Raw genomic sequence first — 56,166 nt, forward strand, 5'->3', positions numbered from 1 at the left:
GGTGACGACCGCACCGTCCACGCGTACGACGCCGGCAGGGTCGCTCGTCGTCGCCGCCACCGTCAGCCGGCCACCGGTCGCGGCGGAGGTCGCGACGCCGTACCGGCTGACCGCGGGGTCGAACACCGGCCGCAACGCGACGCCGTCACCGGTGACCGTGATCTCGACGGTCGGTGCCGGCGCGGCGGACGCGACCGACGCGGCGGGACCGCCGATCAGGGCCGACACGAGAGCGAGGAGCATGGCAGGAACGCGCATGCACGCTGCATCGGCCGGGACCCCGCGCCCCTGAGGTCGCGTGCCGAAAAGCCCGAAGGCCCCGACCGTGCGGTCGGGGCCTTCGTGCTTGCTGCGGTGAAGCCTGGGCGATCAGTTGCCGCCGGTCAGCTTCTCGCGAAGCGCCTGCAGCGCCTCGTCGGACGCGAGCGAGCCGGCGTTGTCCTCGGCCGGGGCGGAGGAGTACGAGCTGGACTCGCCGGCCTCGATCTCGGCCTGCTTGGCGTCGGCCTGCTGCTTGACGTGAGCCTCCCAACGAGCGTGCGCCTTGGCGTACTGCTCCTCCCACTTCGCACGCTGCTCGTCGAAGCCCTCGAGCCACTCGCCCGTCTCCGGGTCGAAGCCCTCGGGGTAGATGTAGTTGCCCTGGTCGTCGTACGTGGCCTCCATGCCGTACAGCGTCGGGTCGAACTCCTCGACGTCCGCCGCGGCAGCGGTCTCGTTGGCCTGCTTGAGCGAGAGGGAGATCCGGCGACGCTCGAGGTCGATGTCGATGATCTTGACCATGACGTCGTCGCCGACCTGGACGACCTGCTCCGGGATCTCGACGTGGCGCTCGGCCAGCTCGGAGATGTGGACCAGGCCCTCGATGCCCTCCTCGACCCGCACGAACGAGCCGAAGGGAACCAGCTTGGTGACCTTGCCGGGCACGATCTGACCGATCTGGTGGGTCCGCGCGAAGTGCTGCCACGGGTCCTCCTGGGTCGCCTTCAGCGACAGGGAGACACGCTCGCGGTCCATGTCGACGTCGAGGACCTCGACGGTGACCTCGTCACCCACGGTGACGACCTCGGACGGGTGGTCGATGTGCTTCCAGGACAGCTCCGAGACGTGGACGAGACCGTCGACGCCGCCGAGGTCCACGAACGCACCGAAGTTGACGATCGAGGACACGACACCCTTGCGGATCTGGCCCTTCTGGAGCTGGGTGAGGAAGCCGTGGCGAACCTCGGACTGGGTCTGCTCGAGCCAGGCACGGCGCGACAGGACCACGTTGTTGCGGTTCTTGTCGAGCTCGATGATCTTGGCCTCGAGGGTCTGGCCGACGTACGGCTGCAGGTCGCGGACCCGGCGCATCTCGACGAGCGAGGCCGGGAGGAAGCCGCGCAGGCCGATGTCGATGATGAGGCCGCCCTTGACGACCTCGATGACGGTGCCCTCGACGACGCCGTCGGCCTCCTTGATCTCCTCGATCGTGCCCCAGGCGCGCTCGTACTGGGCGCGCTTCTTGGACAGGATCAGGCGACCCTCCTTGTCCTCCTTCTGGAGGACCAGGGCCTCGACCTTGTCGCCCACCTGGACGACCTCGGACGGGTCGACGTCGTGCTTGATCGACAGCTCGCGCGAGGGGATGACGCCCTCGGTCTTGTAGCCGATGTCCAGCAGAACCTCGTCACGGTCCACCTTGACGATGGTGCCGTCGACGATGTCGCCGTCGTTGAAGTACTTGATGGTCGCGTCGATGGCGGCCAGGAAGTCCGCCTCGGAGCCGATGTCGTTGACCGCGACCTGGGGCGCGTTGTCGTCGAAGCTCGCAAGCGGGGTCGAGAGGGTGCTCGTCATGTAGTCGGTCAGTCCTTGAAGTGGGCAGATGTAGTCGGGATGATGCGTCTGCGGGCGGCCGCCCGGCGGGCAGGCCAGAACACAGACGTTCCAGAGTACGCGCCGCCCGAGGTGGGAGTCCAACCGGCGACGACTATCCTCGGCAGACGTGCAGGACGTCGAGGGCGCAGCAGGCGTCGAAGCATGGCCACATCCCCCCGTGACCGCCCACCGGCGGGCCGCCGACGAGCTGGAGTCGCAGCGCGCGAACGGCGCCGACTGGGACCGGTACGCCGACGAGTACCAGGCCACCCACGGCGGCTTCCTCGGTGACATCGGCTTCGTGTGGGGCCCGGAGGGGCTGACCGAGGAGGCGGCCGGGATCCTCGGCGACGTGCGCGAGCGCGACGTGCTCGAGGTGGGCTCCGGCGCCGGCCAGTGCTCGCGCTGGGTGCGCAGCCGCGGCGGCCGGGCCGTCGGGCTCGACCTCTCCCACCGCCAGCTGCAGCACTCGCGGCGCATCGACGAGGCGAGCGGGGTCGTCGTGCCCAGCGTGCTCGGCACCGCCACCGCGCTCCCCTTCGCCGACGACACCTTCGACGTGGTGTTCTCGTCGTTCGGGGCGCTGCAGTTCGTGGCCGACATCGACGTCGCGGTCGCCGAGACCGCGCGGGTGCTGCGCCCGGGCGGCCGGTTCGCGTTCTCGATCACCCACCCGACCCGGTGGATGTTCCCCGACGACCCCGGCGAGGAGGGACTGACCGCGACCCAGTCCTACTGGGACCGCACGCCGTACGTCGAGGTGGACGACGAGACCGGCCTGACCTCGTACGTCGAGCACCACCGCACCCTCGGCGACTGGGTCGCGCTGCTGGCGGGCGCCGGGTTCCGGCTGACCACGCTCCTCGAGCCGGAGTGGCCCGAGGGGCACGAGCGGCTCTGGGGCGGGTGGTCGGGGACCCGCGGCCGGCTCACACCCGGGACCGCGATCTTCGGCGCAGATCTCTAGGGTTGGCCGCGTGGACGCGGAGGAGATCGCCAAGTCGGCACAGCTCGAGCACCGGCACTGGTGGTACGCCGCCCGCCGGGCCCTCGTGCGCCGCACCGTCCGCGACTGGCCGGCGGGCCGGGCCATCGACGTCGGGTGCGGCATGGGCGGCAACACCGCGGTGCTGCGCGAGCTCGGCTGGCAGGCGGTCGGCGTCGAGTACACCGACACCGGCTCCGACATCGCCGCCGCGCGCGGCATCCCCGTCCTGCAGGGCGACGGCCGGCACCTGCCCGTCGCCGACGCGTCGGTCGACCTGGTGATGTCGACGGACGCCTGGGAGCACATCGACGACGACGCGGCCGTGGCGCGCGAGACCGCGCGGGTGCTGCGTCCCGGCGGCCGGGTCCTCGTGGCGGTGCCGGCCGGGATGGCGCTGTGGAGCGGGCACGACGTCGCCCTCGGCCACGTCCGCCGCTACGAGCGGCAGCAGCTGGCCGACCTCGTGACCGGCGCCGGGCTGGTCATCGACGACCTGTGGTCGTGGAACGTGCTGCTCCGCCCGGTCGTCCGCGCCCGCCGCCGCAACAAGCACGCCGCCGAGAGCGAGATGGAGGAGGTGCACCCGGTGCTCAACGCCGGCCTGCGCGCCGCACTCGCGATCGAGCGCGGGCTGCCGGTCAAGCGACTGCCGGGCGTCAGCCTGGTCGTCCTGGCCCACAAGCCCTGACGGCGCCCACCGCTCAGAAGCGGTAGATCCTCGGCTCCAGCAGGGCTCCGTCGCCGCGCCGCAGCTCGGGCCGCACGACGTCGTCGTACGCGATGGGCGTGCGTCGGCGTGGCTTGCGGAAGGTGAGCACCGACGTCAGCGCCCGCGCCACCACGGCCTCGCCGCCGCGGGTGTGGTGGGCCTCGGCGTTGATGGTCCGCTCGACGAAGTCGGGGTCGTGGCTGCCGATGGTGCGTACCGGTTGGGCCCCGGTCCAGCGCAGCGCGATCACGTTGTGGTGGTGGCGGCTGTCGATCAGCCGCTTGACCGGCTCGGCCAGGTCGGAGCGCTTCAGGTAGGCGTCGATCTCGGGGTCGAACGCGGGCGCCTGCTTGGCCTCCATGACCAGTGTCGGCGGCTTGGTCGACCGGTCGAGGCGGCACCACCACAGGTGGCTCGGGAAGTCGATGATCTTGGCGGCCGACGCCTCGGGCACCTCGATGTAGCCGGCGCGCGCGACCCGGGTCAGCTCGCGCACGACCCCGACCGGGTCGGTCACGTGCTCGAGGACATGGGAGCAGATGGCGTAGTCGAAGACACCGTCGGCGAAGGGCATCGCGGCCGCGTCGGCGTCGAACAGCGGCCGGTCGACCCGGGTGTGGCCGGTGCCGGAGCGCTGGCCGGCGTAGGCGTCGTCGGGGTAGCGGTCGAGCAGGACGTCGGCGCGCCACGACGGCTTGTCGCCGCTCCCCACGTCGAGGACCAGGCCGTCGTCGGGGATCGGAAGGCCGATCCGGCTGTCGTAGAAGGCGCGCAGCCGGTCCTTGAGCTCCTGCATGGTTCCCCCAGCCTAGTCGTGCGGTGTCGAGGCGGTCGTGACGAGACAACGGCCTCGAGCGGTGCTCGAGGCCGTCGTCTCCCTCCTCGGAGAGGAGTCCTTGTGGTCAGGCGTCGACGAGCGCCTTCTCGTCACGGCGCGCGGCCCGCTGCTGGCGGGCGCTCCGGCCGAGGACCAGGCCGCCGGCGACCAGGCCTGCGCCGAGCAGCAGGAGGAGGCCGGGGAAGACCAGCTTCATGCCTCCGAGCAACGTCGAGTTGCCCTTCGCGTCGCTGACCAGCTCGTCGACCTGGGCCTTGGTGTACTGGACGGTGCCGTTGAAGGCCGGGACGTCGACGCCGTCGTACTGCAGCTCCTGGGTGCGGTTCTCGACCCGGTTGACCGGCGAGCCGGTCTCGGGCTCGACCCAGAAGGTGCGGGTCATGCCGTAGACCATGTCCGCGTCGACGGAGGCCTCGGCCGAGCCGAACACCGAGCCGGGGACCTCACGGGTCTCGACGACCGTCGGGTCGATGGTCTGCACGAACTTGTAGACGGTGAGGCCGTCGATCTTCTCCTCGCCCTTGAACTTCGCGTCGACGGCCTTGCCGACGGTGTCGTCCCAGACCGCGTAGTCCTTCTTCTGGGTGTTGAAGGGGAACTTGTAGATCAGGCCCCTGCGCACGGCGGGCTCGCGGTCACCGGCGGCGACCTCGGTCCAGGAGTCGCAGGACTTGCAGTCGACGGCCATGCCGGTCTTCGCGTCGAACGGCGCTCGCTCGCGCGACTGCTGGAAGATGCTGCCGTCGGCGCGCTTCACCGTGGTCGAGTTGACCCACACCACGACGCCGTCGGGCGTCTTGGCGCCGCTGTCGGCGATGGTGCGCGAGCTGATGTCGAGGTCGGTGGTCTCCGGCGCGAGCACCTCGGGGTCGGAGTTGAAGACCTCGGCGCCGGTCGCCTCGAGCTTGGTGACGCCCTCGTAGTCGGGCGGGACGGTGGCGAGCACCGGGTAGGCGTAGAAGCGGACCAGAGCGGCCGCCACGATCAGGAAGACACCGAGTCCTACGGACACGGCGGCGAGCTTGCTGCGCATGGGCGAGCCTCTCTCAGACGGCCACGCGAGCGTCGCGTGGGTGGTGACGGTCGGGCAGCGCGGCAGCGTGCCCGAGGAGCTGGACGGTCAGGTCGCGCGCGTGCAGGCGCATCTGCGACCAGTCGAACTTGTGGGACCAGGCCATGCACGCCTCGGCGCGCAGTGCCCGGGTCCCGGGGTCGGCGGCGTCGACCAGGGCAGCGGTCAACGCCTCGGTGATCCGGGTGACGACGGTGGCCGGGTCCTGGCTGTCAGGGACAAGCCAGCCGCTCTCCCCCGGCCGGATCGAGTCGCGCAGCCCGGGCACGTCCCGGGCCACGGTGGGGACGCCGTGCGCGGCCGCGTCGATCACGGCCTGGCCCCAGCCCTCGGCGTCGGAGGCACAGACCTGCACGACTGCACGCGCCAGCAGGTCGTCCTTGGCGTCGGCGGGCAGGAACCCGTGGAAGGTCACCTGCCCGGCCAGGCCGAGCTCGGCCGCCCGGGCGACGAGGCGGTCGCGCTCGGGTCCGCGACCGATGACGTCGACGCGGATCGTGCGGCCGGCGAGCGCGGCGGCGTCCTGCGTCCTCCGCACGGCCTCGAGCGCGAGGTCGACCCGCTTGTGGGTGACCAGCCGGCCCAGGACCACGACCCGGTCGGGGTCCTTCGCGGTGGCATCGACCTGGCCGGCGGCCGGAAGGTCGGCACCGTTCTCCAGGATCCGGATGTCGCCGGTCCAGCCGAGCTGGTCGCGCATCTCGGCCACCGTCGAGGCGGACACCGCCGCGGTCACGTGGTGCCGGTAGACACGCCGCATCGCGACCCGCTCCATCCAGCGACCGAAGGCCGCCACCGGAGCCGGGAAGTGCACGGCGAACTGGGCCTGGTGCACGTGGTGGACGATCAGCAGGGCCGGCGTACCGCGGCGCAGGACCAGCGGCGAGAACGACGGCAGCCCGCAGGCCGGGTCGATCACGGCGTCGATCCGGCGTCGGTGCCGCAGCAGCCAGGTCAGCGCGAACAGGTAGAAGGTGAGCGCGCCACCGCCCCGTCGTACGTCGATCCCGTCGCGGACCTCGCGAGCCGACTGGCCCTCGTCGCGGGCGGTCACGAACTGAACCCGTGCGCCGGCCTCGTGCAGCGCCCGGGCGAACTGCCAGGCGTAGATCTCGGCTCCGCCGGCGAGTGAGTGGTCCAGGTCGCGCCAGTTGACGACGACGAACCGCTTCCCCTCGAGCTCTCCCCTGGTCATGCCCGGCTCCCCGCGAGGAGCACGGCAGGCGCCGCCACCGGCTCGGGCCGCTCGACCGCCCGGCAGCGCCAGGCGATCCGGGCCAGCTCGGCGAACGCGGCCGCGCCGTGCCGGGACGGCACGAAGGTGGATCCGGGCACGTCGGTCCAGGTCACGGGGATCTCGTGGACCTCGGCGCCGAGACCGCGCAGGCGCACGAGCAGCTCGACGTCGAACGAGAACCCGGCGGTCTCCAGGCGACGCGCGGCCAGCCGGGCCAGGCTGCCCCGGAACACCTTGAACCCGCACTGGGTGTCGGCGATGCCGGGGACCAGGCGGCCGGCGAGGCGCCGGTACGCCGCCGCACCCAGCGATCGGGTGCGGCAGTGGCGCGCCTCGGTCCGGCTCCCGGCGACCGCGCGCGAGCCGATCACGACGTCGGCGCCCATCAGCACCTCGCGCCAGGCGGCCTCGATCGCGTCGAGGCCGGTGGCGCCGTCGGCGTCCATGAAGCACACCAGGTCGGCGTCGGTGGCGAGCAGCCCGGCACGGACCGCGGCACCCTTGCCACGGCGTGCGCACCGCACCACCCGCACGGGCAGCGCAGTCGAGTCGGCCGCCCGAGCCACCTCCGCGGTGCGGTCGGTGCTGGCGTTGTCGACGACGAGCACCTCCACCCGGCCGAGCACCCCGCGGTGCGACGTCACGTGACGACGCAGCTCGCGCAGTGTGCGCGGCAGCCGGCGTTCCTCGTTGTACGCCGGAATGACGATCTGCAGCATCGGACCCTCCCAAGCCGTCTGCTCAGCCCGTCCCCCTCCCCAGGGACGGTACGACGAACCGCTCCGCCGGCGACCGAGGTCACCGAGGGCGCGGCGAGGGCGCGCTACTTGCTGGCGTAGCTGTAGAGCTTCTCGTTGCTGACGGGCTTGTGCTCACCCTGCGCGGTGTTGACACCGGCGACGAGAACGGCGGTCGAGGCGAGGGCCCCGATGGCAGCGGCAATGATCGTGTTCATGCGACGGTCCCCTCCCAAAGACCGGCACAGAGCATCACACCCCATGACTTTCATGACTGTGATGCCCGTTACTCCCAGACCGGAGTATCCATGCGGCACCGGTCAAAAGCAAAAGAAACGCGCAAGTCTGACCGATCGACACCAGAACGTGACGCAAACCGTCGTCGTCGCCGGCAACGCTCGTGACCGGGCCGCCCGCGGACAGGTCGACGAGCCGCAGCCCGCCGCCGTCGTACGCGATCCGGCCAGCGGGGACCTCGGGCTCCCCCATCCCGCGCTCGACCAGGACCCAACGCACGCCCTGCGCACGCAGCGCGCCGGCGGGGTCGGTGTCGGCGAGCGCACGGGTGACCGCGACCACCCGCGGGTCCTCGGCCGGCACGACGCGGTCGGCGAGCAGCACCCGGTCGTCGACGAGCACCGTGCCGGGCAGCAGCCGCGGAGCGGGGTCGAGCACGGCTCTGCGGTGGTTCCACGCGTAGCCGCGGTAGGAACCCTCCCAGGGCAGCACGACGGTCGTGTCCTGGGGGCCGACGAGGTCGGCGACGTCCTCCCAGGCCTGCGGGTACGACGAGCGCGGCAGGTCGCCCAGCGCGCCCCACGCCAGGCCCGGCAGGAGCAGCAGCGGTGCGACGACGAGCAGGACGACCGCGCTCCACAGTGCCCCCACGCCTGGCCGGATCCACGCCCGCACGGCCCTCACCGCATGGGCGGAGCCGACCGCGAGCACGAGGCCGAGCGGCGCGAGGAAGCGGTGGGAGTCGCGCAGCAGCGCCAGTCCCGGCACGTGGGCCGCCAGGCGCTCCAGGAGGTCGCTGCCTCCGGGCACGGCCGGCACGAGCGCGAGCACGACGGCTGCGGCTCCCAGGAGGGCCCAGCGGCGCCGGTCGGGTCCGCTGCGCACCAGGCCTGCGCACGCCGCGACGCTCAGCAGGCACGAGAGCAGCACCAGCACGGCGCTGGTGCGCTCCCCCGGGACGATCGAGGTCTTCCAGATGCCGCCGAGCGAGAGCACGCTGGCCGCCGTACCGGCTGCGGACTCGGCGCGGGCGGCGAAGCCCGCGAAGACGCCGTCCGTCGACACGCGCACGGTGGTCGCGGTGAGCGCCGGCACGGCCCAGCACAGGTTGGCGCCGACCGCGAGCAGGCCGGCTCGCCACCAGGTACGACGGTCCCGCCCGAGCGCCAGCACGGCCAGGACCCCGACGGCCATCACGCCGCTCGACGGGCTGCAGGTCGCCGACAGCACGAGCACGACGGCGGCGCGTCCCCAGTCCCGCGGGTCGACGCGCAGCCTGAGCGCGGCGAGCGCGACCCACGGCAGCAGCAGGTAGCCCAGCAGGATCGCCCACTGGCCGATCAGCAACCTCTCGAGGACCCACGGGTTCCAGCAGAACAACGTGATCGCCGCGGCGCGCGCGTACCAGCGCAGGTCGCCGACCAGCCGCCCGGCCCCGAGCCCGCCCGCGAGGAAGCCGCCGACGAGCAGCAGTCGCTGGACCACGCTGCCCGGCACGACGTGCGTGGCGAGCGAGACCAGCGCGTCCATCGGCACGGCGCGCGGCAACGACCCGTCCAGGCCGAGCCACGCGCTCTTCCAGGGCTGGTGCGGCACGAAGACCATGTCGCCGACGAGCCAGTAGCCGCCGACGACGAGCAGCGGCCCCAGCACCAGCACGGTGATCGCGACCGTCACCGCCAGGTCGGGCCCCGGCCGCCGTGCGCTCACCCCGGCGTCCTCCGCGTCAGCGCTGCCGCGACACCGGCGGCCAGTGCGGCGCCGGTCACCAGGTCGGCGGCACGCGAGGGCAGCACCGGTCCGTCCCGCAGCGCCAGGACGAAGGCGACGAGGGCACCCAGCAGCACCACGCCGACGAGAGCCTGCGCCACGCGCGGCCAGCGGGCGAGCAACGCGCCCACGACGCCGCCGACAGCCACGACCGGGCCGCCGACGAGCCCGGCGACGAGGCCGCCGATCACGGCCGCGAGGACGGTACGGCGACGCGAGGGCGCCGGTTCCTCGGGGATCGGGGCCTCCAGCGCCTCGGTGTCCGGGAGCGCGTCGGCCGGACCGCGGTGTCGTCGTAGGGCACCGGAGACGAGGATCCCGAGCGCGGCCAGCAGCACGGCGCCGAGGACGCCGAGACCGCCGACCAGCACGACCAGGTAGCCGCGCTGCGGGGCGTAGCCGAGCTCGACCTCACCGGACGTGCCGGCCGGAAGCAGCCAGCCCTGGGCCCAGCCGTCGACGGTGACCCGCTCGAGCTCGTGGCCGTCGACGGTGGCGACCCAGCCCACGTTGACGTTGTGGGGCGAGGAGAGGATGGCGTCCTGTCCCGGACCGACGTCGAGCCGGACCCGGGTGTCGGCCGTCGACAGCAGCCGGATCGTGCGCGATCGAGGGTGCACCCGCCCCGGTTCCGCGCCCGAGCCGACCGCGTCCAGCGTGAGCCCGACCGGCTGGAACTGCTGGGTCGAGCGCAGCTCCACGCGGTGGGTGCCGGCCGAGAGCCGCAGCGGCCCGGCGTCGTCGCACGGCTCCACGGCGAGCTGGCCGGCCGCGACGACGTCGCCGAGGAAGCCGTGGACGCGGGTGTCGACCACGCGTCCGTCGAGGACCAGCTGCGGGCCGTAGCCGCACACGGCGCCGGTCGGGGCGCCGCCGTCGAGGGGCACCGCCCGCACCCCGCCGAGGTGCAGCTCCCCCATGCCGAGCGGTGCGCCGCCGACGCGGTCGGCGGAGCGGCTGAAGGTGATGCTCAGCCGCCGGGCCCGGACCGGCTCGAAGCCGCCGAACCCGCGCAGGTCGACCTCACGGACCTCCTCACCGTCGGCCGTCCGGGCGCGGATCTGCGCGTGGTCGGGCAGCACCGCGACACCGGCCGGTGGGGTGAGGCTGATCCGCCGCAGCGTGCGCTCGCGGCCGAGGTCGACCTCGAGGACCGGCGTCGTGTCGCGCGGGTCGGCGATCCAGGACGTGGCGTCGCTGCCGTCGTACGCCATCCGCGGGGAGGCAGCAGGGTCGACGGAGAGCCAGGACGAGCCGGTCATCGTCGTGCCCGAGCCGGGCTGCAGGAGCGGGAGGGTGCCGGGCAGGCTGCGCGCGACGACGACGCCGCGGACCGCGAACCGGCCGGCCTGGTCGAGGGTGAAGGTCCGGTCGATGCCGGTCGCCTCCTCCGACGCGTGGGCGCGGTAGCGGTCGCAGTCGGCCCCGAACACCGTCAGCACGCAGGCCCGGGCCTCGGGCGCGGCCGCGAACACCAGGTCCGGCGCGGCATCCGTCGACGCCTCCGGCACGACGAGCGTGCGGGTCGCACGGATGCCGTCGACGTCGAGCTCGGCGATGCCGATGGCCGCGTTCCTGCTGGTGCCGCCGAGCGCCTCGACCCGGACCCGGTCCGCGCGCACGCCGAGACGGACCGTGCCCTCGCCGGTGAACGGGTCGGCGGTCAGGATCCGGCTGTGCCCGCCTGCGGTGACCCGCCACCGGGTCACCCGCTCGACGTCCTCGACCGTCGGCTGGCTCAGCGTGACCTCGTCGACGGTCCGCTCACGCCCGAGGTCGACCTCGAGCCACTGGCCCCTCGCGTCGAGGTAGGGGCTCGGCCGCCAGTACGTCGACGGGTCGCCGTCGAGGGCCGACCAGGGCGCGTTCTCCGGGTGCACCGGTCCGAGCGAGCTGGTCCACGCGCGGGAGGTCGACGCGTCGACACCGGCGATGCCGTCGTACTTCGCGACCACCGGCTCCGAGCCCGCGGAGCCCGGGTAGTTCGGCACGACCCGGTCGCCGTGGTAGCGGTCGGTCGGTGTCATCACGTTGCTCTCGGCGTCCTGGTTGCGGCCGAACGCGCGCTCGCGGCGCCGATAGCCGTCGCCGACCACCTGTCCGGCGTGCTTCCAGCTCTCCTCGCCCTCGAGGACCATCGCCTGCGCCGGGCCGACCAGGCCGGAGCCCACGGCCGCGACCGCTGCCTCGACCGAGCCGGCCACGGTGACCGCGTCGTCGACGTCGCGGACGTCGTACCCGCCGGTCCCCGTCTGCGCGCCCTCGGCGGGCTCGACGTCGAACACCTCGATCGCGGGGCCGAACTCGAGCTCGCCGAAGGTGGCGACCTGCTGCAGCCCGGGCGAGCGGCCCAGCGCCACCCCTACCAGGCTCGCCGACGTGGCCTGCGCGACGTCGGTGTCGAGGTCGTGGCGCACCAGCACGGTGTCGATGCCCAGTCGGTTGAGCAGGTGGCGCAGGTAGGGCGACCCGGAGCCGGTCTCGAGGTAGGCCTCCATCGCCGTGAACAGCCGGATCGTCGCCGGCGGGGTCAGCGGCACCTGGGACCGGGTGATCCACGGGCTGCGCGCCACCGCCTCCATCGGCTCCTCCATGGTCCAGCCCCACTGCTGGATCCCGAAACCCGAGCCGGGGATCACCCAGGTCGCGCCGCCGCTGCGGTCGGAGGCGCCGGACCGCTTCTCGAGGAAGGCGGCGGCCTGGGTCCAGTAGGACGGGACCTGCTTCCAGCCGGGCGTGCGGGTGTCCGCGCTCAGGATCGGCTGCGCCATGGCGACCAGGCCGCCGACGAGGAAGAGCACGACGCCGCCGGCGATACCCCGGCGCACGACCGGGCGCCACAGCCGACCGTCGCGGCGTCGCAGGAGCAGCCGGACGAGGTCGTCGACCACGACGGCGAGGCCGAGCGCGATCGGCACCCGCAGCACCGGATCGACCTTCGGGACGTTGCGCAGCGGGGCCAGCGGTCCGTCGAGCAGGTCGCGCAACGCCTGGCTGAACGGGCCATCCAGGGCGCCCGTGTGGGCGATCACCTGGCAGGTGAGCCCGAAGACGGCAGCGAGGAGCAGCGGCGTGCGCCACGCGCTGCGCATCCGCAGCAGCCCGACGAAGCCGGCGACGGCGACGATCCCTGAGCCGAGGACCAGCCACGGCTCGTAGGCGAGGTCGTAGCCGGCCGGCCACCAGCGCTGGCCGCCGACGGAGATGTAGCCCACCCAGTTGCTCGCGCCACGCAGCACCGGGCCGAAGCCCGAGGTCGACGTGGTGGTGCGGGCGTCCTCGACGAAGTCGAAGAACGGCGGGCTGTAGGCGCCGAGCCGCAGCAACGACAGCACCCACCACGCACTCACCGCGCCGACGAGGGCGAACCAGCCGACACCGAACCGCCAGCTCAACCGCCGGGTCAGCACGGTCCACCCGACGGCGACGGCGAGCAGCGCGGCGGGAGCAGCGGTCGCTGTGCCGTTGACGCCGCCGGAGCAGGCGAAGGCGGCAGCGGACAGGATCGCCGCGTTGCGCGGCCGGAGCCGGCCCTGCGCAGCCAGCACCACCGGCAGCAACGCCCACGGCAGCACCGCACCGGGCAGCACCTCTGCACTGCGCGTGCCGATCTCCGTGACGTGGCGCGGCGTCAGGCCGTAGGCCAGGCCCGCGAGGGCAGCCGCACCCGGGGACGTGCCGAGGGTGCGGGCGAGTCGTCGTACGCCTTCGCAGGCGACGACCAGCAGCAGGACCGACCAGCCGCGCTGCGCGAGCCAGCCCGGGACGCCGGCCAGCTCGGCGAGCCAGAAGAAGGAGCCGTGGGGGAAGAGGTAGCCGTAGGCCTGGTTCTGCAGCTCGCCGAGCGAGACCTCGGGGTTCCACAGGTGGAAGGTGCCGGCCAGGTGCGGGCCGGGGACCTCGGTGAGCTCGAAGCGGGTGTCGCTCGTCGCCTGGCCCCACTTCTCGGTGAGGACGAAGACCGCGAGGGCGGCGTACACGGTCCACAGCAGCACGCGAACGCGTCGCTCGTCCCGCATCCTCACCCCTCCCTGGGCGCCACGTGCACGTCGCGTGGCCGGGGTCACTGTATGCCGAGCGACCTCGGCTACCCCGATCGGTTGGGGCACCCCCTAACCTGCTCTGGTGACGACGACCTCCCGCCCGGCGGGCTCACGCATCTCCCGGCTCCTGCGCAGCAGCGCCGGCATCGCCATCGCGATGGCCGTGATGAACGTCGGCACCTACGGCTTCCAGATCGCCTCGGCCCGTCTGCTCGGTCCGGGCCAGTACGGCGCCCTGGCCGGCGTGATGGCGCTGATGCTGGTGCTCTCCGTGCTCCAGCTCGGCCTGCAGGCGACGTCGGCACGCAGGATCGCCGCCGATCCCGAGCACGTCGCCGCCGTCGAGGCCGCGGTGCTGCGCACCGGCTGGCGCACTGCGCTGGCTCTCGGCGCCGTGACCGTGGTGGCCGCCCCGCTCGTGACCAGGCTGCTGCGCCTCGACGGCCTGCTGCCCGCCGTCCTCCTCGCGCTCGCCATCGTGCCCGCGACGGTGATGGGCGCGCAGGCAGGTGTGCTGCAGGGCGAACGGCGCTGGCTCCCGCTGAGCCTGGTCTACCTCGCCGTCGGCGTACCCCGGGTGCTGCTCGGCATCGCCTTCCTCCTGGTCTGGCGCTCCGAGAGCAGCGCGATGCTGGCCATCCTGGTCTCGACCTGGGTGCCGGTGCTGGTGGGCGCCTGGGCCCTCGGTCGCCACCCGCGACGTGAGACGGAGGTGACCGAGGCCGAGATCCGCCGCGACGTGCTGCGCGAGACCCTCGGCAGCTCCGTGGCCCTGCTGGCGTTCTTCGCGATGGCGAACCTCGACATCGTGGTCGCCCGCAGCGTGCTCGACGAGCACGATGCCGGTCTGTACGCCGGTGGCCTGATCGTGACCAAGGCCGTGCTCTTCCTGCCCCAGTTCGCGGTCGTCGTGCTCTTCCCGTCGATGTCGACCGGCGGCGAGAGCAGAGCCGCGGTCATCAAGGGACTGGCCTTCCTCGGCACCCTCGGCGTCGTCGGCGTCGTCGCGACGTACTTCCTCTCGGACCTCGCGCTCGTCTTCGTCGGCGGCGCCAGCTACGCGGGCGTGCAGGACCGGCTCTGGCTCTTCGCGACCCTGGGCGCGCTGCTGTCGCTGCTCCAGCTCCTCGTGTACGCCGGCCTGGCGACCCGCGGCGTCTGGACGAAGTACCTGGTCGGGGTCGGCGCGCTGGCGCTCGTCGGCCTCGGCACGACGGCGTCCGGCGTCACCGACCTCGCGGTGAAGGTCGCCTCGGTCGACCTCACGGTGCTCCTCGTCCTGGTCGCACTGCAGGTCGTGCGGCACCGCCGCGACGACGACGCGATCACCGGGTCCTAGCCGCTCAGTGCGCGGCCTCGTGCCAGGACCGGCCGGTGCCGACGGACACGTCGAGGGGCACGGTGAGGTCGGCGGCGCCGGCCATCTGAGCGCGGACCAGTGCCTCGAGCGCGTCCTGCTCACCGTCGGCGACCTCGAAGACGAGCTCGTCGTGGACCTGCAGCAGCATCCGTGAGGCCAGCCCGGCCTCCTTCAGCGCCGCGTCGGTGCGCAGCATGGCGACCTTGATCAGGTCGGCGGCCGAGCCCTGGATGGGGGCGTTGAGGGCCATCCGCTCGGCGGCCTCGCGGCGCATGCGGTTGTCGCTGGTCAGGTCGGGCAGGTAACGGCGCCGGCCCATGATGGTCTCGGTGAAGCCCGTGCGGCGGGCCTCGTCGACGACGCCGCCGAGGTAGTCGCGGATGCCGCCGAAGGTCTCGAAGTAGTCGTCCATCAACGCGCTGGCCTCACGCGGCTCGATGCCGAGCTGCTGGGACAGGCCGAACGCGGACAGGCCGTAGGCGAGGCCGTAGTTCATCGCCTTGATCTTGGCGCGCATCTCCGCAGTGACGGCGTCGGGCTCGACGTCGAAGACCCGCGACGCGGTCTCGGCGTGGAAGTCGCGTCCGGACCGGAAGGCCTCGATGAGCAGCTCGTCCTCCGACAGGTGGGCCATGATCCGCATCTCGATCTGGCTGTAGTCGGCGGTCATCAAGGACGCATAGCCGTTGCCGACGACGAAGCTCTCGCGGATCCGGCGGCCCTCCTCGGTGCGGACCGGGATGTTCTGCAGGTTGGGCTCGGTGCTGGAGAGGCGTCCGGTGGCGGCGATGGTCTGGTGGAAGGTGGTGTGGATCCGGCCGTCGGGCTGGACGGTCTTGAGCAGGCCCTCGATGGTCTGCCGCAGGCGGATCACCTCGCGGTGGCGCAGCAGGTGGAGCAGGAACGGGTGCTCGGTCTGGGCGAACAGCCACTGCAGCGCGTCGGCGTCGGTCGTGTAGCCGGTCTTGGTGCGCTTGGTCTTGGGCATGTTGAGCTCGTCGAAGAGCACCACCTGCAGCTGCTTGGGCGAGCCGAGGTTGATCTCCTGGCCGATGACGTCGTAGGCCTTCTGCGCCTCGCTGCGGACCTCGTCGCCGAAGTGCGCCTCGAGGCCCTCGAGGTGGTCGACGTCGATGGCGATGCCGGTCTGCTCCATCGCGGCGAGGACACCGACGAGCGGCATCTCCACGTCGGTGAGCAACCGGTGGCCACCGGCCTTCTCGACCTCGTCGGCGAGCTCGGCGGACAGGTCCAGCGCGGCCCGGGCCTGCACCATCGCGCTGCTCGCGACGCCGCCCTGGTCGACACCGCCGTCGTCGAAGAGCAGCTCACCCTGGTCGGGGTCCTGCGTCTGGCCGAGCTCACGGTGCAGGTAGCGCAGGGTCAGGTCGGCGAGGTCGTAGGAGCGCTGGTCGGGCGCGACGAGGTACGCCGCCAGCGCGGTGTCCTCCGCGACGCCGGCCAGGGTCCAGCCCTGGGCGACGAGCGCGTGCAGCGGGCCCTTGGCGTCGTGCAGCACCTTCGGTCGTGCCGGGTCGGCCAGCCAGGCGGCGAGCGCGGCGTCGTCGGCAGGGGTGAGCGAGGCGACGTCGAGGTAGGCGGCGCGCCCGTCGGCCAGGGCCAGGGCGAGGCCGTCGACCCGGCCGGTGCCGCTGCCCCAGGCACCGCGGACCGAGAGACCGACGGTGGCGTCGCCGATCTCCGCAAGCCAGGGGCCGACCTCGTCGGCGCCGAGGGTGGTGCCGTCGAGCTCGACGCCGGCCTCGACCTGGACGTCCTCGCCCGGAGCGACCACGTCGAGGATCCGGGTGCGCAGCTCGCCGCGGAACTCGAGCTCGTCGAGCAGCTCGAGCGCCGCCGCGCGGTCCCACTCCTTGAGCACCAGGTCGTCGATGGCGATCCCGAGGTCGAGGTCGCGCACGAGCGCGTTGAGGCGACGGTTGCGGATCACGTCACCGAGGTGCTCGCGGAACGCCTCGCCCTTCTTGCCGGTGATCTTGTCGGCCTGGGCGATGACGTTGTCGAGGCCGTCGTAGGTGTTGATCCACTTCGCGGCGAAGCCGGCACCGACGCCCGGGACACCGGGCAGGTTGTCGGACTGCTCCCCCACGATCGCGGCGAGCTCGGGGTAGCGGTGCGGCGGGACGCCGTACTTGTCCTCCACGAAGGCGGGCGTCATCCGGGACAGGTCGGAGACGCCGCGCATCGGGTAGAGCACGGTGGATCGGTCGGTCACCAGCTGGATCGAGTCGCGGTCACCGGTGAGGATCAGCACCTCGAGGCCGCTGGTCTCGTCGGCGAGTGCCTGGGTGACCAGGGTGGCGATGATGTCGTCGGCCTCGTAGCCCGGCACCTTGATGAACGGGATCGAGAACGACGTCAGCATCCGCTCGATCAGCGGCAGCTGGCTGCTGAACTCGCCGGGGGTCTTGTTGCGCTTGGCCTTGTACTCGGAGTACTCCTCGGTGCGGAAGGTCTGCCGCGAGACGTCGAAGGCGACGGCGACGTGGGTCGGCTGCTCGTCGCGCAGCACGTTGACCAGCATCGAGGTGAACCCGTAGACCGCGTTGGTGTTCTGCCCCGTCGCCGTCGAGAAGTTCTCGACGGGCAGGGCGAAGAAGGCGCGGTAGGCCAGCGAGTGTCCGTCCAGGAGGAGGAGTCGCGGGCGGGTCGTCTCCGTCATGTGGTGAGGCACCCGCCGACTCTACCGATGCCCTCCGACTATCGTTTCGGCCCATGACGACCATCGACGAGATCGCCGAGTACATGCGCTCCCACATGGGCGCGCTCAACGAGCGGATGGGCATCGAGCTCGTCGAGGTCACCGCGGACCGTGTCGTCGCCACCATGCCCGTCGAGGGCAACACCCAGCCCTACGGCCTGCTCCACGGCGGCGCCTCGGTCGTTCTCGCCGAGACCCTGGGCTCGGTCGCGGCCGCGATCCACGCCGGTCCCGACCGGTTCGCCGTCGGCACCGACATCAACGCCACCCACCACCGCTCGGCGACCTCGGGGGTCGTCACGGGCGTCGCGACGCCGCTGCACCGCGGGCGCACCATGGCCAGCTTCGAGATCGTCGTCAGCGACGACGCGGGCCGGCGCGTGTGCACGTCCCGGATCACCTGCGCCCTGCTCGAGCGCGACCCGGGCAGGAAGTAGCCCTCAGGCCTGCTCCGGCTCCGGGAGGGCGAGCCGCTCGGTGCGCGCCCGGCGCAGCGAGCGGCGGGCCGCGAGCACCCGGCTGCGGCTGCCGTCGACGCCGGCCTGCTGGCGCTGCGGCGAGACCCGGCTGCGCAGCAGCGTCGTCGGCGCGATCCGGTACATCACGACCGGCGCCAGGCCCAGGCGCGCCATGAACCGGTTGGACTCGCGCGAGGAGTGCGGAACCGCGGTGACGACGTGCAGGATGCCGTTCTCCTCCGCGAACGAGGTGGCGGCCTCCATCAGCGCGTGCCCGACCCCGTGCCGGCGGCAGGCGTCGAACACCCGGGGGTGGATGGACTGGACGCAGGGCTCGAGGTTGAGGGGCGACAGGGTGGTGATCCGCAGGTAGACCGCACCGGCCACCTGGCCGTCGTACTCGACGACGACGAGGCGCTGCTCGGGCGAGGCCGCGGCGGCCTTGACGACCAGCTCGACGTCGGCGACCTGCTCGGCCGGGTCGGCCCGGCGTACGGCGTCGCTCCAGAGCTCGGCCAGCACCGGTGCATCGTCACGCGTCGCGATGCGCGTCGTCAGCGAGTAGCGACTCATCCCGACCCTGTCCTCCCTCGACCCCCACGGACACCAGACCGCTCGGTCCCGAACGGTCAGGCGGACACATTACGCCCACCGTCCGGCCGACCGACAGGGGCAGGGCCGCCCCCAGTCATCCGATGTTCTCGTATCCGAGACAAGAATGCCCGCCACCGGCGGAAGCGGGCCGCCGGGAGCCTAGAGGCGCCCGGCTGCCGGGGCCTAGAGTGCCGCTCATGCAGAAGTCGCGCATCACCGCCCTCACCATCACGGCCCTCGCCACCCTCGCGCTCACCGCCTGTGGCTCCGAGGACAGCGCCAAGTCCGCCACCGGCGCCGAGCTCATCAAGAAGGACACCCTCACCGTCTGCTCGGACGTGCCCTACCCGCCGTTCGAGGACTTCGACAAGTCCAGCGACACCGGCTTCAAGGGCTTCGACGTCGACGTCATCAGCTCCGTCGCCGAGCAGCTCGACCTGAAGCTGAAGATCCAGGACTCGTCCTTCGACGCCCTGCAGAGCGGCCAGGCGCTCAACGCCGGCCAGTGCGACCTCGTCGCGTCGGCGATGACCATCACCGACGACCGCAAGAAGAACCTCGACTTCTCCGACGGCTACTACGCCTCGAAGCAGTCCCTGCTGGTCCCCGCCGACAGCAAGATCGCCTCGATCGGCGACCTCGACGGCGTCAAGGTCGGCGTGCAGCAGGGCACCACCGGCAAGACGTACACCGAGGAGAACGCCAAGGGCGCCGACATCGTGACCTTCCCGAGCGACGCCGAGATGTACCAGGCGATCAAGGCCGGCCAGGTCCAGGCTCTGCTGCAGGACCTCCCGGTCAACCTCAACCACGTGGCCGACGGCGGCTTCAAGATCGTCGAGACCTACGACACCGACGAGGAGTACGGCTTCGCCATCAAGAAGGGCAACAGCCAGCTCGTCAAGGACGTGAACGGCGCCCTCGAGAAGATGCACAGCGACGGCAGCTACGACACGATCTACAACAAGTACTTCGAGGTGAAGTGAAGCGCACGACGCGGCGCCGGCTGGTCATCTGGGGCATCAATCTCCTCGTCGTCGCCCTCATCGCTCTCGTCGTCCTGGTGGCCGACTGGAGCACGATCCGGCAGAACTTCTGGAACCCCGGTGGCGTCAGCCCGGGCAGTGACGGCAACTGGGGCGACCTGATCACGACGGGCGCGGTCAACACGGCGATCTACACCGTGATCGCGTTCGCGGGCGGACTCACGTTCGCGCTCGTGCTCGCCCTGGCTCGCCTGTCGCCGATCGCGACGCTGCGCTGGATCGCGACGGCGTACGTCGAGTTCTTCCGCGGCCTGCCGGCGCTGATCGTGATCCTGTTCATGGGCACCGGTGTGCCGATCGCCTTCGGCTGGACTCCGCCCGGTGGCCTCGTCGGCGCCGGCCTGATCGCGCTGATCATGGTGGCGGCGGCGTACATCTCCGAGACCCTGCGCGCCGGCATCCAGGCCGTGCCGAAGGGCCAGACCGAGGCGGCCCGCTCGCTCGGCATGAGCGGCACCGCGACGATGTTCAAGATCGTGCTCCCCCAGGCGTTCCGCGTGGTCATCCCGCCGCTCACCAACGAGTTCGTGCTGCTGATCAAGGACACGGCACTGCTCTCGGTGATCGGCTCGACGGTCGACACCCGCGAGCTGACCAACGTCGCCCGCGACTTCCAGTCGTCGGGCCCGTCGGCCGGCACCGCGACCAGCCTGATCCAGGCGGCCCTGATCTACCTGGTGATCACGATCCCGTTGACCCAGCTCGTGGCCTGGCAGGAGCGCCGGCAGAGGAAGGCGACCCGATGAACTCCCCCCACCTCGCCAACGGCGAGCCGGTCCCGGCGATCGCGGTCCGTGGCCTGCACAAGCACTACGGCAACCACGAGGTCCTCAAGGGCATCGACTTCTTCGTCGACGCCGGCCAGGTCGTCTGCGTCATCGGTCCCTCAGGATCGGGCAAGTCGACGCTGCTGCGCTGCGTCAACCGGCTCGAGGAGCCCAGCGCCGGCGAGATCCTGATCGAGGGCGTCGACATCTGCGACCCCGAGACGGACCTCGACGAGATGCGTTCGCGCATCGGCATGGTGTTCCAGCAGTTCAACCTGTTCCCCCACCTGTCGGTCCTCAAGAACCTCACCCTGGCCCAGCGCAACGTGCGGGGTCGGAGCAAGGACGAGGCGGTCCAGATCGCCCGGCAGAACCTCGAGAAGGTCGGCCTGTCGACCAAGGAGTCGGCCTACCCCGCCCACCTCTCCGGCGGTCAGCAGCAGCGCGTGGCGATCGCCCGCGCGCTGTCGATGAAGCCCGACATGATGCTCTTCGACGAGCCCACCAGCGCCCTCGACCCGGAGCTGGTCGGCGACGTCCTGGGCGTCATGAAGGAGCTCGCGCAGGAGGGCATGACGATGATGGTCGTCACCCACGAGATGGGCTTCGCCCGCGAGGTCGGCGACAAGCTGGTCTTCATGGACGGCGGCGTCGTCGTCGAGGAGGGCCTGCCGGTCGAGGTGCTGTCGAACCCGCAGCACGAGCGGACCCAGTCGTTCCTCTCGAAGGTGCTCTGACCCCCAGGGTCGACACGAAGGCCCGGGCGGATGATGATCCGCCCGGGCCTTCGTCGTACGTCGCGCAGGACGCGCTACACGTCGCCGCCGAGGTAGGCGGCCTTGACCGCCGGGTCGACAGCGAGCTCGGCGCCCTTGCCGGACCGGACGATCTCGCCGGTCTCGAGGATGTGGGCGTCGTGCGAGCGCTTGAGCGCCTGCGCGGCGTTCTGCTCCACCAGCAGGACGGTGGTGCCCTGTTCGTTGATCTCCGTGATGATCGTGAAGATCTGCTGGATCAGCTTGGGCGCGAGACCCATCGACGGCTCGTCGAGCAGCAGCAGCTTGGGCCGCGACATCAGCGCCCGTCCGATGGCCAGCATCTGCTGCTCGCCGCCGGACATGCTGCCGGCCGCCTGCTTCTCGCGCTCCTTCAACCGTGGGAACAGCGTGAACACCCGCTCCAGGTCCTCCCGGTAGGCCGCGGTCTTGCGGTCCTTGCGCAGGAAGGCGCCCATGTCGAGGTTCTCGCTCACGGTCATCCCGGGGAAGCAGCCGCGCCCCTCGGGGGACTGGCTGATCCCCCGCTTGACCCGTTCGAAGGGCGCGAGGTGCGTGATGTCCTCACCCTGGAACCGGATCGCGCCGCCACGCACCTTGCGCAGGCCCGAGACCGTCTTGAGCGTGGTCGTCTTGCCGGCGCCGTTGGCACCGACCAGCGAGGTCACCGTGCCCTCGGGCACGGAGAAGCTCACGCCCCGGATGGCCTCGATGTGGCCGTAGTTGACCTGAAGGTCCTCGACCTCAAGAAGCATCTTCATCCACTCCCAGGTAGGCGGCGATGACCGCCGGGTTGTCGCGGATCTCGGCGGGGACGCCCTCCGCGATCTTGCGACCGAACTCGAGCACGACGATCCGGTCGGTGACGCCCATGACCAGCCGCATGTCGTGCTCGATCAGCAGCACGGTGTAGCCGGCGTCGCGCACCTTGCGGATCAGCTCCATGAGCTTGACCTTCTCGGCGGGGTTGAAGCCCGCCGCCGGCTCGTCGAGGCACAGCAGCTTCGGGCCGGTGCCCATCGCCCGTGCGATCTCGAGCCGGCGCTGGTCGCCGTAGGACAGGTTGGCGGCCAGCTCGTCGTGCCGGGCGGTGATCCCGACCAGGTGGAGGAGCTCCTTGGCCCGCTCCTGCGAGGCGGCCTCGGTACGGCGGTGCCGTGGGGTGCGCAGCAGCGCGTCCCAGAAGCCGACCTTGCTGTGGGCGTCGGTGCCGACCAGCACGTTCTCGAGCACCGTCATCGACTTGAACAGCCGGATGTTCTGGAACGTCCGGGCCAGGCCGAGCTTGGTGATCTTGTGCTTCTTCATCCTCGACAGCGGGTTGCCGTCGAAGCGGACCTGTCCCGAGGTCGGCCGGTAGACACCCGTCATGACGTTGAAGCAGGTGGTCTTGCCCGCGCCGTTGGGCCCGATCAGGCCGAGGATCTCGCCCTCGCGGATCTCGAAGCTGACGTCGTCGAGAGCGGTCAGACCGCCGAACCGCAAGGTGACGTGGTCGACCTCGAGCAGCGCCTTGCGCTCCCCCGACGCGGCCATCGTCTGCTCAGTCGTCTGCTCAGGCATTGGCGTCCTCCTCCAGCTCGCCCTCTTCGAGTGCCTCGATCTCCGCCTCGGCGGCCTTGGCCCGTCGGGTCCGGCCGGGCGGCAGCAGGCCCTCGGGGCGCCACACGGCCAGCGTCGTCAGCGCGACACCGAAGAGGAAGTAGCGATAGTCGTTGATCTCGCGGAACCGCTCGGGCAGGTAGACCACCAGCGCACCGCCGAGGACGGCGCCCCACCGGTTGCCGGCTCCACCGATGACCACCGCGGCCACCAGCAGCATCGAGAACAGCAGCGGGAAGCTGTCCGGGCTGATGTAGCCGGCCTGGCTGCTGGCGAGGAAGGACCCCGACAGGCCGCCGATCGCGGCGCCGAGGGCGAAGGCCATCAGCTTGAAGCGGAAGGTCGGCACACCCATCAGCTCGGCGGCGTCCTCGTCCTCGCGCGTGGCCTCCCAGGCGCGTCCGACGCGGCTGTTCTTGACCAGCCGGTCGCCGCAGATGACCAGGATGAGCACGATCAGCAGCAGCCAGTAGTAGGGAATGGCGTCCTGGGAGCCGAAGATCAGGAAGGACGTCGGGTGGTCGTGGTCGAGGTGCGGGACGAACCCGTCCCACACGAGCCGCGGGATCTGGAACAGACCGCGCTCGCTCGGGTCGACGAACGGGCCCTCGGGGTTCGGGCCGATGTTGGGCGGGTGCGGGATGTCCTTGATGCCGGACGCGGCACCGAGCCACTCGATGTTCTTGGCCGAGATCCGGATGATCTCACCGAAGCCGAGCGTCACGATGGCGAGGTAGTCGCCGCGCACGCGCAGGGTCGGTGCACCGAGGATCACGCCGGTCACCATCGTCACCGCGATCGCCACCGGCAGGACCAGGAAGAACGGCCAGGAGCCGTGGTACACCGTCAGCACACCGGTGGTGTAGGCACCGGTGGCGTAGAAGCCGACGTACCCGAGGTCGAGCAGGCCGGCGTAGCCGATGACGATGTTGAGGCCCACCGAGACGAGGGCGAACGCCGCGACGCTGAACATCACGCCGCCGAAGTCGGAGCCCGTCGTCGTGAGGATCGGCGGCCGCAGCAGCGGCAGGGCGAAGAAGAAGATGCCGATCAGGGCCAGGATCACCAGCCGGAGGGGCTTGGGCAGGGCCGCGTACCGGTCGAGCACGCCGTCCCACGCCGAGCCGACCGCCTGCAGCGACTTGCTGATTGCCGTCATCACGCACGCGCCTTTCCGAGCGCCTCGCCCAGCAGGCCGGAGGGCCTGACGAGCAGGATCAGGACCAGGAGGATGAAGGCGAAGACGTCCTTCCACTCCGAACCGAAGATCGCAGAGCCGTAGCTCTCGGCGACGCCGAGGACCAGGCCACCCAGGAGGGCACCTCGCAGGTTGCCGATACCGCCGAGGACGGCGGCCGTGAACGCCTTGACGCCGAGGATGAAGCCGGCGTTCTGGCGGGTCGAGCCGACCTTGAGCATGTACAGGGTCGCGGCCGCACCGGCCATCAGACCACCGATGAGGAAGGTGCCCTGGATGACCCGGTTGGAGTTCACGCCCATGAGTGCCGCGGCCTCGGGGTCCTGGGCCACGGCGCGGATGCCGCGACCGAACCTCGTGCGCCGCACGAAGGTGTCGAGGGCGACCATCATCAAGATGGCGGCGACGATGATGACGATGTCGACGTCGGTCACCGTGTAGTTGCCGACGTCGAAGAGCTCCTTCGGGTCGATGGTGACGGGGTTCGAGTAGACGTCACGGGCCTTGCCGACGTAGTCGGAGAGGTTGTCGTCGAGACCGAACCAGCCGGCGAACTTGTCGCGCAGGCCCATCGCCTCGGCGAGGGCGAAGGACGCGCCGATCGCGGAGATGAGCGCGATGAGCTTCGGGGCGCCCTTGTTGATCAGTGGCCGGTAGGCCACCCGTTCGAGCAGGAGCGCCACTCCCGCGGACATGGCCATGGCGGCGAGCAGCGCCACCGCCAGGATGGGCAAGGCCTTGCCCAGGCTCCACGTGACCGAGTCGGTGCCGTGGAAGAACACGAAGACCCATGCGACGGCGAAGGTGCCGTACATGAAGACCTCGGAGTGCGCGAAGTTGATGAGCTGCAGGACGCCGTAGACCATCGTGTAGCCGAGGGCGATCAGCGCGTAGATCGCGCCGAACACCAGGCCACCAACGGTGAACGCCGGCAGGTTGTTGATGAGAACGTCGAAGTGCAAGGGATCCCCCCAGTCGCCGGTCTTGACTCGACTGCGGCCGGGGGGCGGTGGCCCCCCGGCCGCAGCTCAGCGGATGACGCGCGTGGTCACCCGCGGACGATCACTTGATCGCCTCGGGGTTCTCGAGGTCGAGCTTGCCGCCCTTGACGAAGTACGCGTAGATCGTCGAGGAGGTGATGTCGCCCTTGTCGTCGAACGAGATCGGACCGCTGGCACCCTCACCGTCGTACTTGCCGATGAAGTTGTTGACCTCCTCCGCCGACGACGCGCCGTCCTTGACCGCGGCGAGGAAGATGTTCGCCGCGTCGTAGGCCTGCGTGGAGTAGAGGCCCGCGTCGGCGCCGACGACGGCCTTGTACTTGTCGTTGAAGTCCGCCGGAGCCGGAGCAGCCGGAGCGGAGAGGACAGCGCCCTCGGCCGCGTCGGCGCCCGCCGCCTTCACGAAGGCCGGGTCCTCGGAGCCGTCACCCGACATGAAGGTGCCGGTGAAGCCGCCCTGGCGCAGCTGCTTGACCAGCAGACCGCCCTCGGCGTAGTAGCCGCCGTAGAAGACCGCGTCGGCACCCGACGCCTTGATCTGGGTGACGACCGCGGACATGTCGGTCTGACCGACGGTGATCTGGTCCTCGCCGACCTTGGCGCTGCCGAGGCCCTCCTTGACGTAGCCCGCCAGGCCCTTGCTGTAGTCCTGGCCGTCGTCGACGACGAACACCTTGGTGGCGCCGGCGGTCTCGGTCAGGTACTTGGCGTCCGCCTTGCCCTGCGCCTCGTCGTTGCCGATGACGCGGTGCCAGGTGATCCACTTCTGCTGGGTGATGGTCACGTTGGTGGCCGACGCCGAGATCGACGGCAGGCCGGCCTCGTAGAAGGTCTTGCCGGTCGCGAGCGACTCGCCGGAGAAGCCGGGGCCGACGAGACCGAAGATCGAGTCGTCGTTGATGATCTGGGTGGCGAGGCCGGGGGCGACCTTCGGGTCACCCTGGGAGTCGAACTCCTTGACGCCGATCTTGCAGTCGGCGTTCGCCTTGTTGTACTCATCGAGCGCGAGCTTCACGCCGCCGAGCATGTTCTGGCCGAGAGCAGCCGCGTCGCCCGTCAGGGCGCCGAGGAACGCGATGTTCTTGCCGCAGAGGTCGCCGCCACCCTTGGCGCCCTTGTCGCCGTCCTTGCTGTCATCGGACCCACAGGCCGTGACGGTCAGGCTGAGGGCCAGCACCGCAGCACCGACACCGAATACCTTGTTTCGCCTCAAGAGACTTCTCCCGCTTCCTCATCGGCCGGGGACGGCGTCGTGCCCACCCCGGAGTTGTCCTGCCGCGGGAACCTACACCGGCGCAGGGGCCGGCGGAAGCAACTCGGTGGCCCAGGTCACAAATCATGACGAATCTGTTACCTGGACGACCCGAACGTCGGACGATTTACGGGGCGGGCGTGCCCGGCACGCCGTGGGTGACCACGCCGTCGGCCACCTCGCGCATCGACATGCGCAGGTCCATGGCCGTCTTCTGGATCCACCGGAACGCCTCGGACTCCGAGAGCGAGAGCTGCTCCTGCAAGATGCCCTTGGCCCGGTCGACCGCCTTGCGGGTCTCGAGCCGCTCGGTGAGGTCGCTGACCTCGTTCTCGAGCTGGCGGATCTCCGCGAACCGGCTCACCGCCATCTCGATCGCCGGCACCAGGTCGGACTGCGAGAACGGCTTGACGAGGTACGACATCGCGCCGGCCTCCCGCGCCCGCTCCACCAGGTCGCGCTGCGAGAACGCCGTCAGCATGACCACCGGCGCGATCCGCTGCCCCGCGATGGCCTCGGCCGCCGCGATCCCGTCGAGCACCGGCATCTTGACGTCGAGGATGACCAGGTCGGGGCGCAGCTCCTCGGCGAGCTCGATCGCCTTCTGGCCGTCGCCGGCCTGACCCACGACGTCGTACCCCTCCTCGGCCAGCATCTCGGCGAGGTCCATCCGGATCAGGGTCTCGTCCTCGGCGATGACCACGGTGCGGGGCTGCGGCTGCTCGTTCGGGGCGGTCTCGGTCACGGGGTCAGGCTATCGGGCCGGCCGGTGCGGGGCCGGAGGAGTGTCTCGGCTACGGTTTCTCCTGACCCGGCCGGGTTGGCGGAATCGGTATACGCGGCGCTCTCAAAAAGCGTTGTCCGAAAGGGCATGTGGGTTCGAGTCCCACACTCGGCACCTCAGGCGGAGAGTTGTGTGGGCGCTCGACCTCGCCGACATCCCCTGGCGGCAGTCCAGCACCCGGGTGATCAGCGTGTCCCGCCGCGACGCGGTGGCCCGGCTGGACGCGCTGATCGGGCTGAAGACGTGAGGCTCAGCGGCTGCGTCGGTAGGCCGGCGCGACCTCGTTGATCGCGTCGCCCATCCGGTGCACGCGCAGCGCGTTGGTCGAGCCGGGGATGCCCGGGGGGCTGCCCGCGACGATGACGACGCGGTCGCCCTCCTTGACCCGGCCGATCTTGAGCAGCTCCTCGTCGACCTGGCGCACCATCTCGTCGGTGTGCTCGACGGTCGAGGTCTTGAACGCCTCGATGCCCCAGCTGACCGCGAGCTGGGACCGGGCGCGGGCCTCGGGAGTGAAGGCGAGCACGGGGATCGAGCTGCGCAGCCGGGCCAGGCGGCGGGCGGAGTCGCCGGACTGGGTGAAGGCGACGACGTACTTGGCGCCGACCCGCTGGGCGACCTCCTCGGCGGCCTTGGTGATGACGCCGGAGGTGGTGTGGGGGTCCCACTCGATGCGGCCGAACCGGCTGAAGCTCTCGTCGACGAGCGCGTGCTCCTCGGTGGCGGTGATGATCCGGGCCATCGTCTCGACCGTGTGCACGGGGTGCTCCCCCACGCTGGTCTCGCCGGAGAGCATCACGGCGTCCGCGCCGTCGAGCACGGCGTTGGCGACGTCGCTGGCCTCCGCGCGCGTCGGCGCGGGGTTGGTGACCATCGACTCCAGCATCTGGGTCGCGACGATGACCGGCTTCGCGTTGCGGCGCGCGGCGACGATGATCTTCTTCTGCAAGAAGGGCACCTCCTCCAGCGGGCACTCCACGCCGAGGTCACCACGGGCGACCATGAACGCGTCGAAGGCGTCGACGACCTCGTCGAGGTTCTCGATCGCCTGCGGCTTCTCGATCTTGGCGATGACGGGGACGACGACCCCCTCCTCGCGCATGATGGCCCGCACGTCCTCGGCGTCGGCCGCGCTGCGCACGAAGCTGAGGGCGATGAAGTCGACGCCGAGACGCAGCGCGAAGCGCAGGTCCTCGGTGTCCTTGTCCGACAGCGCGGGCACCGACACCGCGACGCCGGGCAGGTTGATGCCCTTGTTGTTGCTGACCTTGCCGGCGACCAGGACCTCGGTGACCACGTCGGTGCCGTCGACGACCTCGACGACGCGCAGGCGGACCTTGCCGTCGTCGATGAGCAGCGGGTCACCGGGGGCGACGTCACCCGGGAGCCCCTTGTACGTCGTGCCGCAGATCTCGGCGTTCCCCTCGACGTCGCGCGTGGTGATGGTCCAGCGCTGCCCCCGGTGGAGCTGGACGGGACCGTCGGCGAAGCGCTCGAGGCGGATCTTCGGGCCCTGCAGGTCGGCGAGGATGCCGACGCCGTGACCGGACGCGTCCGACGCCTCGCGGACCAGGCGGTAGGCCTCGGCGTGCTGCTCGTGGCTGCCGTGGCTCATGTTGAGGCGGGCGACGTCCATGCCGGCGTACACGAGCTCGCGGATCCTCCGCTCCGAGCTGGTGGCCGGACCCAGGGTGCACACGATCTTGGCTCTCCGCACGAGCCCAGCCTATCGGTCGGTTGGAACGTGAAAAATGCGGACCCGGCTCGTCCCGAGGCTTTCGGGACGAGCCGGGTCGTGGGGCGTCAGACGACCAGCGGACGCGCGGTCGGCGGGATCGGCGCGGGCAGCTGCGTGCTGCCGGTGAGGAAGGTGTCCACACCGGCGGCGGCCGCACGGCCCTCGGCGATCGCCCACACGATGAGCGACTGGCCACGACCGGCGTCCCCGGCGACGAACACGCCGTCGACGTTGGTGGCGTAGCTGTCGTCGCGCTTGATGTTGCCGCGCTCGTCGAGCTCCAGGCCGAGCTGCTCGACCAGGCCGCCCTGCTCCGGGCCGAGGAAGCCCATCGCGAACAGGACCAGGTCGGCCGGGATCTCCCGCTCGGTGCCCTCGTGCTCGACCAGCCTGCCGGCCTCGAAGGAGACCTCGACCAGGCGCAGCGCCCGGACGTTGCCGTCCTCGTCACCGAGGAACTCCTGGGTGGACACGGCGTACACGCGCTCGCCACCCTCCTCGTGCGCGGAGGAGACCCGGTAGATCATCGGGTACGTCGGCCACGGCTGCCCGTTCGGACGGTCCTCCGTCGGCTGGGGCATGATCTCGAGCTGGGTGATCGAGGCCGCCCCCTGGCGGATGGAGGTGCCGAGGCAGTCGGCGCCCGTGTCGCCGCCACCGATGATGACGACGTGCTTGCCGTCGGCGCGGATCTGGTCCTCGACCGTCTCCCCCAGCGCGACGCGGTTGGCCTGCGGGAGGAACTCCATCGCCTGGTGGATGCCCTTGAGCTCGCGGCCCGGGACCGGCAGGTCGCGCGGGACCGTGGAGCCGACGGCCAGGACGACGGCGTCGAACCGGTCCTTGAGCGCGTCACCGGTGAGCTTGCCGGTGCCGACCTCGACGCCGGAGCGGAAGACCGTGCCCTCGCGGCGCATCTGGTCGAGCCGGCGCTCGAGGTGCTTCTTCTCCATCTTGAACTCGGGGATGCCGTAGCGCAGCAGGCCACCGGGCTGGTCGGCCCGCTCGTAGACGGCCACGGTGTGGCCGGCCCGGGTGAGCTGCTGGGCGGCGGCCAGCCCGGCGGGACCGGAGCCGATGACGGCGACGGTCTTGCCGGTCAGCCACTCGGGCGGCTGCGGCCGCACGAAGCCCGACTCGTAGGCCCGGTCGATGATCGAGACCTCGATGTTCTTGATCGTGACCGCCGGCTGGTTGATGCCGAGCACGCACGCCGTCTCGCAGGGAGCCGGGCAGAGGCGACCGGTGAACTCCGGGAAGTTGTTGGTCGCGTGCAGGCGCTCGATGGCACCGTCCCAGTCGTCGCGCCAGACCAGGTCGTTCCACTCCGGGATGATGTTGCCCAGCGGGCAGCCGGAGTGGCAGAACGGGATCCCGCAGTCCATGCAGCGGCTGGCCTGGACGTTGATGATCGGCAGCAGCGCGCGACCGATCCCGCCCGGGTAGACCTCGTTCCAGTCGTGGACCCGCTCCTCGACCGGGCGACGCTCGGCCACCTCGCGGGTGTTCTTCAAGAAGCCCTTCGGGTCAGCCATGGAGCACCTCCATCACTCGTGCGGCGGACGCGTCGGCGTCGAGGCCCTCGGCCTCGGCCTCGGCCTGGACCGCCAGGACCTTCGCGTAGTCGCGCGGCATGACCTCGGTGAACCGCGGCAGTGCGGCCTCCCAGTCGGCCAGCAGCGCCTCGGCGACCGTGGAACCGGTCTCCTCGAAGTGCGTACGGACGATCTGCTCGAGCTCCGCGGCGTACGCCTCGGAGACGGGACGCAGGTCGACGAGCTCGGGGTTGACGCGGAAGTCCTTCAGGTCGAGGACCCACGCGATGCCGCCCGACATGCCGGCCGCGAAGTTGCGCCCGGTCTTGCCGAGGACGACCACGCGTCCACCCGTCATGTACTCGCAGCCGTGGTCGCCCACGCCCTCGGTCACGATGGTCGCGCCCGAGTTGCGCACGCAGCACCGCTCGCCGACGCCGCCGCGGATGAAGATCTCACCCGAGGTCGCGCCGTAGGCGATGGTGTTGCCGGCGATGATGTGCTCCTCGGCCCGGAACGTCGCGCTCCGGTCGGGGCGGATCGCGATCCGGCCGCCCGAGAGGCCCTTGCCGACGTAGTCGTTGGCGTCGCCCTCGAGCCGCAGCGTGATGCCGCGGGGCACGAACGCGCCGAAGGACTGGCCGGCCGAGCCGACGAACGTCAGGTCGATCGTGCCGTCGGGCAGGCCCGCGCCGCCGTACTTCTTGGTGACCTCGTGGCCGAGGATCGTGCCGACGGTGCGGTTGACGTTGCGGATCGCGAGCTGCGCCCGGACCGGCTCGCCGCTCTCGATCGCCGGCGCCGCCAGGGGCAGGATCTCGGTGACGTCGAGCGACTTCTCCAGGCCGTGCTCCTGACCACCGGTGTTGCGGAGGTCCTGGTCGGGGAAGTGCGTCTCGGCGATCTCGACCTTGTGCAGGATCGGCGCCAGGTCGAGGCCCTTCGCCTTCCAGTGCCGCTCGGCCTCGACCGTGTCGAGGACCTCGACCTGGCCGATGGCCTCCTCGATCGACCGGAAGCCCAGCTGCGCGAGCAGCTCGCGGACCTCCTCGGCGATGAACTCGAAGAAGTTGACGACGTACTCGGCCTTGCCGCTGAACCGCTCGCGCAGCGCCGGGTTCTGCGTCGCCACGCCCACCGGGCAGGTGTCGAGGTGGCAGACCCGCATCAGGATGCAGCCCGAGACCACCAGCGGGGCGGTCGCGAAGCCGAACTCCTCCGCACCGAGCAGCGCGGCGATGACCACGTCACGACCGGTCTTGAGCTGGCCGTCGGTCTGCACGACGATCCGGTCGCGCAGGCCGTTGAGCAGCAGGGTCTGCTGGGTCTCGGCGAGGCCGAGCTCCCAGGGACCGCCCGCGTGCTTGAGCGAGGTCAGCGGGGACGCGCCCGTGCCGCCGTCGTGACCGGAGATCAGGACGACGTCCGCGTGCGCCTTCGAGACACCCGCCGCGACCGTGCCGACGCCGACCTCGGAGACCAGCTTCACGTGGACGCGGGCCGAGGGGTTGGCGTTCTTGAGGTCGTGGATCAGCTGAGCCAGGTCCTCGATCGAGTAGATGTCGTGGTGCGGCGGCGGGCTGATCAGGCCCACGCCCGGGGTGGAGTGCCGGGTCTTGGCCACCCACGGGTAGACCTTGTTGCCGGGCAGCTGACCGCCCTCACCGGGCTTGGCGCCCTGCGCCATCTTGATCTGGATGTCGTCGGCGTTGGTGAGGTACTCCGAGGTGACGCCGAAGCGACCGGAGGCGACCTGCTTGATCGAGCTGCGGCGCTCGGGGTCGTGGAGACGCTCGGAGTCCTCGCCGCCCTCGCCGGTGTTGGACTTGGCGCCCAGCCGGTTCATGGCGATGGCCAGGGTCTCGTGCGCCTCGCGCGAGATCGAGCCGTAGGACATGGCGCCGGTCGAGAACCGCTTGACGATGTCGGCCACGGGCTCGACCTCGTCGATCGGGATCGGGCTGCGGCCGAACGCGCCGGCGTCCTTGAACTTGAACAGCCCGCGCAGCGTCATCAGCTTCTCGGACTGGTCGTCGACGGCCTGCGTGTACTGCTTGAAGATGTCGTAGCGACCGGTCCGCGTGGAGTGCTGCAGGCGGAACACCGTCTCCGGGTTGAAGAGGTGCGGCTCGCCCTCGCGACGCCACTGGTACTCGCCGCCGATCTCGAGCTCGCGGTGCGCGGGCGCGATGCCGGCCGGCGGGTACGCCTTGGCGTGCCGCGCGGCGACCTCCTGGGCCACGACGTCGAGCTCGACGCCGCCCAGCTTGGAGGTGGTGCCGGTGAAGTACTTGTCGACGACCGCCTGCGAGAGGCCGATGCACTCGAAGATCTGCGCTCCGGTGTAGGACGCCACGGTGCTGACGCCGATCTTCGACATCACCTTCACGACGCCCTTGCCGAGCGCCTTGACGAGGTTCTTGACCGCCTGCTCCGGCTCGGCCTTGACGTAGTAGCCCTCGCGGGCGAGGTCCTCGACGCTCTCCATGGCGAGGTACGGGTTGACCGCCGCCGCGCCGTAGCCGACGAGGAGCGCCACGTGGTGCACCTCGCGGACGTCGCCGGCCTCGACGAGCAGGCCGACCTGGGTGCGGGTCTTCTCCCGGACCAGGTGGTGGTGGACCGCACCGGTGAGCAGCAGCGACGGGATCGGCGCGAGGTCGGCCGTCGCGTGCCGGTCGGACAGCACGATGATCCGCGCGCCGGCCTCGATCGCGGCCGACACCTCCTGGCAGATCTCGTCGAGCCGTGCCGCCATCGCGGCGCCGCCGCCGTTGACGTCGTACAGGCCACGGGCCACGTGGGTCTGGAACCCGGGGTGGTCGCCGTCGCGGTTGATGTGGCGGATCTTGACCAGGTCGTCGTTGGAGATGACCGGGAAGGGGACCACGATCTGGCGGCAGGACGCCGGGCCGGGCTCGAGCAGGTTGGCCTCGGGACCGATGGTGCCGTTGAGCGAGGTGACGAGCTCCTCGCGGATGGCGTCCAGCGGCGGGTTGGTGACCTGCGCGAACAGCTGGCTGAAGTAGTCGAAGAGCAGCCGCGGCTTGTCGCTCAGCGCCGCGATGGGCGTGTCGGTGCCCATCGAGCCGAGCGCCTCACCACCGGTGTTGGCCATCGGCGTGAGGATGACCCGCAGCTCCTCCTCGGTGTAGCCGAAGATCTGCTGGCGACGCGTGACCGAGGCGTGGGTGTGCACGATGTGCTCACGCTCGGGGATGTCGTCGAGGTGGATGATCCCGCCGTGCAGCCACTCGCCGTACGGGTGCTCCGAGGCGAGCTGCTCCTTGATCTCCTCGTCCTCGATGATCCGGTGCTCCTCGGTGTCGACGAGGAACATCCGGCCCGGCTGGAGGCGGCCCTTGCGGACCACGGAGGCCGGGTCGAGGTCGAGCACGCCGACCTCGGAGGCGAGGACGACGAGGCCGTCGTCGGTGACCCAGAAGCGGGAGGGGCGCAGGCCGTTGCGGTCGAGGACCGCACCGATCTGGGTGCCGTCGGTGAACACGACGCACGCCGGGCCGTCCCACGGCTCCATGGTGGCGGAGTGGAAGCGGTAGAAGTCGCGCCGCTTCTGCTCCATCTCGGTGTGGTTCTCCCAGGCCTCCGGGATCATCATCAGCACCGCGTGCGGCAGGCTGCGACCACCCATGTGGAGGAGCTCGAGGACCTCGTCGAAGGACGCGGAGTCGGACGCACCCGGGGTGCAGATCGGGAACAGCCGGTCCAGGTCGCCGGGGATGGCGTCGGAGGCCAGCAGCGCCTCACGGGCACGCATCCAGTTGCGGTTGCCCATCACGGTGTTGATCTCGCCGTTGTGGGCGATGAACCGGAACGGGTGCGACAGCGGCCAGCTCGGGAAGGTGTTCGTCGAGAACCGCGAGTGCACGACACCGATGGCCGAGGCCATCCGCTCGTCGCGCAGGTCGGGGAAGAAGTTGTCGAGCTGGTCGGTCGTCAGCATGCCCTTGTAGGCGAGCGTGCGCGACGACAGCGACGGGAAGTAGACCTCGGTCTCGTGCTCGGCCCGCTTGCGCAGGCAGAAGGCGAGGCGCTCGAGGTCCATGCCGTTGAGCGCGCCGCCGGGCGCCTGGACGAACAGCTGGGCGAACGTCGGCATGACGCTGACCGCCATGGTGCCGAGGATCTCCGGGTTCACCGGGACCTCGCGCCAGCCGAGGACGACGAGGCCCTCCTCGGCAGCGATCTCCTCGATCCGGGTCCGGGTCTTGGCGACCTGGCCCTCGTCGCCGGGCAGGAAGGCCGTGCCGACGGCGTACGTGCCGGCCACCGGCAGCGTGATGCCTGCGTCAGCGGCGACCGCGCGCAGGAACGCGTCGGGCACCTGCAGCAGGATCCCGGCGCCGTCGCCGGAGTTGACCTCGGCACCCGCGGCACCGCGGTGGTCGAGGTTGCGCAGGGCCGTCAGGGCCTTCGTCACGATGTCGTGACTGGCCACACCGGTCAGCGTCGCGACGAAGGCGACACCACAGGCGTCGCGCTCGTGACGCGGGTCGTAGAGACCCTCGGGCGGCGGGAACGCGTGCGAATAGGGCACCAGGGTTCTCCCGTCGACTACGTCTGCGTCCGTCCGGTCGACCCCGCGGGCCGATGGAGGACTAACAGAAGGTGGGGCGCAAGGGACGGCACTGGCCCACGCGGCGGAGCCCTCAGGTTAGCAGGATGTCAACTGCGTGTGTTCAATCGTTTTCGTCCGTGGATGCGTCGCCGGTCACATCGGCCGGCTCTTCATCGGCGGCCGCCGCGGCGTCGGGCTCGTCGGCGGAGGGGCCGCGCCCGTCGACGTACACCTGCTCCTCGCGGCCGGGCCGGTTCTTCGTGGCCCACACGAAGTAGGCGGCGGCGAGGACGAACAGCACGATCGAGGTCCACACGTTGAACCGGAGGCCGAGCACGTTCTCGAGCTGGACGTTGTCGACGCGGAGGTACTCGATCCAGCCGCGGCCCAGGGTGTAGGCCATGACGTAGACCGCCATCACCCGGCCGTGGCCGAGACGGTAGCGGCGCTCGAGCCAGAGGATGACCGCGAAGGCGGCGAGGTTCCACAGGCACTCGTAGAGGTACGTCGGGTGGAAGACCGTGCCGTCGGCGTACGGGCCACCCATCGCGGTACCGCAGCCGATCCCGCTGGTCTGCACGCCGTCGACCAGGCACTGCCAGTGCTTCTCCTGGATCTCCAGGCCCCAGGGCAGGTCGGTGGGACGGCCGTAGAGCTCCTGGTTGAACCAGTTGCCCCAACGGCCGATCGCCTGGGCGACCAGGACGCCCGGAGCGAGCGCGTCGAGCAGCGGCAGCACCTTGATGCCGCGGCGGCGGGCTCCGATCCAGGCACCGAGCGCGCCGAGCGCGACCCCGCCCCAGATGCCGAGCCCGCCCTCCCAGACGTAGAGGGCCTTGACCGGCTCGCCACCGGAGCCGAAGTACTTCTCCCAGTCGGTGGCGACGTGGTAGAGCCGGGCGCCGACGAGGCCGAACGGCACCGCCCAGATCGCGACGTCCTGGACCTCACCGAGCGTGCCGCCGCGGGCCTGCCAGCGCTTCTCGCCGATCCAGATCGCCACGACGATGCCGAGGATGATGCACAGGGCGTAGCCGCGCAGCGGGAACGGCCCGATGTGCCACACCCCCTGCGACGGGCTGGGGATCGTGGCAGCGATGAGGGCGGGAAGCACGGCGACTCCTGGTCGTGTCCGGGACGTGTCTAGTCGTCGGTCAGCAGCGCGTGGATGTCCGCGGCGAACTCCGCGCTGGAGGTCTCCTGGTTCCACAGCGCCACCGCCTGGTGGTGCGGGTCGACCGCGAGGGTGCTGGTCGTGTGGCCGCCGAGGTCGTAGCCGCCGGTCGGGAGCAACTTCCCGTCGCTGACGTACACGTGCAGCGAGTCACCCGCCTCGATGACCTGCTCGATGCTGCCGGTCAGTCCGATGAACGACTTGTTGTAGCGGTCGAGGTAGGTCCTCAGCGTCTGCGCGTCGTCGCGAGCAGGGTCGGTGGTCACGAAGACCACGTCGACCTTCTTCTTGTCCGCCGCGTCGAGCCGGTTGATCGCCGCCGCCAGGTTGTTCATGACCATCGGGCAGTAGTCGGGGCAGCTCGTGTAGCCGAAGAAGACCAGGGTGAGGGGCTTCTTCGTGTCCGCCCCCAGCGAGTACGGCGCCCCGCTGGTGTCGGCGAGCTCGACGTCCGCAGCCTTGAAGGGGTTCGTCAGCCGGGTCCCGGTGAACGTGTCGGGCTCGCTGCCGCAGGCGGACAGGGCCAGGCCGAGCAGCACGACGAGGGCGGTCAACCCGTGGTGCAACCTACGCACGGACGCCCCCGGCGAGCTCCTCGGTGAGGGCGGCGAGGGCCGCCAGGCCCGCGGCGCGGTCGCCGGGGTGGTCGAGCAGGGTGCGGACGAAGGCGGAGCCGACGATCACCCCGTCGGCGTACGACGCCAGGTCGGCTGCCTGCGCACCGGAGCTGACCCCGACACCGACGCCGACCGGGAGGTCCGTGGTCGCCTTGGTCCGGGCGATCAGCGGGGCGACGCCCGCAGCGGTGGCCTGCTTGGTGCCGGTGACGCCCATGATGCCGGTGGCGTAGACGAAGCCGCGTGAGGCCGCGGTGGTCAGCGCGATCCGCTCGTCGGTCGACGACGGGGAGACGAGGAAGACCTTGTCGAGGTCGCGCGCGTCGGCGGCGGCCATCCACTCGGGTGCGTAGTCGGGCGTGAGGTCGGGCGTGATCAGGCCCGCTCCCCCGGCGTCGACGAGGTCCTGCGCGAACCGCTCGACGCCGTACCGCTCGACGGGGTTCCAGTAGGTCATCACGAGCGTGGGCGTTCCGGTGGCGGCGACCGCCTCGACGACCCGCAGCACGTCGGTGGTGCGGATGCCGGCGTCGAGGGCCTGCTGGGCGGCGGCCTGGATGATCGGGCCGTCCATGACCGGGTCGCTGTAGGGCAGGCCGATCTCGATGACGTCGCAGCCGGCGGCGACCATCGTCCTCAGCGCGGCGATGCTGGCCTCGACGTCGGGGAAGCCGGCCGGCAGGTAGCCGACCAGCGCCGCCCGGTCCTCGGCCCGCGCCTTCTCGAACGCGGTGCTGGTGGTGCTCACTTCTTCTCCCCCGCCTCGCCCAGGTGGAACCAGTCCATGGCGGTGCCCATGTCCTTGTCGCCACGACCGGACAGGTTGACCAGGATCGTCTGGCCCGGGCGCTCCTTGGCGACCCGCAGCGCGCCGGCGACGGCGTGCGCGGACTCGATGGCCGGGATGATCCCCTCGGTGCGGGCGAGCAGCGCCATCGCGTCCATCGCCTCGGCGTCGGTGACGGGCAGGTACGTCGCCCGCCCGGCCGCCGACAACGCGGAGTGCTGCGGCCCGACGCCCGGGTAGTCCAGGCCGGCCGAGATCGAGTGGGACTCGACGGTCTGGCCGTCCTCGTCCTGCAGGACGAAGGTGCGCGCACCGTGGAGGACACCGATCGAGCCGGCGAAGATGGTCGCGGCGTGCCGGCCGGTCTCGACGCCGTCACCGCCGGCCTCGAAGCCGTAGATCGCGACCTCGGGGTCGTCGACGAAGCCGGCGAACAGGCCGATCGCGTTCGAGCCGCCGCCCACGCAGGCGGCGACCGCGTCGGGCAGCGCGCCGTACTGGTCGAGGCACTGCTGGCGCGCCTCGTCGCCGATCCCCCGCACGAAGCTGAGGACCAGGCTCGGGAACGGGTGCGGACCCGCGGCGGTGCCGAACAGGTACGCCGTCTCGTCGACGCTGGCGACCCAGTCGCGCAACGCCTCGTTGATGGCGTCCTTGAGCGTGCGCGAGCCGCTCCGGACCGGGATCACCTCGGCGCCCAGCAGCTGCATCCGGGCCACGTTGAGGGCCTGCCGCTCGGTGTCGACCTCGCCCATGTAGACCGTGCAGTCCAGACCGAGGTAGGCCGCGGCCGTGGCCGACGCGACGCCGTGCTGGCCGGCGCCGGTCTCCGCGATCACGCGGGTCTTGCCCATCCGCTTGGTGAGCAGCGCCTGGCCGAGCACGTTGCGGATCTTGTGGGCGCCGGTGTGGTTGAGGTCCTCGCGCTTGAGCAGGATGCGGGCACCGGCGACCTCGGAGAGCCGGGTGGCGTCGTACAACATGCTCGGGACGCCGGCGTAGTCGGTGAGGAGCCGCTCGAACTCTCCGGTGAACGCGGGGTCGGCCATCGCGTCGCGCCAGGCCACGTCGAGCTCGTCGAGCGCTGCCATCAGCGCCTCCGGCATGAAGCGGCCGCCGAACGCGCCGGTCCCCCCGAACCAGCCGAACGCGTCGGCGCCGTAGTTGTCCGTCGAGTCCGTCTTGGTCATGCACCAATCCCTGTCATCGCGGCGACTGCCTGGCGCGGTGCGCCGTCCTTCACGAGCGCCTCGCCGACGAGCACCACGCTGGCGCCCTCGCCGACGAACCGCTCGACGTCCTGCGGCCCGAAGATGCCGGACTCGGCGACCTTGACCCGGTCGTCCGGGACGAGGGGCGCGAGCCGGCCGAACACGTCGAGGTCGACCTCGAGCGTCTTGAGGTTGCGGGCGTTGACGCCGATCAGCTCGGCGCCGACCTCGACCGCGCGCGCGGTCTCCTCCTCGTCGTGGACCTCCATCAGCACCGTGAGACCGAGCTCGCGGGCGAAGTCGTGCAGGCGGCGCAGCCGCTCGCCCGGCAGCGAGACCACCATCAGCAGCGCCAGGTCGGCGCCCGCCGCGCGCGCCTCGAGGAGCTGGTACTCGGTGACGATGAAGTCCTTGCGCAACAGCGGGGTGTCGACCGTCGCGCGGACCGCACGCAGGTCGGCGAGGCTGCCGCCGAAGCGGCGCTGCTCGGTCAGCACGCTGATCGCGCCCGCGCCACCGGCGGCGTACTCGCTCGCGAGCGCTGCCGGGTCGGGGATGTCGGCGAGCGCGCCCTTGCTCGGGCTCTTGCGCTTCACCTCGGCGATCACGCTCGAGCCGGGGGCGCGGAAGTGGGGCATCGGGTCGCGCGGCGGGTCCACGTCAGCGAGCGCGGCTCGCAGGTCCGCCTCCGAGGTCACCGCCTGACGGGCGGCGAGGTCCTCGAGCACTCCGGCGACGATCCCGTCCAGCACCGTGGGCTGGGAGGCCTGGGGGGCCGACATCTGACGCCTCCGTGACGTTTCTGTGGTGGGTCCGGTTCAAACAGCGTGGCGTGGGAACACCTCCGACGGCACCGACACACCAACGCGTGGTGTCGAGTGTGGCACGCGGCCGTTAGGGTTCCACACACCGCCCGCAACTCGGTCGGGCCGCACGACACCTTGCACACCTGAGAAGGGACCTCATCGTGAGCTACAACGAGCCGCCGAACTACGGCACCCCGCCCCCGCCGCCCGGTGGGGGCTACGGATACGGCGGCCCCGTCGGTGGTGGCGACCACCCGCAGGGCACGACCATCCTGATCCTCGGCATCCTCGGCCTCGTCTGCTGCGGCCCCGTCGGAATCGCGGCGTGGGTCATGGGCAACAAGGCGATCAAGGAGATCGACGCGAACCCGGGCGCCTACACCAACCGGGGCACCGTCAACGCGGGCCGGATCTGCGGCATGATCGCCACGATCTTGATGATCGTCGGGATCATCGCCTACATCATCCTCTTCGCCGTGGCCGGAACGGTCAGCTTCAGCACGAGCTGATCACCGTCCGGCCGGCGTCGGCCGACGAGCACCACCCGGCGGGGTCGGGCAGCAGCCTGGCCCCGCCGATGCGCGTCCGGAGCACGCCGGGAGCACGCCGTCAGGGGGCGAGCCACGCCCCCGCGGCGGTGTTGCGCACCACGGCGAACACCAGCATCGCCGCCAGCAGCAGGCCGGTCATCGCGAGCACCCGTCGCTCGGGGACCGCCCAGGCGCGGCCCGTCCAGCGGCCGTGCGTCCAGCGCGCGACGGCGTAGACGACGAACGGGACGACCAGCACGAAGAGCAGGTTGCTCGAGGCGGCGGCGCCGAGCTGGAGGTTGGTGAGGTCGTTGACCGCGCGCAGGCCGCCGCAGCCCGGGCAGGAGAAGCCCGCGGCCGCGAACGGGCACAGGCCCCAGCTGCCCTGCTCGTGCGGGTCGCGCAGGTGGAGCGCGAGGCTCGCCGCGGCGAGGCCGCCGACCAGCGCGACCGGCGGCACCATCCGGCGCCACCGCGCCGGAGCGTCGGTGCGGGCCGGCTGCGCCGCGACCACCATGGCAGGGGCCAGGTTCAGTGACCGGCCTCGTGGAAGCCCATCTTGGCCATCACCAGGAAGGTGACGCCACCGGCGACGACGACGACGGTACCGACCCAGAAGAGGGTCCAGTTCAGCGGGTGGACGGACATGCCGATCGCTCCCACGACGAAGCCGACGAGCGCGACGAGGACGGCGGTCCAGGCCGCGGGGGTGTTGCCGTGGTTGTCGGCCATGAGAGGGAACTCCTCGCTCGTTCGGGTGGATCGGGTGTGATTCTAGGGGGTGGAGGGGTTCAGCCGTCCGTCGGGCTGTCGGTCGGGTCGTGACCCTCGTCGAGGGACTTCCACAGGTCGAGGTTCGACTGGTCCGCCGGGTCCTCGGTCGAGGCGGCCGCGCCGGCCGCGCCGGCGCCCGTGGGAGCGTCGTACCGGCTGCCCATCTCGGGCCACGACGGCACCAGGCGTACGGCGGCAGCAGCCGCGACGAGCGCGACCAGGGCGCAGCCGAGCGCGATCCACAGCCAGCTGCTGCGCTCGACGTCGATGGCGGTGAGGTTGAGCCCGAGGCGGGTCGCGAGGTCGGCCGCGGCGTCGTCGTCCTGCACGAACCCGCCGACCACGACCACGACGATGATGCCGGCGGCCGCGAGCAGCGCGAGCAGGGCCGCGCCGCGGCGCACGATGCCGCGGGTCACGAGCAGGACACCCCAGGCGGCCAGCGCGACCAGGGCCAGCGCACCGGCGAGCGGGAACTCGACCGAGCGCTCCTGCACCGTCGGGGCGATGCCGCCGGCCGCGGTCAGGGTCGCCTCCGGGATCGCGAGCATGGCCTTGTGGCCGGCGACGGCGGCGAAGCCGCTGCCGGCGAGGCCGAGCAGGACGACCGGGCCGAAGGTACGGCGGGCGCCGTCGTCGTCCTCAGCCACTGAGCAGTCCGTCGTCGAAGCAGGTGCGGGCACCGGTGTGGCAGGCGACGCCGACCTGGTCGACCTTGACCAGCAGGGTGTCGCCGTCGCAGTCGAGCCGGACCTCCTTGACCAGCTGCGGGTTGCCGGAGGTCTCGCCCTTGACCCAGTACTCGCCCCGCGAGCGGCTCCAGTAGGTCGCCCGGCCGGTGGTCAGGGTGCGGTGCAGCGCCTCGTCGTCCATCCACGCGAGCATCAGCACCTCTCCGGTGTCGTGCTGCTGCACCACCGCCGGCACCAGCCCGTCGGGGGTGCGCTTGAGACGGTCGGCGATCTCGGTGGGGAGGGAAGTCACGTGCTCCATTATCCCGATCAGCCGTGCTGGGCCACCCACGAGGCGTGCAGCCTCGCGTAGGGCGTGTCCGCCTGCTGCACGAGCTCGGCGTGCGGGCCGTGCTGGACGATCCGCCCCTTGTCGACGACAACGACGACGTCGGCGGCCTCGGCCGTGGACAGCCGGTGGGCGATGGTGACCGACGTACGCCCGCTCATCAGCCGCTCGAGGGCCCGCCCGATCCGGGTCTCCAGCTCGGGATCGACGGCGCTGGTGGCCTCGTCGAGGACGAGCAGGTCGGGGTCGGCGAGCTGGGCACGGAGCAGGGCGACGAGCTGCCGCTCCCCCGCCGACAGCGACTCGCCGCGCTGGCCCACCCGGGTGTCGACGCCGTCGGGCAGGCCGGCCAGCCAGTCGCCGAGGCCGATCGTGTCGGCGGCCCGGCGGATCTCGTCCTCGGTGGCGCCCAGCCTGCCGTAGCGGACGTTGGCGGCGAGGGTGTCGTCGAACAGGAAGCCCTCCTGCGGGACGAGCACGACGCTGCGGCGCAGCGCGCTCTCGGCGACCTCGCGCAGGTCGATGCCGTCGAGCAGGACCCGGCCGCGGCTGGGGTCCATCAGCCGGGTGAGCAGCTTGGCGATGGTGGACTTGCCGGAGCCGGTCTCCCCGACGACCGCGACCCGCTGGCCGGCCGGCACGACCAGGTCGATGTCGCTGAGCACCTCGACCCCACCGGGGTAGGCGAAGCAGACCCCGTCGAAGCGGACGTCGATCGCGCCCTTGGGCAGGCTCTGCCCGTCGGGGCCGGGGTCGACCAGGTCGGCCGGGGTGTCCAGGATGCCGATCACGCGGCGCCAGCCGGCGATGGCGTTCTGGGCGTCGGTGAGGATCTGGGTGCCCATCTGGACCGGGCCGACGAAGAGCGTCACCAGGAACGCGAAGGCGAGCACCTCGCCGGCCGTGATCCCCTCGCCCCACGCGAAGCCCTGGCCCAGCCAGATGCCGACGACGAGCACGCCGGCGTTGGCGACGCCGGCGGAGATGCCGCCGAGGCTGAACGAGAACGCGGTGAAGCCCTGGGCGCGGGTGCTGGCGGCCTTGTGGGCGTCGATCGCGGTGTCGATCCGCTCCTGGGTGCGCGCCTCGATCGCGTAGGACTTCACGACCGCGGCCCCGACCACGGGCTCGGACACCGCGGAGAGCAGCACGCCGACCTGGCGTCGTACGGTGCCGTAGGCGGCGGCCAGCTTGCGCTGGAAGTAGCGCAGGCTCAAGAAGAGCGGGGCGAAGCAGACCCACACCACGATGGCGAGCTGCCAGCTGTAGAAGACCATGACCACGGTCGCGATCAGCATCTGCCCGACGCTGACCACGAAGATCAGGCCGCCGAAGACGAGGAACTGGCTGACCTGGTCGACGTCGCTGGTCACCCTCGAGACGAGGGCGCCGCGGCGCTCGGTGTTCTGGGTGAGCAGGGGCAGGTCGTGGACGTGGCGGAACGCCTTGACCCGCAAGGTCGCCAGGCCGCGCTCGGCGGAGGAGAACAGCCGCGCCGTCATGGCGTACGACGCCCAGCTGGTCACCACGATCGCGGCGGTCGCGGCGAGCGCGAGCCAGGCGGTGAACGTCGGGTCCGGTCCACCGGGTCCGCGCAGGCCCTTGTCGATGGTCTGCTGGACCGCGATCGGTACGACGACCTGCCCGACCGAGGCGAGCACGGCGAGGACCAGCGTCCAGCCGATGCCCTCGACCAGCTCCGGCGAGTGACGGATGCCGCGCCGGATGGTCTCCCAGGCGCCGATGTCCTCGCCGGTCGCGAGGCGGGTGTGCTCGGGCGCGCCCCGTTCCGGGCTCAGCGTGGTGCTCACGCGCTCACCTCCTCGTGCTCGGTCTCGTAGGCGTTGACGAGGCGGGCGTAGTCGGCGTTGCGGGCGACCAGGTCCTCGTGGGGTCCGCGGTCGGCGATGCGGCCGTCGACGAGGTAGAGCACCTCGTCGGCCAGGCCGATCGTGGCCTTGCGGTAGGCGACGACGACCAGCGTGGTGTCGGTCTCGCCGAGGCCGGCGAGGATCCGGGCCTCGACCTCGGGGTCGACCGCGGACGTGGCGTCGTCGAGGACGAGGAGCCGCGGTCGGCGTACGAGCGCGCGGGCCAGGGAGAGCCGCTGTCGCTGGCCGCCTGACAGCGACGTGCCGCGCTCCCCCAGCCGGGTGTCGAGGCCGTCGGGCAGGGCGGCGACGAAGCCGTCGGCCTGGGCCGTGCGCAGCGCGGCCCACACCTCGTCGTCGGGCACGTCGAGGCCGAGCGTGACGTTGCCGCGGACCGTGTCGTCGAAGAGGAACGCGCTCTGCGGCACGACGGCCAGCACGTCCGCCAGCCCGCCGCGGCGCAGCTCGCGCAGGTCGGTCCCGTCGACCCGGATCGCACCGGCGTCGACGTCGACGAGGCGCGCCAGCAGCCCGGTGAGGGTGCTCTTGCCGGACGCGGTGGCCCCCACGAGGGCGACCGTGCGGCCGGGCTCGACCTCGAAGGTGACCTCGCGCAGCAGCGGCCGGTCGGCGGTGTAGCCGAAGGCGGCGCCGTCGACCTCGAGCCGCGCGCCACCGTCGTGCTGGGGCACCTCGCGGTCGCCGTACTCCATGGCGCCGGTGGCCGCGACGACCGCGGCGACCCTGCGGTAGCCGACGACGCTGCGCGGGAAGTCGCCCAGCAGCCACCCGATCGAGCGGATCGGGAACGCGACGACCGTGAGCAGGTAGGCGATCGTGACGACGTCGCCGGCGACCGTCGAGCCCGACACGACGCGGTGCACGCCCATCACGAGGACGACCAGGACCGCGAGGTTCGGCAGCGCGGCGAGGGTCGGGTCGAACGCCGCGCGGATGCGGCCGACCTTGATGTTGGCCTCGCGCAGCTCCTCGGCCTTGGCCCGGAACCGCTGCGTCTCCTCCGGCTCGCGGCCGAGGGTCTTGACGACGAGCGCGCCGTCGAAGGACTCGTGGGCGATCTCGGAGAGCTCGGCGCGCAGCTCCTGGGCGCGGGTCGCCCAGCCCTGGGCGAGGCGCTGGTAGACGACGTTGACGCCGATGACGAGCGGGAAGACGAGCAGGCCGACCGCGGCGAGCGCGAGGTCGGTGAGCAGCATCTGCACGACCGCGATCACCATCATCGCGACCGTCCCGACGGCCATCGGCAGCGGCGCGATCGGTCCCCAGGCCGCCTCGACGTCGGCGTTCGCGTTGGACAGCAGCTCGCCGGTCGGGTGCTTCTGGTGCCACTCCATGGGCAGGCGGAGGTACTGGCGGGTGACGGCGCGGCGGCTGTGGGCCTGCATCCGGTACTGCATGACGCCGGCCCCGAGCCGGCGGGCCACGATGCCGACCGCTCGCAGGATCGCGACGCCGACGAACAGCCCGAGCACCGCCCACAGCAGGCCGCCGCCGATCTCGCCGTCCCTGAACGCAGGGAGCACGACGTGGTCGGTCGACCAGCCCAGCACCCAGGCGTCGGCGACGGTCAGCGCGCCGAACAGCAGGCTCCCGACGGTCGAGACCGCGAAGATCCAGGGCTCGCGCCTGATGGCCACCCAGAGCACGCCGAACCCGGCGGACGTCGTACCGCTTCCTGTGCTCACTTCTGCCCGCAACCTCGCACCGCGCGAGCCTATTCCTCGCGCCGGCGTCGGTGCCGTTGCGGGGTGGATGCAGAAGCCCTGCTCGCCGACTGCCTGGCCGAGCCCATGGCAGCCTGTGGAGAGCTCAGTGCACGTGCCGCGAGATCGGACGATGCTGCAGGCATGGACGTTCTCGGTACCCGTCTCGGTGTCCTCTGCCCCAGCCTCGCTCTCCTGGTCGCCGTGCTGACCGGCTGCAGCAACGGCGTCGACGGCGAGGCCGACCTGCGCACACCCCCGGCGCGCGACCGTCCGACGGGCCACGCCGGCGACCTGGCCGGCCGGGGCGCCGAGGGCCTCGGCGCCTACTGAGCGGTGGTGGGAGGCCCCAGCGGGCTGACGATCCGCACGCTCATGTGGAACGTCGACATCGCACCCTCGAGCACGACCAGGAACCCGTCGGGACCGTCCCGGTAGACCTGGCGGCTCTGCTCGAAAGCCGGGTCGGGCGGGTTGAACTCACGGCAGGCGCGCAGGGCCGCCTCGAGCGCCACACCGCGTTCGGCGTGCTCGGTCTTGCCGACCTGCACGACGGTCGGCGGCTTGAGGTCGCCGCGGTTGGAGTACTCGACCAGGACCCGCCACGGTCCCTGGCCGGTGACATCGGGTTCGGCAGGGCCGGCGGCCGCGCTCGGCTCGTAGGTGTCGTACGTCATGGCCGCACCCTCCCCCGTCACCGGACCGGCACACCTGCCGCCGACAGGGAGGCCTTCACGTCCGAGATCCGCAGCGTGCCGAAGTGGAAGACGGTGGCAGCGAGCACGGCGTCCGCGCCGGCCTCGACGGCGGGCGGGAAGTGCTCGACGGCGCCGGCGCCGCCGGAGGCGATGACGGGGATGGAGACCTCGGCGCGGACCCTGCGGATCAGCTCGAGGTCGAAGCCGTCGGTGGTGCCGTCGGCGTCCATGGCGTTGAGCAGGATCTCGCCCGCACCGAGCTCGGCGGCGCGGACGGCCCACTCGATCGCGTCGAGGCCGGCGGACTGGCGACCGCCGTGGGTGGTGACCTCGAAGCCCGAGTCCGTGGTGACGCCGGAGCCGGCGACCACGCGACGGGCGTCGACGGAGAGGACGAGCACCTGGTTGCCGAAGCGGTCGGCGATCTCGGCGATCAGCTCGGGCCGGCGGATCGCCGCGGTGTTGACGGCGATCTTGTCGGCACCGGCCCGCAGCAGCCGGTCGACGTCCTCGACCGAGGAGACGCCGCCGCCGACGGTGAGCGGGATGAAGACCTGCTCGGCCGTCGCGGAGACGATGTCCATCGTGGTCGCGCGTCCCTCGTGGGAGGCGGAGATGTCGAGGAAGGTGAGCTCGTCGGCACCCTCTGCGTCGTACAGACGGGCCAGCTCGACCGGGTCGCCCGCGTCGCGCAGCTCCTGGAAGTTCACGCCCTTGACCACGCGGCCGGCGTCGACGTCGAGGCACGGGATGACCCGGACCGCGAGGGTCATACGAGGCCACCCCGGGTCAGCTCGAGCGCGTCCTCGAGGGTGAACTGCCCCGTGTAGAGGGCGGTTCCGGCGATCGCGCCCTCGACGCCGATGGGCACGAGCTTCATCAGGGCGCGGATGTCGTCGAGCGTCGTCACGCCGCCCGAGGCGACGACGGGACGCGAGGTGGCGGCGCAGACGTCCTCGAGGAGCTGGAGGTTCGGGCCCTGCAGCATGCCGTCCTTGTTGACGTCGGTGACGACGTAGCGGGCGCAGCCCTCGGAGTCGAGGCGGGCGAGCGTCTCGTACAGGTCGCCACCCTCCTGGGTCCAGCCGCGCGCGGCCAGCGTGCGGCCACGGACGTCGAGTCCCACTGCCACGCGGTCGCCGTACGTCGCGATGGCGCGGGCACACCACTCGGGCTGCTCCAGGGCGGCGGTGCCGATGTTGACCCGACGACACCCGGTGGCCATCGCCGCCTCCAGGGACTCGTCGTCGCGGATGCCGCCACTCATCTCGACCTGGATGTCGAGGCGACCGACGATCTCGGCCTGGAGCTCGCGGTTGTTGCCGTGGCCGAAGGCCGCGTCGAGGTCGACGAGGTGGATCCACTCGGCACCGGCCTCCTGCCAGCGCAGCGCCGCCTCGATCGGGTCGCCGAAGCGCTTCTCGGAGCCGTCGACGCCCTGCACCAGCTGGACGGCCTGGCCGCCCTTGATGTCGACAGCGGGCAGCAGCTCGAGGTAGCCGGTCATGGCCGCGATCCTAGATGAGCCGGACCGGGGTCCCGCGCCGCGTCTCGCCGACACGGGAGACAGGGACTAGAACTTGTTCTCTTTTTGTGATGGGGTGGTGAAACGGCCGCCACTCGGGAGGGGTGGCGGCCGGCACAACACCACATTTCGGGAGGGAAACCCTTATGACCTTGCGTCATCGCTTCACGCTGCGCCCCGTCTCCGCCGGCGCCGTTCTCGGCCTCGCGGCCAGCACCGCCGTCGTCCTCGGCACGGCGGGCACGGCATCGGCCGCGCCCATCGACTTCGACTGCACCGTGCCGGTGCTCGGGGCGAACACCTTCTCGGTCGACGTCACGACGAACGCCCCGGCAACCGCACCGGCCGGCACGTCGATCAGCCCGACAGTCACCTCGATCATGACCGTGCCGGACAGCCTCGCCGACACGATGCGGCTGTTCTTCTCACCGGACACGATCGGGGGGACCGTCCAGGCCACCAACCTCGTCGACGGCAAGCAAGTGGTGACGACGATCGTCATTCCGGCCACCGCTGTCCCGTCGGACGGGCCCATCTCCCTCACCGGCACCGGCGTGATGCCGGCCTTCACGGCGGGCCCGCAGGGGACGACGCACCAGATCCAGGCGGGTGCCCAGCAGGTGGGCATGGTGCTGACCACGAACGGCACGCCTTCACCGTTCGACATCCCCTGCACGCCCGCCGGGGGCCAGAACACCGTCATCGGCTCGGTCACGACCACTGCAGCGCCGGCGTCAACGACCACCGTCAAGGCGAAGTACTCCAAGAAGGCACGCAAAGCAACCGTGACGGCGAGCGTCACCGCGACCGGAGCCAGCCCGTCCGGCGCGGTCACCTTCACCCTCAAGAAGGGCAAGAGGGTCACGACCAGGACGGCGACCGTCGCCGGGGGCACCGCCACGGCGACCTTCAAGAAGCTCAAGAAGGGGAAGTACACGGTCACGGCGTCCTACAGCGGCAGCGTGGGCGCCTCCAGCGCCACGACCAAGCTCAAGGTCCGCTGACCCGGCCCGGCAAAGCCGGGTAGCGTCGTCGTCATGTCCGCCTGGCACCTCCAGGGACGGGTTCTTCCCGACGACGCCGACCGCGATGTCTACGTGGTCGACAGGCGGATCTCGTTCACGCCCGTTGCCGACGCGACCACCCTGGGGACCGGCCTCGTGCTGGTCCCCGGGCTGGCCGACGCCCACGCCCACCTGTCGCTGGCGAGCCCCGCGGGCGACGACGCGCCGGCCGGTGAGCGGGTGCGCGCCAGCGCCCGCGCCCACCTCGAGGCCGGAGTTCTCGCGGTGCGCGAGCCCGGCAGCCCCGACCGTGCGTCCCGGGGCCTCGGCCCGGACGCGGGTCTCCCCCGGGTCACCACGGCGGGCCGGTTCCTCGCACCTGCCGGACGCTACTTCCCCGGCCTGGCCCGCGAGGTGAACGACGGCGAGCTGGTCGAGGCGGCCCTCGAGGAGCTCGCCTGGAGCGGCGGCTGGGTCAAGCTGATCGGCGACTCCCCCATCCCGGGGCCCGGGATGACCCGCACCTTCAGCGAGGCGGCGGTCGTCGCCGCGACCCGCGCCGTGCACGCCGCCGGCGGCCGGGTCGCGATGCACTGCGCACTGCCGGACGTGATCCAGTCCGCCATCGAGGCCCGGATCGACACCCTCGAGCACGCGACCTTCCTCCAGGCCGACCAGGTCCCCTCACTCGCGGCGTACGGCGGCAGCTGGGTGCCGACGCTGAGCATCAACGAGGCGATCCGCGGGATGCTCCCGTCCACCATGGGCGAGCTGATCGACCGGATGCCCCTCGCCCTCGCGGCGGCGGCCGCGGCCGGCGTACCGATCCTCGCCGGGACCGACGCGGGCATGGGCCCGCACGGCCGGGTCCGTCACGAGATCGAGCTGCTCGCCCGGTACGGGCTCACGCCGGAGCAGGCACTCGGCGCCGGTTCGTGGCGCACCCGCGAGCTGCTCGGGCTCCCCGGCATCGCCGAGGGCGCGCCGGCCGACCTCGTCGCCTTCGACACGGACCCGCGCGACGACCTGGGCGTGCTGGCCGCACCACGGATCCGCGTCCTGGACGGGACGGTGCTCAGCCCAGCGACGTGACCCAGTTGCGCAGCAGCTGGGCGCCCGCATCACCCGACTTCTCCGGGTGGAACTGGGTCGCGCACAGCGGCCCGTTCTCGACGGCCGCGACGAAGCGGTCGCCGCCGTGCTCGGCCCAGGTCACGAGGGGCCGGTGGCTGTCGGGCGTGCGGTCGTTGGTGACCAGCGTCCAGTCGCGCACGCCGTAGGAGTGCACGAAGTAGAAGCGCTCGTCCTCGATGCCCGCGAACAGCCGCGTGCCCTCGGGCACCGACACCGTGTTCCAGCCCATGTGCGGGACGATCGGCGCCTGCAGCCGCTCGACCACGCCGGGCCACTCGCCGCAGCCCTCGGTCTCGACGCCGTGCTCGATGCCCTTCTCGAACAGGATCTGCATGCCCACACAGATGCCGAGCACCGGCCGGCCACCGGACAGGCGACGGGCGATGATGCGCTCGCCACGGATCGCCCGCAACCCGCGCATGCACGCCTCGTAGGCACCGACGCCCGGCACCAGCAGGCCGTCTGCCTCCATCGCCGCGTCGAGGTCACCGGTCAGGGTGACCGATGCCCCGGCCCGCTCGACCGCGCGTACGGCGGAGCGCAGGTTGCCGGAGCCGTAGTCGAGGACGACGACGGACGGAGCGCTCACAGGGCTCCCTTGGTGGAGGGGATGCCGGTCTCGCGGGGGTCGATCGCGACGGCGTCGCGGAAGGCACGGGCGAACGCCTTGAACTGCGTCTCGACGATGTGGTGCGGCTCGCGGCCGGCGAGCACCCGCACGTGGAGCGCGAAGTGCCCGTGGAAGGCGATCGACTCGAAGACGTGCTGGGTCAGCGAGCCGAGGTAGGAGACGCCGGAGCCGCCGAGCTGGACGTACTGCTGGCCCTCGGGCTCACCGGTGTGGACGCAGTAGGGACGCCCGGACACGTCGACGACGGCGTGCACCAGCGCCTCGTCGAGCGGGACGGTCGCGTCGCCGAAGCGGCGGATGCCGACCTTGTCGCCCAGCGCCTGGCGCAGCGCCTGGCCCAGCGTGATCGCGGTGTCCTCGACCGTGTGGTGGGCGTCGATGTGGACGTCACCGTCGGTCTGGACGGTCAGGTCGACCAGCGCGTGGCGCGCGAACGCGGTCAGCATGTGGTCGTAGAAGCCGACGCCGGTGGAGATGTCGTGCTTGCCGGTGCCGTCGAGGTTCACCTCGACGATCACCTTCGACTCGCTGGTCTGCCGCTCGATCCGTGCAGTCCGGCTCATGCGCGTTCTCCGTTCACATCGGTCAGTGCAGCCCGGAAGGCTGCCATCTCGTCGGGGGTGCCGACCGAGACCCGCAGCCACCCCTCGGGCCCGGTCTCCCGGATCAGGACTCCCTGGTCGAGGAGACCCTGCCAGACAGCATGGCGGTCGGCGAATCGCCCGAACAACACGAAATTGGCGTCCGAGTCGGCCACGTCGTACGCCTCGGCGCGCAGCCAGTCGACCAGCGCGTCCCGCTCACGGCGCAGGTCGTCGACCTTGCCGAGCAGCTCGGGCGCGTGGCCGAGGGCCGCCAGCGCGACCGCCTGGGTGACCGCGGAGAGGTGGTAGGGCAGTCGGACGACTCGGATCGCGTCGCAGATCTCCGGCGCCGCGGCGAGGTAGCCCAGCCGCAGCCCGGCGCCCGCGAAGGCCTTGCTCATGGTGCGGGTGACCACGAGGTTGCGGTACGACGCCAGCAGCTCGAGCGCACTCGGGACCCCGGTGCGCCGGAACTCGCCGTAGGCCTCGTCGACCACGACGATGCCGTCGTCCCCCGCCGCCTCGCACAGCACGCCGACCGCCTCGGGCGGCAGCGCGGTGCCGGTGGGGTTGTTGGGGCTGGGCAGCAGGATCACGCTCGGCTGCTCGGTCTTGACCAGGTCGCGCGCGGCGTCGAGGTCGAGAGCGAAGTCCTCAGCCCGGCGGCCGGCGACCCAGCGGGTGTTGGTGTCGCGGGCGTACTCCGGGTACATCGAGTACGTCGGCGCGAAGCTCACCGCCGTGCGCCCCGGCCCGCCGAAGGCCTGCAGCAGCTGGAGCATGACCTCGTTGGAGCCGTTGGCCGCCCACACCTGCTCGGGCACGATGCCGGCGGGCGTGTCCTTGGACAGGTAGGCGGCCAGGGCCTCGCGCAGCGCCACGAACTCGCGGTCGGGGTAACGGTTGAGGGTCCCGGCCGCGGCAGCAGCCGCCGCGGCGATGTCGGCGACGCACGCCTCGGACGGGCCGTAGGGGTTCTCGTTGACGTTGAGCTGGACAGGGACGTCCAGCTGCGGGGCACCGTACGGCTCGATCCCGCGCAGCTCCTCGCGCATCGGCGGCCAGCCGCCGCCCGTCGATCCCGTCATCGCGTCGACCGGACCGTGATGGCGGCACCGTGGCCGGGCAGGTCCTCGGCCTCGGCGAGGGTGACGACGTGGCCGGCGACCTCGGCGAGCGCCTCGGCGGAGTAGTCGATGACGTGGACCGACTTGGTGAACGCGCGGACCGAGAGCCCCGAGGAGTGGCAGGCGCAGCCGGCCGTCGGGAGCACGTGGTTGGACCCGGCACAGTAGTCGCCGAGGCTGACCGGGGCGTGCGGGCCGACGAAGATCGCGCCGGCGTTGCGGACCCGGGCGGCCCAGCCGGCGGCGTCCTCGGTGTGGATCTCGAGGTGCTCGGCGGCGTACGCGTTGACGACGTCGAGGCCCTGCTCGAGGTCGCGGACCAGCACGATGCCGGACTGCTTGCCCCCGAGCGAGGTGATGATCCGCTCGCTGTGCTTGGTCGCGGCGACCTGCTGGTCGAGCTCCGCCTCGACCTCGGTGGCGAGCCGCTCGGAGGTGGTGACCAGGACCGATGCGGCCAGCGGGTCGTGCTCGGCCTGGCTGATCAGGTCGGCGGCGACGTAGGCCGCGTTGCCGGTGTCGTCGGCGAGGATCGCGATCTCGGTGGGCCCCGCCTCGGAGTCGATGCCGACCTGGCCCTTGAGGATGCGCTTGGCGGTGACGACCCAGATGTTGCCGGGGCCGGTCACCAGGTCGACCCGCCGGCAGGGGCCGACGCCGTAGGCGAACATGGCGATCGCCTGGGCGCCGCCGACGGCGTACACCTCCTCGACGCCCAGCAGCGCGCACGCCGCCAGGATCGTCGGGTGCACCGAGCCGCCGAACTCCTTCTGCGGCGGGCTGGCGAGCGCGATCGACTCGACGCCCGCGGTCTGCGCGGGGACGACGTTCATCAGCACCGACGACACCAGCGGCGCGAGCCCGCCGGGGACGTAGAGGCCGACCCGGCCGACCGGCACCTTGCGGTGGGTGACCCGGGCGCCGGGACCGAGGTCGGTGACGGCGTCCTGCTCGAGCTCGTTGGCGCAGGTCGCGCGCAGCCGGCGGATCGACTCCTCCAGGCCCGCGCGGATGTCGGGGTCGAGGTCGTCGAGCGCAGCCTGCATCACGGCCGGCGCCACCCGGATGTCGTCGACGCGCACGCCGTCGAACTTCTCCCCGAACTCCACGATCGCGTCCAGGCCGCGGGTGCGGACCTCCTCGCAGATCGCATGCACCGCCGGCACCGCCGCTTCGATGTCGAAGTCGGCACGGGGCACTGCCGCGCGGTAGTCGGTCTCGGACTCCGCGGAGTCGGAGACCGTGCGCAGGTCGATGCGACGGATCAGGGACATGCCCCCGATTCTACGGTCGCCGCGCGTGTCGCTGCCGCGGTCCCCGCTACGTTGGACACGTGACGGACCAGCTCCCGATGTTCCCGCTGAACGCGGTGCTCTACCCGGGGGTCAGTGTGCCGCTGCACGTCTTCGAGGACCGCTACCGGGCCCTGGTGCACCACCTGCTGCGCACCGAGGACCCGTCGCAGCGGCTGTTCGGGTCGGTCGCGATCCGCGAGGGCTACGAGGTCGGCGACCACGGCACCCAGTCGCTGTACCGGATCGGGGTCCGTCTCCAGCTCACCGAGGTCGAGGCCCGCGCCGACGGGAGCTTCGACGTGGTGGCGGTCGGCCGCGACCGGATCCAGCTCGACCGTCTGCTCACCACCGGCGACTACCCGGTCGGCGAGGTCACCGTGCTGCCGAGCCGGGCGACGGAGGTGCCCGAGGAGGTCGTGGAGCAGGCCCGGGCCACGTTCACGGCCTACCGCCACGTGCTCCGCTCGATCGCCGGCGACCCGCTGCAGGGCGATCTGCCGAAGGACCCGACCTACCTGTCCTGGACGCTCGCGGCCTGCACGCCGCTGCCGATGGGCGAACGCCAGCAGCTGCTCGAGGCCAACGACGCGGCCGAGCGGCTGGTGCTGGTCACCGACCTGCTCCGCGCCGAGCTGCGCACCATCAACGTGATCACCTCGCTGCCGGCGACCGAGGTCGCGCGCACCCGCTGGAGCCCCAATTGACCCCGGCGATCAACGCCCTCAAGAAGGCCGGCGTGGCGTTCACCGTCCACGAGTACGACCACGACGCCCGGGCGGAGTCGTACGGCGGCGAGGCGGCCGCGGCGATGGGCATCGCGCCGGACCGGGTGTTCAAGACCCTGTTCGCCGACGTCGACGGCGCCCTCGTCGTGGGCGTCGTGCCCGTCTCGGGTCAGCTCGACCTCAAGGCACTGGCCCGCGCCGTCGACGGGCGCAAGGCCGCGATGGCCGATCCGAGGGCCGCCGAGCGGGCGACCGGGTACGTCGTGGGCGGGATCTCCCCGCTCGGGCAGCGCAAGGCGCACCCGACCGTCGTCGACGAGACCGCGCTGCCCCACGACACGGTGTTCGTCTCCGCGGGCCGGCGCGGGCTGGAGATCGAGCTCAGCCCTGCGGAGCTGGTGCGGCTGACGGCTGCTCGGGTCGCACCGATTCGCCGGCCGTCGTCGGGTTGAGCGAGAGCATCAGCACCAGGTAGGCGAGCATCGCGCCCACCGGCCAGGCGAGGTACGGCGTCCAGCTCGCGACGGTGAGATGCCCGGGCAGGGTGTCACCCGCCTTGTGGCCGGCCAGCAGGGTCGCCGGGTCGGCCGGGCTGAACGACTCCCCCAGCAGGGTCATCACCAGCACGCCGAGCCCGGCACCGACCAGCACCGCGACGATCCCCGCGACCGCCCGGTTGCGGGCGAGCCAGCCGCCGGCCAGGCCGAGCAGCAGGGCGAGGCCGAAGGCGATGACGACGTAGGTCGCCGTACCGCTGAAGTCGCGGGTGATGCCCGGGTCGAACGGGTCGGGGTACCAGGCCTTCCCGGCCGGGGTGTCGTAGATCTTCCCCTGCGGGGCGGGTCCCCACCACGTCCACCACAGCCAGCCGCCGGCGGCACCGAGCAGGGCGCCGAGCACCGGCGGGACGACGAGGACGCCGGCCAGGTCGCGTGTCCTCATCGGTCGAGGCACCCGGGCCCGAGGAGGTGCTTGAGGTCGGCGAAGAGCGAGACCGAGGGAGTCACCCGGAGATTGTCCCCCAGCCGCATGAGCTTGGTGGAGTCGCGGCTCAGCAGCTGGAGCCGCACCTCGGTCAGCCCCGCGTGGGAGGACAGCACCTCGCGCAGCTGGGCGACCACCGGCCCGGTGCACCGGCTCGAGGGCAGGCTGATCACGACCGGCCCGTCGCTGCCCCGCTCGAGGTCGGGGACGGTGACCTCCTGGCCCCGCAGCTGGGCGGGCTCGCGGTCGGTGTCGAGCTGGCCGCGGACCCGGATGATCGCGTCCTCGGTGAGGTACGGCGCCGCGAGCCGGTAGGCGCTCGGGAACAGCAGCACCTCGATCGCACCCTCGAGGTCCTCCAGCGTCACGGTGGCCCAGGGGTCGCCGTTCTTGGTGATCTTGCGCTGGATGGAGGTGACCAGCCCGGCCACCGTGACCGTCGAGTTGTGCGGGCGGCTCTCGTCGGTGACCAGCTGGCCGATGGTGCAGTCGGTGCCGTTGGACAAGACGTGCTCGAGGCCGAGCAGCGGGTGGTCGGAGACGTAGAGGCCGAGCATCTCCCGCTCGTGGCCGAGCAGGGTCATCTTGTCCCACTCGTCGATGTCGGGGATCGCGACGCTGACGCCGAACCCGCCGTCGCTGCCGTCGTCGTCGCCCAGCCCGGCGAACAGGGAGTCCTGGCCGATGGCCTCGTTGCGCTTGATGTCGACGTACTGGTCGACCGCGGTCTCGTGGATGGCGACCAGGGCACGGCGCAGGTGCTTCATGTCGTCGAACGCGCCGGCCTTGATCAGCGAGTCGATGACCCGCTTGTTGCACACGGTGGCCGGCACCTTGGACAGGAAGTCGTTGAAGTCGCCGAACCGGCCCTTCTCGACCCGCGCCTCGACGATGCCGTCGACGACGTTGGAGCCGACGTTGCGGATCGCGGTGAGGCCGAAGCGGATGTCGCGGCCGACGGCGGTGAAGTTGTGGGCCGACTCGTTGACGTCGGGCGGGAGCACCTGGATCTTCATCCGGCGGCACTCGTTGAGGTAGATCG

Annotated in this window: 53 protein-coding genes and 1 tRNA gene (2 of these 54 running past the window's edge); 14 read left to right on the forward strand and 40 right to left on the reverse strand. The window is 71.5% G+C overall.

Annotated elements, in window-relative coordinates:
• Positions 1 to 258, reverse strand: the start of a protein-coding gene (locus BJ958_RS08600) for an aryl-sulfate sulfotransferase (RefSeq protein ID WP_179726452.1). It extends 1,770 nt beyond the left edge of the window; the window shows 258 of its 2,028 coding nt (coding positions 1–258); the start codon lies at positions 256 to 258; its stop codon lies off the left edge, out of view.
• Positions 259 to 369: 111 nt separating this feature from the next.
• Positions 370 to 1,839: a 30S ribosomal protein S1 gene (gene rpsA / locus BJ958_RS08605; protein ID WP_179726453.1), complete on the reverse strand. Its 1,470-nt coding sequence runs from the start codon at positions 1,837 to 1,839 to the stop codon at positions 370 to 372.
• A 199-nt stretch (positions 1,840 to 2,038) separates the two neighbouring features.
• Here rpsA and BJ958_RS08610 point away from each other — a divergent pair, with 199 nt between their 5' ends.
• Positions 2,039 to 2,827: a methyltransferase domain-containing protein gene (locus BJ958_RS08610; RefSeq protein WP_179726454.1), complete on the forward strand. Its 789-nt coding sequence runs from the start codon at positions 2,039 to 2,041 to the stop codon at positions 2,825 to 2,827.
• 10 nt (positions 2,828 to 2,837) lie between these two features.
• On the forward strand, positions 2,838 to 3,536 hold the full coding sequence (locus BJ958_RS08615) for a methyltransferase domain-containing protein (protein WP_179726455.1): 699 nt from the start codon (positions 2,838 to 2,840) through the stop codon (positions 3,534 to 3,536).
• 13 nt (positions 3,537 to 3,549) lie between these two features.
• Here the strand turns inward: BJ958_RS08615 and BJ958_RS08620 are convergent, their stop codons facing one another.
• From BJ958_RS08620 to BJ958_RS08645, 7 genes are all read right to left on the reverse strand, one after another.
• On the reverse strand, positions 3,550 to 4,353 hold the full coding sequence (locus BJ958_RS08620; protein WP_179726456.1) for a class I SAM-dependent methyltransferase: 804 nt from the start codon (positions 4,351 to 4,353) through the stop codon (positions 3,550 to 3,552).
• Between the two features lie 106 nt (positions 4,354 to 4,459).
• Positions 4,460 to 5,428, reverse strand: coding sequence for a cell envelope lipid trafficking protein PgfA (gene pgfA / locus BJ958_RS08625; protein ID WP_179726457.1), 969 nt, complete (start codon positions 5,426 to 5,428; stop codon positions 4,460 to 4,462).
• Positions 5,429 to 5,441: 13 nt separating this feature from the next.
• Entirely contained in the window at positions 5,442 to 6,662 is a 1,221-nt protein-coding gene (locus BJ958_RS08630; RefSeq protein WP_179726458.1) for a glycosyltransferase family 4 protein, read from the reverse strand.
• Positions 6,659 to 7,423, reverse strand: a complete 765-nt coding sequence (locus BJ958_RS08635) for a glycosyltransferase (RefSeq protein WP_179726459.1) — start codon at positions 7,421 to 7,423, stop codon at positions 6,659 to 6,661. Before BJ958_RS08635 ends, BJ958_RS08630 begins: the two co-directional genes overlap by 4 nt.
• 104 nt (positions 7,424 to 7,527) lie before the next feature.
• Positions 7,528 to 7,659 (reverse strand): hypothetical protein, encoded by a 132-nt coding sequence (locus BJ958_RS28450; RefSeq protein WP_273516209.1) that lies wholly within the window; start codon positions 7,657 to 7,659, stop codon positions 7,528 to 7,530.
• 34 nt (positions 7,660 to 7,693) lie between these two features.
• A complete protein-coding gene (locus tag BJ958_RS08640) occupies positions 7,694 to 9,388 on the reverse strand; it encodes an MmpA family trehalose lipid delivery protein (protein WP_179726460.1) in 1,695 nt (564 codons plus the stop codon).
• On the reverse strand, positions 9,385 to 13,467 hold the full coding sequence (locus BJ958_RS08645) for an alpha-(1->3)-arabinofuranosyltransferase domain-containing protein (RefSeq protein ID WP_179726461.1): 4,083 nt from the start codon (positions 13,465 to 13,467) through the stop codon (positions 9,385 to 9,387). The genes BJ958_RS08640 and BJ958_RS08645 overlap by 4 nt, the downstream gene beginning before the upstream one ends.
• A 106-nt stretch (positions 13,468 to 13,573) precedes the next feature.
• Here BJ958_RS08645 and BJ958_RS08650 point away from each other — a divergent pair, with 106 nt between their 5' ends.
• A complete protein-coding gene (locus tag BJ958_RS08650; RefSeq protein ID WP_179726462.1) occupies positions 13,574 to 14,830 on the forward strand; it encodes an oligosaccharide flippase family protein in 1,257 nt (418 codons plus the stop codon).
• 4 nt (positions 14,831 to 14,834) lie between these two features.
• On the opposite strand, the gene polA is transcribed toward BJ958_RS08650, so the two are convergent.
• The gene (gene polA / locus BJ958_RS08655; RefSeq protein WP_179726463.1) at positions 14,835 to 17,534 is read right to left on the reverse strand and encodes a DNA polymerase I; all 2,700 of its coding nucleotides are present in this window, start codon (positions 17,532 to 17,534) and stop codon (positions 14,835 to 14,837) included.
• 53 nt (positions 17,535 to 17,587) lie between these two features.
• On the opposite strand from polA, the gene BJ958_RS08660 reads away from it, so the two are divergent.
• The gene (locus BJ958_RS08660; protein WP_179726464.1) at positions 17,588 to 18,010 is read left to right on the forward strand and encodes a hotdog fold thioesterase; all 423 of its coding nucleotides are present in this window, start codon (positions 17,588 to 17,590) and stop codon (positions 18,008 to 18,010) included.
• 3 nt (positions 18,011 to 18,013) lie between these two features.
• Here the strand turns inward: BJ958_RS08660 and BJ958_RS08665 are convergent, their stop codons facing one another.
• Entirely contained in the window at positions 18,014 to 18,604 is a 591-nt protein-coding gene (locus BJ958_RS08665; protein ID WP_179726465.1) for a GNAT family N-acetyltransferase, read from the reverse strand.
• A gap of 218 nt (positions 18,605 to 18,822) precedes the next feature.
• Here BJ958_RS08665 and BJ958_RS08670 point away from each other — a divergent pair, with 218 nt between their 5' ends.
• From BJ958_RS08670 to BJ958_RS08680, 3 genes are read left to right on the forward strand one after another with little or no spacing between them, the layout of a single operon-like run.
• The gene (locus BJ958_RS08670; protein WP_179726466.1) at positions 18,823 to 19,611 is read left to right on the forward strand and encodes an ABC transporter substrate-binding protein; all 789 of its coding nucleotides are present in this window, start codon (positions 18,823 to 18,825) and stop codon (positions 19,609 to 19,611) included.
• Positions 19,608 to 20,417 carry an ABC transporter permease subunit gene (locus BJ958_RS08675; protein ID WP_179726467.1) on the forward strand — a complete coding sequence of 270 codons (810 nt, stop codon included), beginning with the start codon at positions 19,608 to 19,610 and terminating at the stop codon, positions 20,415 to 20,417. Before BJ958_RS08670 ends, BJ958_RS08675 begins: the two co-directional genes overlap by 4 nt.
• Positions 20,414 to 21,175 carry an amino acid ABC transporter ATP-binding protein gene (locus tag BJ958_RS08680; RefSeq protein ID WP_179726468.1) on the forward strand — a complete coding sequence of 254 codons (762 nt, stop codon included), beginning with the start codon at positions 20,414 to 20,416 and terminating at the stop codon, positions 21,173 to 21,175. The genes BJ958_RS08675 and BJ958_RS08680 overlap by 4 nt, the downstream gene beginning before the upstream one ends.
• Before the next feature lie 74 nt (positions 21,176 to 21,249).
• Here the strand turns inward: BJ958_RS08680 and BJ958_RS08685 are convergent, their stop codons facing one another.
• The 6 genes from BJ958_RS08685 to BJ958_RS08710 all read right to left on the reverse strand — a co-directional run bounded on the left by BJ958_RS08685 (position 21,250) and on the right by BJ958_RS08710 (position 27,012).
• Positions 21,250 to 21,975 carry an ABC transporter ATP-binding protein gene (locus BJ958_RS08685; protein WP_218865654.1) on the reverse strand — a complete coding sequence of 242 codons (726 nt, stop codon included), beginning with the start codon at positions 21,973 to 21,975 and terminating at the stop codon, positions 21,250 to 21,252.
• Positions 21,959 to 22,777, reverse strand: a complete 819-nt coding sequence (locus tag BJ958_RS08690; RefSeq protein WP_179726469.1) for an ABC transporter ATP-binding protein — start codon at positions 22,775 to 22,777, stop codon at positions 21,959 to 21,961. Before BJ958_RS08690 ends, BJ958_RS08685 begins: the two co-directional genes overlap by 17 nt.
• Complete coding sequence (locus tag BJ958_RS08695) at positions 22,770 to 23,975, reverse strand: branched-chain amino acid ABC transporter permease (protein ID WP_179726470.1); 1,206 nt, start codon at positions 23,973 to 23,975, stop codon at positions 22,770 to 22,772. Before BJ958_RS08695 ends, BJ958_RS08690 begins: the two co-directional genes overlap by 8 nt.
• Complete coding sequence (locus tag BJ958_RS08700) at positions 23,975 to 24,976, reverse strand: branched-chain amino acid ABC transporter permease (protein ID WP_179726471.1); 1,002 nt, start codon at positions 24,974 to 24,976, stop codon at positions 23,975 to 23,977. Before BJ958_RS08700 ends, BJ958_RS08695 begins: the two co-directional genes overlap by 1 nt.
• A gap of 100 nt (positions 24,977 to 25,076) precedes the next feature.
• Positions 25,077 to 26,192 (reverse strand): ABC transporter substrate-binding protein, encoded by a 1,116-nt coding sequence (locus BJ958_RS08705; RefSeq protein ID WP_179726472.1) that lies wholly within the window; start codon positions 26,190 to 26,192, stop codon positions 25,077 to 25,079.
• 202 nt (positions 26,193 to 26,394) lie between these two features.
• Positions 26,395 to 27,012, reverse strand: coding sequence for a response regulator (locus tag BJ958_RS08710; protein ID WP_179726473.1), 618 nt, complete (start codon positions 27,010 to 27,012; stop codon positions 26,395 to 26,397).
• A 69-nt stretch (positions 27,013 to 27,081) separates the two neighbouring features.
• On the opposite strand from BJ958_RS08710, the gene BJ958_RS08715 reads away from it, so the two are divergent.
• Positions 27,082 to 27,165, forward strand: a tRNA-Leu gene (locus BJ958_RS08715).
• A 136-nt stretch (positions 27,166 to 27,301) separates the two neighbouring features.
• On the opposite strand, the gene pyk is transcribed toward BJ958_RS08715, so the two are convergent.
• The 8 genes from pyk to trpC form a co-directional block, all read right to left on the reverse strand.
• On the reverse strand, positions 27,302 to 28,768 hold the full coding sequence (pyk, locus tag BJ958_RS08720; RefSeq protein WP_179726474.1) for a pyruvate kinase: 1,467 nt from the start codon (positions 28,766 to 28,768) through the stop codon (positions 27,302 to 27,304).
• 86 nt (positions 28,769 to 28,854) lie between these two features.
• Positions 28,855 to 30,324: a glutamate synthase subunit beta gene (locus BJ958_RS08725; protein WP_179726475.1), complete on the reverse strand. Its 1,470-nt coding sequence runs from the start codon at positions 30,322 to 30,324 to the stop codon at positions 28,855 to 28,857.
• On the reverse strand, positions 30,317 to 34,882 hold the full coding sequence (gene gltB, locus BJ958_RS08730; protein ID WP_179726476.1) for a glutamate synthase large subunit: 4,566 nt from the start codon (positions 34,880 to 34,882) through the stop codon (positions 30,317 to 30,319). Before gltB ends, BJ958_RS08725 begins: the two co-directional genes overlap by 8 nt.
• Before the next feature lie 142 nt (positions 34,883 to 35,024).
• Positions 35,025 to 36,017: a prolipoprotein diacylglyceryl transferase gene (lgt, locus tag BJ958_RS08735; RefSeq protein ID WP_179726477.1), complete on the reverse strand. Its 993-nt coding sequence runs from the start codon at positions 36,015 to 36,017 to the stop codon at positions 35,025 to 35,027.
• Between the two features lie 29 nt (positions 36,018 to 36,046).
• Positions 36,047 to 36,631: an SCO family protein gene (locus BJ958_RS08740; RefSeq protein ID WP_246319023.1), complete on the reverse strand. Its 585-nt coding sequence runs from the start codon at positions 36,629 to 36,631 to the stop codon at positions 36,047 to 36,049.
• A 13-nt stretch (positions 36,632 to 36,644) separates the two neighbouring features.
• A complete protein-coding gene (gene trpA / locus BJ958_RS08745; RefSeq protein WP_179726479.1) occupies positions 36,645 to 37,442 on the reverse strand; it encodes a tryptophan synthase subunit alpha in 798 nt (265 codons plus the stop codon).
• Positions 37,439 to 38,671 (reverse strand): tryptophan synthase subunit beta, encoded by a 1,233-nt coding sequence (gene trpB, locus BJ958_RS08750; protein WP_179726480.1) that lies wholly within the window; start codon positions 38,669 to 38,671, stop codon positions 37,439 to 37,441. Before trpB ends, trpA begins: the two co-directional genes overlap by 4 nt.
• Positions 38,668 to 39,474 carry an indole-3-glycerol phosphate synthase TrpC gene (trpC, locus tag BJ958_RS08755; RefSeq protein ID WP_179726481.1) on the reverse strand — a complete coding sequence of 269 codons (807 nt, stop codon included), beginning with the start codon at positions 39,472 to 39,474 and terminating at the stop codon, positions 38,668 to 38,670. Before trpC ends, trpB begins: the two co-directional genes overlap by 4 nt.
• A gap of 185 nt (positions 39,475 to 39,659) precedes the next feature.
• Here trpC and BJ958_RS08760 point away from each other — a divergent pair, with 185 nt between their 5' ends.
• On the forward strand, positions 39,660 to 40,007 hold the full coding sequence (locus BJ958_RS08760) for a DUF4190 domain-containing protein (RefSeq protein ID WP_179726482.1): 348 nt from the start codon (positions 39,660 to 39,662) through the stop codon (positions 40,005 to 40,007).
• 100 nt (positions 40,008 to 40,107) lie between these two features.
• On the opposite strand, the gene BJ958_RS08765 is transcribed toward BJ958_RS08760, so the two are convergent.
• From BJ958_RS08765 to BJ958_RS08790, 6 genes are read right to left on the reverse strand one after another with little or no spacing between them, the layout of a single operon-like run.
• Positions 40,108 to 40,545, reverse strand: coding sequence for a DUF2752 domain-containing protein (locus tag BJ958_RS08765; RefSeq protein WP_179726483.1), 438 nt, complete (start codon positions 40,543 to 40,545; stop codon positions 40,108 to 40,110).
• Between the two features lie 14 nt (positions 40,546 to 40,559).
• Positions 40,560 to 40,760, reverse strand: a complete 201-nt coding sequence (locus BJ958_RS08770; RefSeq protein WP_179726484.1) for an HGxxPAAW family protein — start codon at positions 40,758 to 40,760, stop codon at positions 40,560 to 40,562.
• A gap of 59 nt (positions 40,761 to 40,819) precedes the next feature.
• Complete coding sequence (locus tag BJ958_RS08775; RefSeq protein WP_179726485.1) at positions 40,820 to 41,452, reverse strand: Trp biosynthesis-associated membrane protein; 633 nt, start codon at positions 41,450 to 41,452, stop codon at positions 40,820 to 40,822.
• Positions 41,445 to 41,795 (reverse strand): phosphoribosyl-AMP cyclohydrolase, encoded by a 351-nt coding sequence (gene hisI / locus BJ958_RS08780; RefSeq protein ID WP_179726486.1) that lies wholly within the window; start codon positions 41,793 to 41,795, stop codon positions 41,445 to 41,447. The genes BJ958_RS08775 and hisI overlap by 8 nt, the downstream gene beginning before the upstream one ends.
• Before the next feature lie 8 nt (positions 41,796 to 41,803).
• Positions 41,804 to 43,633, reverse strand: a complete 1,830-nt coding sequence (locus BJ958_RS08785; protein WP_273516194.1) for an ABC transporter transmembrane domain-containing protein — start codon at positions 43,631 to 43,633, stop codon at positions 41,804 to 41,806.
• A complete protein-coding gene (locus BJ958_RS08790; RefSeq protein WP_343052615.1) occupies positions 43,630 to 45,399 on the reverse strand; it encodes an ABC transporter ATP-binding protein in 1,770 nt (589 codons plus the stop codon). The genes BJ958_RS08785 and BJ958_RS08790 overlap by 4 nt, the downstream gene beginning before the upstream one ends.
• A gap of 162 nt (positions 45,400 to 45,561) precedes the next feature.
• Between BJ958_RS08790 and BJ958_RS08795 the strand changes: the two genes are divergently transcribed.
• A complete protein-coding gene (locus tag BJ958_RS08795; protein ID WP_179726488.1) occupies positions 45,562 to 45,750 on the forward strand; it encodes a hypothetical protein in 189 nt (62 codons plus the stop codon).
• Here BJ958_RS08795 and BJ958_RS08800 read toward each other — a convergent pair.
• Genes BJ958_RS08800 through priA form a run of 3 tightly spaced genes read right to left on the reverse strand, consistent with a single transcriptional unit; the run spans position 45,744 to position 47,622 of the window.
• A complete protein-coding gene (locus tag BJ958_RS08800; RefSeq protein WP_179726489.1) occupies positions 45,744 to 46,094 on the reverse strand; it encodes a hypothetical protein in 351 nt (116 codons plus the stop codon). The two genes, BJ958_RS08795 and BJ958_RS08800, sit on opposite strands and share 7 nt — an antisense overlap.
• Positions 46,095 to 46,111: 17 nt before the next feature.
• Entirely contained in the window at positions 46,112 to 46,888 is a 777-nt protein-coding gene (gene hisF / locus BJ958_RS08805; RefSeq protein ID WP_179726490.1) for an imidazole glycerol phosphate synthase subunit HisF, read from the reverse strand.
• Positions 46,885 to 47,622 (reverse strand): bifunctional 1-(5-phosphoribosyl)-5-((5-phosphoribosylamino)methylideneamino)imidazole-4-carboxamide isomerase/phosphoribosylanthranilate isomerase PriA, encoded by a 738-nt coding sequence (priA, locus tag BJ958_RS08810; RefSeq protein WP_179726491.1) that lies wholly within the window; start codon positions 47,620 to 47,622, stop codon positions 46,885 to 46,887. Before priA ends, hisF begins: the two co-directional genes overlap by 4 nt.
• A 164-nt stretch (positions 47,623 to 47,786) precedes the next feature.
• On the opposite strand from priA, the gene BJ958_RS08815 reads away from it, so the two are divergent.
• Complete coding sequence (locus tag BJ958_RS08815) at positions 47,787 to 48,644, forward strand: DUF6801 domain-containing protein (RefSeq protein WP_179726492.1); 858 nt, start codon at positions 47,787 to 47,789, stop codon at positions 48,642 to 48,644.
• Between the two features lie 33 nt (positions 48,645 to 48,677).
• Complete coding sequence (locus BJ958_RS08820; protein WP_179726493.1) at positions 48,678 to 49,736, forward strand: amidohydrolase family protein; 1,059 nt, start codon at positions 48,678 to 48,680, stop codon at positions 49,734 to 49,736.
• Here BJ958_RS08820 and hisH read toward each other — a convergent pair.
• Genes hisH through hisD form a run of 4 tightly spaced genes read right to left on the reverse strand, consistent with a single transcriptional unit; the run spans position 49,720 to position 53,394 of the window.
• Complete coding sequence (hisH, locus tag BJ958_RS08825; RefSeq protein ID WP_179726494.1) at positions 49,720 to 50,367, reverse strand: imidazole glycerol phosphate synthase subunit HisH; 648 nt, start codon at positions 50,365 to 50,367, stop codon at positions 49,720 to 49,722. The genes BJ958_RS08820 and hisH overlap by 17 nt on opposite strands.
• Positions 50,364 to 50,972, reverse strand: coding sequence for an imidazoleglycerol-phosphate dehydratase HisB (hisB, locus tag BJ958_RS08830; RefSeq protein WP_179726495.1), 609 nt, complete (start codon positions 50,970 to 50,972; stop codon positions 50,364 to 50,366). The genes hisH and hisB overlap by 4 nt, the downstream gene beginning before the upstream one ends.
• Entirely contained in the window at positions 50,969 to 52,081 is a 1,113-nt protein-coding gene (locus BJ958_RS08835) for a histidinol-phosphate transaminase (RefSeq protein WP_179726496.1), read from the reverse strand. Before BJ958_RS08835 ends, hisB begins: the two co-directional genes overlap by 4 nt.
• Positions 52,078 to 53,394: a histidinol dehydrogenase gene (hisD, locus tag BJ958_RS08840; RefSeq protein WP_179726497.1), complete on the reverse strand. Its 1,317-nt coding sequence runs from the start codon at positions 53,392 to 53,394 to the stop codon at positions 52,078 to 52,080. Before hisD ends, BJ958_RS08835 begins: the two co-directional genes overlap by 4 nt.
• A gap of 59 nt (positions 53,395 to 53,453) precedes the next feature.
• Between hisD and BJ958_RS27735 the strand changes: the two genes are divergently transcribed.
• Together BJ958_RS27735 and ybaK are read left to right on the forward strand one after the other, a co-directional pair.
• Positions 53,454 to 54,119 carry an LON peptidase substrate-binding domain-containing protein gene (locus BJ958_RS27735; protein ID WP_343052616.1) on the forward strand — a complete coding sequence of 222 codons (666 nt, stop codon included), beginning with the start codon at positions 53,454 to 53,456 and terminating at the stop codon, positions 54,117 to 54,119.
• Positions 54,116 to 54,592, forward strand: coding sequence for a Cys-tRNA(Pro) deacylase (ybaK, locus tag BJ958_RS27740; protein WP_246319024.1), 477 nt, complete (start codon positions 54,116 to 54,118; stop codon positions 54,590 to 54,592). Before BJ958_RS27735 ends, ybaK begins: the two co-directional genes overlap by 4 nt.
• Here the strand turns inward: ybaK and BJ958_RS08850 are convergent.
• The gene (locus BJ958_RS08850) at positions 54,522 to 55,082 is read right to left on the reverse strand and encodes a hypothetical protein (protein WP_179726498.1); all 561 of its coding nucleotides are present in this window, start codon (positions 55,080 to 55,082) and stop codon (positions 54,522 to 54,524) included. The genes ybaK and BJ958_RS08850 overlap by 71 nt on opposite strands.
• A protein-coding gene (gene dnaE, locus BJ958_RS08855) for a DNA polymerase III subunit alpha (RefSeq protein ID WP_179726499.1) crosses the window boundary here: on the reverse strand, positions 55,079 to 56,166 show its end. The gene runs 2,476 nt beyond the window's last position; only the last 1,088 of its 3,564 coding nucleotides appear in the window; its start codon lies beyond the right edge, outside the window; its stop codon occupies positions 55,079 to 55,081. The genes BJ958_RS08850 and dnaE overlap by 4 nt, the downstream gene beginning before the upstream one ends.

The organism is Nocardioides kongjuensis, assembly GCF_013409625.1.
GTDB lineage: Bacteria > Actinomycetota > Actinomycetes > Propionibacteriales > Nocardioidaceae > Nocardioides > Nocardioides kongjuensis.

What these genes read in the sequence shown, in the direction of transcription:
- polA (WP_179726463.1), bottom strand. Translation starts at nt 17,534, where the DNA reads ATGACGGAGACGACCCGCCCGCGACTCCTCCTCCTGGACGGACACTCG.
- BJ958_RS08635 (WP_179726459.1), bottom strand. Translation starts at nt 7,423, where the DNA reads ATGCTGCAGATCGTCATTCCGGCGTACAACGAGGAACGCCGGCTGCCG.
- BJ958_RS08660 (WP_179726464.1), top strand. Translation starts at nt 17,588, where the DNA reads ATGACGACCATCGACGAGATCGCCGAGTACATGCGCTCCCACATGGGC.
- trpC (WP_179726481.1), bottom strand. Translation starts at nt 39,474, where the DNA reads ATGTCGGCCCCCCAGGCCTCCCAGCCCACGGTGCTGGACGGGATCGTC.
- BJ958_RS08770 (WP_179726484.1), bottom strand. Translation starts at nt 40,760, where the DNA reads ATGGCCGACAACCACGGCAACACCCCCGCGGCCTGGACCGCCGTCCTC.
- BJ958_RS08815 (WP_179726492.1), top strand. Translation starts at nt 47,787, where the DNA reads ATGACCTTGCGTCATCGCTTCACGCTGCGCCCCGTCTCCGCCGGCGCC.
- BJ958_RS08630 (WP_179726458.1), bottom strand. Translation starts at nt 6,662, where the DNA reads ATGACCAGGGGAGAGCTCGAGGGGAAGCGGTTCGTCGTCGTCAACTGG.
- BJ958_RS28450 (WP_273516209.1), bottom strand. Translation starts at nt 7,659, where the DNA reads ATGAACACGATCATTGCCGCTGCCATCGGGGCCCTCGCCTCGACCGCC.
- BJ958_RS08800 (WP_179726489.1), bottom strand. Translation starts at nt 46,094, where the DNA reads ATGACGTACGACACCTACGAGCCGAGCGCGGCCGCCGGCCCTGCCGAA.
- BJ958_RS08645 (WP_179726461.1), bottom strand. Translation starts at nt 13,467, where the DNA reads ATGCGGGACGAGCGACGCGTTCGCGTGCTGCTGTGGACCGTGTACGCC.
- pgfA (WP_179726457.1), bottom strand. Translation starts at nt 5,428, where the DNA reads ATGCGCAGCAAGCTCGCCGCCGTGTCCGTAGGACTCGGTGTCTTCCTG.
- BJ958_RS08685 (WP_218865654.1), bottom strand. Translation starts at nt 21,975, where the DNA reads ATGAAGATGCTTCTTGAGGTCGAGGACCTTCAGGTCAACTACGGCCAC.
- trpB (WP_179726480.1), bottom strand. Translation starts at nt 38,671, where the DNA reads ATGACCAAGACGGACTCGACGGACAACTACGGCGCCGACGCGTTCGGC.
- BJ958_RS08680 (WP_179726468.1), top strand. Translation starts at nt 20,414, where the DNA reads ATGAACTCCCCCCACCTCGCCAACGGCGAGCCGGTCCCGGCGATCGCG.
- BJ958_RS08765 (WP_179726483.1), bottom strand. Translation starts at nt 40,545, where the DNA reads ATGGTGGTCGCGGCGCAGCCGGCCCGCACCGACGCTCCGGCGCGGTGG.
- hisI (WP_179726486.1), bottom strand. Translation starts at nt 41,795, where the DNA reads ATGGAGCACGTGACTTCCCTCCCCACCGAGATCGCCGACCGTCTCAAG.
- BJ958_RS08665 (WP_179726465.1), bottom strand. Translation starts at nt 18,604, where the DNA reads ATGAGTCGCTACTCGCTGACGACGCGCATCGCGACGCGTGACGATGCA.
- BJ958_RS08725 (WP_179726475.1), bottom strand. Translation starts at nt 30,324, where the DNA reads ATGGCTGACCCGAAGGGCTTCTTGAAGAACACCCGCGAGGTGGCCGAG.
- BJ958_RS08835 (WP_179726496.1), bottom strand. Translation starts at nt 52,081, where the DNA reads ATGACGGGATCGACGGGCGGCGGCTGGCCGCCGATGCGCGAGGAGCTG.
- hisD (WP_179726497.1), bottom strand. Translation starts at nt 53,394, where the DNA reads ATGTCCCTGATCCGTCGCATCGACCTGCGCACGGTCTCCGACTCCGCG.
- rpsA (WP_179726453.1), bottom strand. Translation starts at nt 1,839, where the DNA reads ATGACGAGCACCCTCTCGACCCCGCTTGCGAGCTTCGACGACAACGCG.
- BJ958_RS08695 (WP_179726470.1), bottom strand. Translation starts at nt 23,975, where the DNA reads ATGACGGCAATCAGCAAGTCGCTGCAGGCGGTCGGCTCGGCGTGGGAC.
- BJ958_RS08820 (WP_179726493.1), top strand. Translation starts at nt 48,678, where the DNA reads ATGTCCGCCTGGCACCTCCAGGGACGGGTTCTTCCCGACGACGCCGAC.
- BJ958_RS08690 (WP_179726469.1), bottom strand. Translation starts at nt 22,777, where the DNA reads ATGCCTGAGCAGACGACTGAGCAGACGATGGCCGCGTCGGGGGAGCGC.
- hisF (WP_179726490.1), bottom strand. Translation starts at nt 46,888, where the DNA reads ATGACCCTCGCGGTCCGGGTCATCCCGTGCCTCGACGTCGACGCCGGC.
- priA (WP_179726491.1), bottom strand. Translation starts at nt 47,622, where the DNA reads ATGACCGGCTACCTCGAGCTGCTGCCCGCTGTCGACATCAAGGGCGGC.
- BJ958_RS08795 (WP_179726488.1), top strand. Translation starts at nt 45,562, where the DNA reads ATGGACGTTCTCGGTACCCGTCTCGGTGTCCTCTGCCCCAGCCTCGCT.
- BJ958_RS08670 (WP_179726466.1), top strand. Translation starts at nt 18,823, where the DNA reads ATGCAGAAGTCGCGCATCACCGCCCTCACCATCACGGCCCTCGCCACC.
- hisB (WP_179726495.1), bottom strand. Translation starts at nt 50,972, where the DNA reads ATGAGCCGGACTGCACGGATCGAGCGGCAGACCAGCGAGTCGAAGGTG.
- BJ958_RS08850 (WP_179726498.1), bottom strand. Translation starts at nt 55,082, where the DNA reads ATGAGGACACGCGACCTGGCCGGCGTCCTCGTCGTCCCGCCGGTGCTC.
- BJ958_RS08620 (WP_179726456.1), bottom strand. Translation starts at nt 4,353, where the DNA reads ATGCAGGAGCTCAAGGACCGGCTGCGCGCCTTCTACGACAGCCGGATC.